46 protein-coding genes (1 of these 46 running past the window's edge) are annotated in these 57,671 nt (G+C 71.4%); 23 read left to right on the forward strand and 23 right to left on the reverse strand.

Annotated features, from left to right (window positions below):
* Positions 1-174 precede the first annotated feature (174 nt).
* Positions 175-1,638 carry a DUF222 domain-containing protein gene (locus tag AB4091_RS19535; protein ID WP_442294113.1) on the forward strand — a complete coding sequence of 488 codons (1,464 nt, stop codon included), beginning with the start codon at positions 175-177 and terminating at the stop codon, positions 1,636-1,638.
* Positions 1,639-1,767: 129 nt separating this feature from the next.
* On the opposite strand, the gene AB4091_RS19540 is transcribed toward AB4091_RS19535, so the two are convergent.
* Positions 1,768-3,033, reverse strand: a complete 1,266-nt coding sequence (locus AB4091_RS19540; RefSeq protein WP_442294115.1) for a DUF4921 family protein — start codon at positions 3,031-3,033, stop codon at positions 1,768-1,770.
* Between the two features lie 31 nt (positions 3,034-3,064).
* Between AB4091_RS19540 and AB4091_RS19545 the strand changes: the two genes are divergently transcribed.
* The 3 genes from AB4091_RS19545 (at position 3,065) to AB4091_RS19555 (ending at position 7,208) form a co-directional block, all read left to right on the forward strand.
* Entirely contained in the window at positions 3,065-5,377 is a 2,313-nt protein-coding gene (locus tag AB4091_RS19545; RefSeq protein ID WP_442294117.1) for a glycoside hydrolase family 3 N-terminal domain-containing protein, read from the forward strand.
* The gene (locus AB4091_RS19550) at positions 5,377-6,345 is read left to right on the forward strand and encodes an NADPH:quinone oxidoreductase family protein (RefSeq protein WP_442294119.1); all 969 of its coding nucleotides are present in this window, start codon (positions 5,377-5,379) and stop codon (positions 6,343-6,345) included. Before AB4091_RS19545 ends, AB4091_RS19550 begins: the two co-directional genes overlap by 1 nt.
* Before the next feature lie 68 nt (positions 6,346-6,413).
* A complete protein-coding gene (locus tag AB4091_RS19555) occupies positions 6,414-7,208 on the forward strand; it encodes an SDR family NAD(P)-dependent oxidoreductase (protein ID WP_442294121.1) in 795 nt (264 codons plus the stop codon).
* A gap of 4 nt (positions 7,209-7,212) precedes the next feature.
* On the opposite strand, the gene AB4091_RS19560 is transcribed toward AB4091_RS19555, so the two are convergent.
* Both AB4091_RS19560 and AB4091_RS19565 read right to left on the reverse strand, forming a co-directional pair.
* The gene (locus tag AB4091_RS19560) at positions 7,213-7,698 is read right to left on the reverse strand and encodes a hypothetical protein (protein WP_442294123.1); all 486 of its coding nucleotides are present in this window, start codon (positions 7,696-7,698) and stop codon (positions 7,213-7,215) included.
* Positions 7,695-8,171 (reverse strand): acyl-CoA thioesterase, encoded by a 477-nt coding sequence (locus AB4091_RS19565; protein ID WP_442294125.1) that lies wholly within the window; start codon positions 8,169-8,171, stop codon positions 7,695-7,697. Before AB4091_RS19565 ends, AB4091_RS19560 begins: the two co-directional genes overlap by 4 nt.
* Before the next feature lie 67 nt (positions 8,172-8,238).
* On the opposite strand from AB4091_RS19565, the gene AB4091_RS19570 reads away from it, so the two are divergent.
* The 3 genes from AB4091_RS19570 to AB4091_RS19580 all read left to right on the forward strand — a co-directional run bounded on the left by AB4091_RS19570 (position 8,239) and on the right by AB4091_RS19580 (position 12,979).
* A complete protein-coding gene (locus AB4091_RS19570) occupies positions 8,239-11,691 on the forward strand; it encodes a DEAD/DEAH box helicase (protein ID WP_442294127.1) in 3,453 nt (1,150 codons plus the stop codon).
* A 43-nt stretch (positions 11,692-11,734) separates the two neighbouring features.
* Positions 11,735-12,205, forward strand: a complete 471-nt coding sequence (locus tag AB4091_RS19575; protein ID WP_442294129.1) for a heme-degrading domain-containing protein — start codon at positions 11,735-11,737, stop codon at positions 12,203-12,205.
* A 129-nt stretch (positions 12,206-12,334) separates the two neighbouring features.
* The gene (locus tag AB4091_RS19580) at positions 12,335-12,979 is read left to right on the forward strand and encodes a superoxide dismutase (protein ID WP_442294131.1); all 645 of its coding nucleotides are present in this window, start codon (positions 12,335-12,337) and stop codon (positions 12,977-12,979) included.
* A 55-nt stretch (positions 12,980-13,034) separates the two neighbouring features.
* Here the strand turns inward: AB4091_RS19580 and AB4091_RS19585 are convergent, their stop codons facing one another.
* The 7 genes from AB4091_RS19585 to AB4091_RS19615 all read right to left on the reverse strand — a co-directional run bounded on the left by AB4091_RS19585 (position 13,035) and on the right by AB4091_RS19615 (position 21,573).
* Positions 13,035-13,514 carry a hypothetical protein gene (locus AB4091_RS19585; RefSeq protein ID WP_442294133.1) on the reverse strand — a complete coding sequence of 160 codons (480 nt, stop codon included), beginning with the start codon at positions 13,512-13,514 and terminating at the stop codon, positions 13,035-13,037.
* Positions 13,515-13,587: 73 nt separating this feature from the next.
* Positions 13,588-15,024 (reverse strand): pyridoxal phosphate-dependent decarboxylase family protein, encoded by a 1,437-nt coding sequence (locus tag AB4091_RS19590; protein ID WP_442294135.1) that lies wholly within the window; start codon positions 15,022-15,024, stop codon positions 13,588-13,590.
* A gap of 5 nt (positions 15,025-15,029) precedes the next feature.
* Complete coding sequence (locus AB4091_RS19595; RefSeq protein WP_442294137.1) at positions 15,030-16,406, reverse strand: MFS transporter; 1,377 nt, start codon at positions 16,404-16,406, stop codon at positions 15,030-15,032.
* Between the two features lie 91 nt (positions 16,407-16,497).
* On the reverse strand, positions 16,498-17,655 hold the full coding sequence (gene galK, locus AB4091_RS19600) for a galactokinase (protein ID WP_442294330.1): 1,158 nt from the start codon (positions 17,653-17,655) through the stop codon (positions 16,498-16,500).
* Complete coding sequence (gene galT / locus AB4091_RS19605; RefSeq protein WP_442294139.1) at positions 17,655-18,794, reverse strand: galactose-1-phosphate uridylyltransferase; 1,140 nt, start codon at positions 18,792-18,794, stop codon at positions 17,655-17,657. Before galT ends, galK begins: the two co-directional genes overlap by 1 nt.
* Entirely contained in the window at positions 18,791-19,570 is a 780-nt protein-coding gene (locus AB4091_RS19610; RefSeq protein ID WP_442294141.1) for a DeoR/GlpR family DNA-binding transcription regulator, read from the reverse strand. Before AB4091_RS19610 ends, galT begins: the two co-directional genes overlap by 4 nt.
* 2 nt (positions 19,571-19,572) lie before the next feature.
* The gene (locus tag AB4091_RS19615; RefSeq protein WP_442294143.1) at positions 19,573-21,573 is read right to left on the reverse strand and encodes a beta-galactosidase; all 2,001 of its coding nucleotides are present in this window, start codon (positions 21,571-21,573) and stop codon (positions 19,573-19,575) included.
* 357 nt (positions 21,574-21,930) lie between these two features.
* On the opposite strand from AB4091_RS19615, the gene AB4091_RS19620 reads away from it, so the two are divergent.
* The 4 genes from AB4091_RS19620 to AB4091_RS19635 are packed head-to-tail and all read left to right on the forward strand — an operon-like array spanning position 21,931 to position 27,328.
* The gene (locus AB4091_RS19620) at positions 21,931-23,283 is read left to right on the forward strand and encodes an ABC transporter substrate-binding protein (RefSeq protein ID WP_442294145.1); all 1,353 of its coding nucleotides are present in this window, start codon (positions 21,931-21,933) and stop codon (positions 23,281-23,283) included.
* An 11-nt stretch (positions 23,284-23,294) separates the two neighbouring features.
* The gene (locus AB4091_RS19625) at positions 23,295-24,188 is read left to right on the forward strand and encodes a carbohydrate ABC transporter permease (RefSeq protein ID WP_442294147.1); all 894 of its coding nucleotides are present in this window, start codon (positions 23,295-23,297) and stop codon (positions 24,186-24,188) included.
* Between the two features lies 1 nt (position 24,189).
* Positions 24,190-25,125 (forward strand): carbohydrate ABC transporter permease, encoded by a 936-nt coding sequence (locus AB4091_RS19630; RefSeq protein WP_442294149.1) that lies wholly within the window; start codon positions 24,190-24,192, stop codon positions 25,123-25,125.
* 1 nt (position 25,126) lies between these two features.
* On the forward strand, positions 25,127-27,328 hold the full coding sequence (locus AB4091_RS19635) for an alpha-galactosidase (protein ID WP_442294151.1): 2,202 nt from the start codon (positions 25,127-25,129) through the stop codon (positions 27,326-27,328).
* 13 nt (positions 27,329-27,341) lie between these two features.
* Here the strand turns inward: AB4091_RS19635 and AB4091_RS19640 are convergent, their stop codons facing one another.
* From AB4091_RS19640 to AB4091_RS19655, 4 genes are all read right to left on the reverse strand, one after another.
* The gene (locus tag AB4091_RS19640) at positions 27,342-27,836 is read right to left on the reverse strand and encodes a Fur family transcriptional regulator (RefSeq protein ID WP_442294153.1); all 495 of its coding nucleotides are present in this window, start codon (positions 27,834-27,836) and stop codon (positions 27,342-27,344) included.
* Positions 27,837-27,882: 46 nt separating this feature from the next.
* Entirely contained in the window at positions 27,883-28,572 is a 690-nt protein-coding gene (locus AB4091_RS19645; RefSeq protein WP_442294155.1) for a response regulator transcription factor, read from the reverse strand.
* Entirely contained in the window at positions 28,569-30,311 is a 1,743-nt protein-coding gene (locus AB4091_RS19650) for a sensor histidine kinase (RefSeq protein WP_442294157.1), read from the reverse strand. Before AB4091_RS19650 ends, AB4091_RS19645 begins: the two co-directional genes overlap by 4 nt.
* 89 nt (positions 30,312-30,400) lie before the next feature.
* The gene (locus AB4091_RS19655) at positions 30,401-32,953 is read right to left on the reverse strand and encodes a hypothetical protein (RefSeq protein ID WP_442294159.1); all 2,553 of its coding nucleotides are present in this window, start codon (positions 32,951-32,953) and stop codon (positions 30,401-30,403) included.
* A 195-nt stretch (positions 32,954-33,148) separates the two neighbouring features.
* Between AB4091_RS19655 and tdh the strand changes: the two genes are divergently transcribed.
* Positions 33,149-34,186, forward strand: a complete 1,038-nt coding sequence (gene tdh / locus AB4091_RS19660) for an L-threonine 3-dehydrogenase (RefSeq protein WP_442294161.1) — start codon at positions 33,149-33,151, stop codon at positions 34,184-34,186.
* An 11-nt stretch (positions 34,187-34,197) separates the two neighbouring features.
* Entirely contained in the window at positions 34,198-34,869 is a 672-nt protein-coding gene (locus AB4091_RS19665) for an alpha/beta fold hydrolase (RefSeq protein WP_442294163.1), read from the forward strand.
* A 31-nt stretch (positions 34,870-34,900) separates the two neighbouring features.
* Here the strand turns inward: AB4091_RS19665 and AB4091_RS19670 are convergent, their stop codons facing one another.
* On the reverse strand, positions 34,901-35,278 hold the full coding sequence (locus AB4091_RS19670) for a hypothetical protein (protein WP_442294165.1): 378 nt from the start codon (positions 35,276-35,278) through the stop codon (positions 34,901-34,903).
* Between the two features lie 144 nt (positions 35,279-35,422).
* Between AB4091_RS19670 and AB4091_RS19675 the strand changes: the two genes are divergently transcribed.
* Positions 35,423-35,977, forward strand: a complete 555-nt coding sequence (locus tag AB4091_RS19675; protein ID WP_442294167.1) for a dihydrofolate reductase family protein — start codon at positions 35,423-35,425, stop codon at positions 35,975-35,977.
* On the opposite strand, the gene AB4091_RS19680 is transcribed toward AB4091_RS19675, so the two are convergent.
* A complete protein-coding gene (locus AB4091_RS19680) occupies positions 35,967-36,404 on the reverse strand; it encodes a TIGR03668 family PPOX class F420-dependent oxidoreductase (RefSeq protein ID WP_442294169.1) in 438 nt (145 codons plus the stop codon). The genes AB4091_RS19675 and AB4091_RS19680 overlap by 11 nt on opposite strands.
* Before the next feature lie 76 nt (positions 36,405-36,480).
* Between AB4091_RS19680 and AB4091_RS19685 the strand changes: the two genes are divergently transcribed.
* Positions 36,481-37,674 carry a glycine C-acetyltransferase gene (locus AB4091_RS19685; RefSeq protein WP_442294171.1) on the forward strand — a complete coding sequence of 398 codons (1,194 nt, stop codon included), beginning with the start codon at positions 36,481-36,483 and terminating at the stop codon, positions 37,672-37,674.
* Positions 37,675-37,775: 101 nt separating this feature from the next.
* Here AB4091_RS19685 and AB4091_RS19690 read toward each other — a convergent pair whose 3' ends face one another.
* Positions 37,776-38,234 (reverse strand): pyridoxamine 5'-phosphate oxidase family protein, encoded by a 459-nt coding sequence (locus AB4091_RS19690; protein WP_442294173.1) that lies wholly within the window; start codon positions 38,232-38,234, stop codon positions 37,776-37,778.
* Between the two features lie 159 nt (positions 38,235-38,393).
* Here AB4091_RS19690 and AB4091_RS19695 point away from each other — a divergent pair, with 159 nt between their 5' ends.
* Together AB4091_RS19695 and AB4091_RS19700 are read left to right on the forward strand one after the other, a co-directional pair.
* The gene (locus AB4091_RS19695; protein WP_442294175.1) at positions 38,394-40,436 is read left to right on the forward strand and encodes an NAD(+) synthase; all 2,043 of its coding nucleotides are present in this window, start codon (positions 38,394-38,396) and stop codon (positions 40,434-40,436) included.
* Between the two features lie 10 nt (positions 40,437-40,446).
* Positions 40,447-40,947 carry a GNAT family N-acetyltransferase gene (locus AB4091_RS19700; RefSeq protein ID WP_442294177.1) on the forward strand — a complete coding sequence of 167 codons (501 nt, stop codon included), beginning with the start codon at positions 40,447-40,449 and terminating at the stop codon, positions 40,945-40,947.
* Between the two features lies 1 nt (position 40,948).
* Here AB4091_RS19700 and AB4091_RS19705 read toward each other — a convergent pair whose 3' ends face one another.
* From AB4091_RS19705 to AB4091_RS19715, 3 genes are all read right to left on the reverse strand, one after another.
* Positions 40,949-41,989 carry a zinc-dependent alcohol dehydrogenase family protein gene (locus AB4091_RS19705; RefSeq protein WP_442294332.1) on the reverse strand — a complete coding sequence of 347 codons (1,041 nt, stop codon included), beginning with the start codon at positions 41,987-41,989 and terminating at the stop codon, positions 40,949-40,951.
* A 115-nt stretch (positions 41,990-42,104) separates the two neighbouring features.
* Positions 42,105-44,258: a DEAD/DEAH box helicase gene (locus AB4091_RS19710; RefSeq protein WP_442294179.1), complete on the reverse strand. Its 2,154-nt coding sequence runs from the start codon at positions 44,256-44,258 to the stop codon at positions 42,105-42,107.
* A 246-nt stretch (positions 44,259-44,504) separates the two neighbouring features.
* Positions 44,505-45,218 carry a VIT1/CCC1 transporter family protein gene (locus AB4091_RS19715; protein WP_442294181.1) on the reverse strand — a complete coding sequence of 238 codons (714 nt, stop codon included), beginning with the start codon at positions 45,216-45,218 and terminating at the stop codon, positions 44,505-44,507.
* A 93-nt stretch (positions 45,219-45,311) separates the two neighbouring features.
* Between AB4091_RS19715 and AB4091_RS19720 the strand changes: the two genes are divergently transcribed.
* Complete coding sequence (locus tag AB4091_RS19720) at positions 45,312-48,584, forward strand: response regulator (protein WP_442294183.1); 3,273 nt, start codon at positions 45,312-45,314, stop codon at positions 48,582-48,584.
* A 45-nt stretch (positions 48,585-48,629) separates the two neighbouring features.
* Here the strand turns inward: AB4091_RS19720 and AB4091_RS19725 are convergent, their stop codons facing one another.
* On the reverse strand, positions 48,630-49,424 hold the full coding sequence (locus AB4091_RS19725; protein WP_442294185.1) for a hypothetical protein: 795 nt from the start codon (positions 49,422-49,424) through the stop codon (positions 48,630-48,632).
* Between the two features lie 140 nt (positions 49,425-49,564).
* Between AB4091_RS19725 and AB4091_RS19730 the strand changes: the two genes are divergently transcribed.
* The 4 genes from AB4091_RS19730 to AB4091_RS19745 all read left to right on the forward strand — a co-directional run bounded on the left by AB4091_RS19730 (position 49,565) and on the right by AB4091_RS19745 (position 54,564).
* Positions 49,565-50,302, forward strand: a complete 738-nt coding sequence (locus AB4091_RS19730) for a response regulator transcription factor (protein WP_442294187.1) — start codon at positions 49,565-49,567, stop codon at positions 50,300-50,302.
* The gene (locus AB4091_RS19735) at positions 50,280-52,001 is read left to right on the forward strand and encodes a sensor histidine kinase (RefSeq protein ID WP_442294189.1); all 1,722 of its coding nucleotides are present in this window, start codon (positions 50,280-50,282) and stop codon (positions 51,999-52,001) included. The genes AB4091_RS19730 and AB4091_RS19735 overlap by 23 nt, the downstream gene beginning before the upstream one ends.
* A gap of 74 nt (positions 52,002-52,075) precedes the next feature.
* The gene (locus AB4091_RS19740; protein WP_442294191.1) at positions 52,076-54,076 is read left to right on the forward strand and encodes an ArnT family glycosyltransferase; all 2,001 of its coding nucleotides are present in this window, start codon (positions 52,076-52,078) and stop codon (positions 54,074-54,076) included.
* An 8-nt stretch (positions 54,077-54,084) separates the two neighbouring features.
* On the forward strand, positions 54,085-54,564 hold the full coding sequence (locus AB4091_RS19745; protein WP_442294193.1) for a GtrA family protein: 480 nt from the start codon (positions 54,085-54,087) through the stop codon (positions 54,562-54,564).
* A 136-nt stretch (positions 54,565-54,700) separates the two neighbouring features.
* Here the strand turns inward: AB4091_RS19745 and AB4091_RS19750 are convergent, their stop codons facing one another.
* Together AB4091_RS19750 and AB4091_RS19755 are read right to left on the reverse strand one after the other, a co-directional pair.
* Positions 54,701-55,774: an MBL fold metallo-hydrolase gene (locus AB4091_RS19750; protein WP_442294195.1), complete on the reverse strand. Its 1,074-nt coding sequence runs from the start codon at positions 55,772-55,774 to the stop codon at positions 54,701-54,703.
* Between the two features lie 149 nt (positions 55,775-55,923).
* Entirely contained in the window at positions 55,924-57,240 is a 1,317-nt protein-coding gene (locus AB4091_RS19755; RefSeq protein WP_442294197.1) for an MBL fold metallo-hydrolase, read from the reverse strand.
* Between the two features lie 128 nt (positions 57,241-57,368).
* On the opposite strand from AB4091_RS19755, the gene AB4091_RS19760 reads away from it, so the two are divergent.
* Positions 57,369-57,671: the 5' portion of a toxin-antitoxin system HicB family antitoxin gene (locus AB4091_RS19760; protein WP_442294199.1), read on the forward strand. Its footprint extends 249 nt past the window's final position; only the first 303 of its 552 coding nucleotides appear in the window; it begins with the start codon at positions 57,369-57,371; the stop codon falls past the right edge of the window.

Raw genomic sequence — 57,671 nt, forward strand, 5'->3', positions numbered from 1 at the left:
ACTCCAGGCAGGACTGGTTGTCCGGGAACCACTCCAGCAGCTGCTGGTACGTGGACGGGTAATCCACTCCCCGAACCGGATTCGCCGTCATCCACAAATCGTACTTCACCTAAGCAGATATGCAGAACACGTGTTCTACTGGAGGTGGTGGAAGGGCTACCGAGGGAGGCGCGGATGGCACAGCAGGTGGCGGCTGCTGAGACTCTGCACGTTCGGTGGTCGAGCGATCAGGCGGAGTTCGCCCAGGCCGTCCGGCCGGTCCTGACCCTCATCTGCAACCGTGCCTGGGGCGAAGACTGCTCTGATCCGGCCCCGGCTCAGCGGGCGCGGTCGGTCGAGGTGACCGAGGGGCTGTTGCGGGCGAGCGAGCGGGTCATGGGCGAGATCGAGGCGCTCGAGGTGGCGAAGGCGCGGGTCGAGGCCGATCTGCTCGCTGCGTACGGGGCGTTGCACTCGATCCAGGCGCAGCAGGTCGAGGCGCTGCCCCGGGGTGGCAGTGCTGTGCGGATGGCGGGGCTGGTCTCGCCGGAGCGGGTCGTCGCGGAGGAGATCGCGCTGGCGACCGGGGTCGGGGTCGGTGAGGTCGGTCGGCGGTTGACGTTGGCGACGGCGCCGCGGCGACACATGCGTGTCCTGGCCGCGTTGCGGGCCGGTGGCACGTCGTTGTACCGGGCGGTGCAGGTCGCGTCCGAGACGGTGCGGCTCTCGGACGTCGATGTCGCGGCCGTGGAGGAGGCGGTGCTGGCGCCGTCGCGGGACGGGCGCCCGGTGGGGCAGCGGACGTTCAGGGCGCGGCTGACGCGGGCGGTCGCCTCGGTCGACGCGCGGGGTGCGCAGGAACGGCGGGCGCACGCGCGGTCGCGGCGTGGCGTGTTCGGGCGGATGGTGCAGGACGGGATGGGCTGCCTGACGATCACGGCCGACGCGGGCACGGTCGCGGCGATCCTAGACCGGCTCGACACGCAGGCTGGCGCCGCACGAGGCTGCGGGGACCCGCGGACCCTGGACCAGCTGCGCTGCGACCTGGCCACTCACGCTCTGCTCCACCCCACGAGCGACAAGGCGGTCCCCGGCGAGTCCACGGGTGATGCCGCGGCGCGGGTGTGGCTGGTCGTGCCGTTCGAGGTCGCCAACGGCCAGAGCGACGCGGCGTGCGAGCTGCCCGGGCACGGCTGGGTCACCGCCGCCCACGCCCGCGAGCTCATGACCCGTCCCGGCTCGGTCTGGCAGACCCTGCCGGTCGACCTGCGCGACGGGCACGCGATCACCGGACCCACCAAGGCCTACCGACCGACGAAGGCGATGGTCGAGCACGTCCAGGCCGTCGACGGCACCTGCCGCGGGCCCGACTGCCAGGTCCCTGCCACCCGGTGCGACCTCGACCACGAGACGCCCTGGCCGAAGGGCGAGACAGCCGTTTCGAACCTGTTCGCCAAGCACCGGCTCCACCACAACGTCAAGACCGACGGCATCTGGACCAGCACCCAAGTCGCCGGCGACGGGCTCGAGTGGACCACCCTGACCGGCCGGACGTACACGACCTACCCCAAGAACTGGCGCGACGGCCTCGACCCACCACCGGGCATCGACAGACCACTGGATCCCGTTCAGGCAGAGAGTGACCCGCCGCCGTTCTAGGTGACGGATCAGGCGGTCGGTGCTGCTGTGACGGCGTAGTCGAGCTGACGGTCGGGGCTGCCGTCACGAGGGCCCACGATGAGGTGCTCCGTCGACGGCGGCTGACCGGGCAGTTTCCGAGAGCTGCGCTCAGCCGACCGTGATCCCGGAGGAGACGAGGCCGGCCTCGGCGAGCTCGCGCAACCGGGTGACGGCCCGCTCGCGCACCGTCCAGGGATCGATCGTGTTGACGTAGATCTTCGTGCCGCCCTCGAAGCCGGCGAGCGTGGAGATGCGCCACTTGAGCACGGCACGCAGCGGCATCGGCTGGTCGACCGATGGTGGCCTGTGGTGCCACTCCTCGTTCGACGGCACGTGGACGCCCGTCGCGGCGTGGCACGCGTGCACGAGGTCCGAGAAGTCGCGCACCTGCTCGTCGCTCAGCTCCCACGGGCAGCCCTCACCGTCGCTCACGTGCACGACGAGCGCGGGGTAGCGGTGGCCGACGCCTGCGAAGGCGACCGCGTGCTCGGTGCTCGCGACCACGAGACCCTGCTCGGCGGCATACCGGGAGCCCCAGCGTGCGTACATGTCGGGCTCGGTGCGCAGCCGTTCGATCTCGCGTTCCTTCTGCGCGCCGAGCTCGTCGATCGCGACGATCTGCTTGTGCAGGTGGTCGAAGGACGCGCCGGAGGCGGAGAGCCAGTTCTGGAAGACGGCCACGTAGCGCGCGCACTCGTTGTCACGGTAGAGGTCGCGCATCGCGCGGATCGTGAGCTCGGTAAATGCCCGATGCTCCTCCGGCGTCAGCGTTCCCGACCCCGCGAGCTGTGTGTCGTCCGTGGCGTCGTCGACGTAGTGCCGTCGGGCGATGACGACCTGGTGGTTCCCGGCGAACAGTCCCACAGCCTCGCGCGAGAGGTCCTCCTCGGCGAGCGGCTCGGCGTCAGCACCGGCAGCGGCGCGGGCTCGCATGCGGATGCGAGCGAGGGTGGTGACGTGCTCGCGGCCCTGCGGCGTGCCCAGGTATGCCGTCCGGTGGGCCTGCGACGCGGCCGTCGGCTCGAACCCGTGGCTGAGGTGCCAGTAGTCGTAGCTGAGGATCTCGAAGAGGTTCGGGATGAGCCGGAACTCCGGCACGGTCTGGTCGAGGGCTTCGGCGAGCACGCCGCGCAGGTCGCGCCAGCCGTCACCGTCGTGGATGACACGCGCGATCTCCGGGGTGGTCTCGAGCATGCGACCCCAGCAGAAGGCGCAGTGCCGGTCGTGGTCGTCCGGGTCGAGCGGCAGCGGGTGGTGGCTCGGCAGCCCGAAAGGCCTCGCCGCACGTCCCGGCAAGGTCCAGACCTTCGTCCCGGTGAGCGGGTTGACCTGTTTGATGGTGCCGTCGGGCAGGCGGACCAGGGGCTCGACCACGTCCCCAGCCTAGGTGGGCTAGCGTCGCACCGTGGCCGATGACGACACCGCTGACGTTCCCTACCGCGACCCGGCGCGGCCGGTCGAGGAGCGCCTCGAGGACCTCCTCGCCCGCATGACGCTGCCCGAGAAGGTCGGGCAGATGCTCCAGCTCGATGCCCGTGGCGATCTCGATGACATCGTGAGCGCCAAGCTGGCCGGGTCGATCCTGCACACGGCACCCGAGGACATGCCGCGCGCCATCGAGCTTGCCGCCGCGACCCGTCTCGGCATTCCCCTGCTCACCGCCGACGACTGCATCCACGGCCACTCGTTCTGGCCCGGCGCGACGATCTTCCCGACCCAGCTCGGCATGGCCTGCACGTGGGACCCCAGCCTCGTCGAGCAGGCTGCTCGGGTCACCGCCGTCGAGGTCTCGGCCACCGGCATCCACTGGACCTTCTCGCCGGTGCTCTGCATCACCCGCGACCTGCGCTGGGGCCGGGTCGGCGAGACCTTCGGCGAGGACCCCCACCTCATCGGCGAGCTCGGCGCGGCCATGGTGCGCGGCTACCAGGGTGACGGCCTGACCGACCCGACCGCGATCCTCGCCTGTGCCAAGCACTTCGCCGGCTACTCCGAGACGCAGGGCGGTCGAGACGCGAGCGAGGCGGACCTCAGCCGCCGCAAGCTCGCCTCGTGGTTCCTGCCGCCGTTCGAGCGCGCGGTGCAGCAGGGCTGTCGCACCTTCATGCTCGGCTACCAGTCCATCGACGGCGTCCCGGTGACCGCCAACGGATGGCTGCTCGATGACGTGCTCAAGCAGCAGTGGGGCTTCACCGGCACCCTCGTGACCGACTGGGACAACGTCGGCCGCATGGTGTGGGAGCAGAAGGTCTGCGCCGACGACGTCGAAGCAGCGACGGTCGCCGTCCGCGCCGGCAACGACCTCGTCATGACGACGCCCGCCTTCTTCGAGGCAGCGCAGGAAGCCGTGGCCCGAAACCTGTTGGACGAGAAGCAGATCGATGAAGCGGTGCGTCGTATCCTGCGGGTCAAGCTCGAGCTCGGACTCTTCGAGAACCCGCGCCCACCCGACCGCGACCGCCAGGCCGCCGTCGTCGGCTCCGCCGAGCACGCCCGGCTCAACCTCGACGTCGCGCGCCGCTCGCTCGTCCTGCTCACCAACGACGGCACCCTGCCGTATGCGGCCGCTGACGCCACCGACGGGCCCGACGTCCCCTCCCGCACGGTCGCCGTCCTCGGCCCCAACGCCGACGACCCCCAGGCCAACCTCGGCGACTGGGCGGGCGCGTCCGGCCAGGTCGACTGGATGCCCGACGGCCACCCCCGCCACACGGTCGAGACCGTCCTCGACGGCTTCCGTGCCGTCGTGCCCCGGGGCTGGGCCGTGTCCCACGCCCGTGGCGCCGAGATCGAGCAGCTCGTGCCCGACCCCGACGGGCCGTTCCTGCCTGACGGCCAGCCCCGCCCGCCCATCTCGACCGCGGCGCCCGTCGACCCCGCCCAGCTCGAGGAGGCGGTCGCCACGGCCCGGTCCGCAGACCTGGCCGTCGTCGTGCTCGGCGACACGATGGCGCTCACGGGAGAAGGCTGCTCGACCGCGACACTGGAGCTGCAGGGCGGCCAGGTCGCCCTTCTCGACGCGGTGGTGGCCAGCGGCACCCCGACGGTCGTGGTCCTCCTCCACACCAAGCCCGCCGTCCTGCCGCCCAGCGCCCTCGAGGCAGCAGCGGTCATCGAGGCCTTCAGTCCGGGCATGCGCGGCGGTCGTGCGGTGGCCGAGCTCGTGCTCGGCCACATCGAGCCGTCCGGGCGTCTGCCGCTCTCGATCCCGCGGCACGTCGGTCAGCAGCCCACCTACTACAACCAGGTGCGTGGCCAGCACGGCAACCGCTACGCCGACCTCACGCAGGACCCGCAGTTCGTCTTCGGCGAGGGGCTCACCTACACGACGACCACGTGGTCCGACCTCAGCATCACCGCGGGGCCCGACGTCACGGCGGCTGACACCGTCCGGGCCACCGTGACCGTCACCAACGAGGGCGAGCGCCCCGCGCACGAGGTCGTGCAGGCGTACGTCCACGACGTCGTCACGAGCGTCACGTGGGCAACCAAGGAGCTCAAGGCATTCCGCCGCGTCGTCGTGCCAGCCCACGAGTCGGTCACCGTCGAGATCGAGGTCCCGGTCGCTGGCTGCACGATCGTCGACGCCCAGGCACGCCGTGTCGTCGAGCCGGGCGAGTTCGAGCTGCTCGTGGGCCCGAGCTCGCGCGACGCGGACCTCCTCCGAGTCCCGTTCACCGTCCGCAACGTCACCCGCCACCCCACCCAAGGAGCATGATGCGCGCAGCACGAGTCACGTCCCTCGACGGGCCCGCCAGCCTCGTGGTCGGAGACGTGCCCGAGCCGACCCTCGAACCGGGCCACGTGCTCGTCGACGTCCACGAGGCCGGGGTCAGCTTTCCCGACGTGCTGATGAGCAAGGGGCTCTACCAGATGCGCCCCGACCTGCCCTTCGTGGCGGGCGCGGAGTGCGCCGGTGTCGTGCGCGAGGCAGCCTCCGGGAGTGCCTTCCGCCCGGGCGACCGCGTCGCGGCGTTCCCGGTGCTCGGTGCCTTCGCCGAGACGGTCGCCGTGCCCGAGGCGATGGTCTTCCCGCTGCCCGACTCCGTCGGGTTCGACGTGGGTGCGGCGCTCCCGATGAACTACCTGACCGTCCACTTCGCCCTCACCCGCAGAGGTCAGCTCGAGCGCGGCGAGGTCGTGCTCGTCCACGGTGCCGCGGGCGGTATCGGCACCGCAGCGATCCAGCTCGCGAGAGCCATGGACGCCCGCGTCATCGCCGTCGTCTCTTCTGCCGACAAGGTCGCCACCGCCGAGGCGGCGGGCGCCCATCACGTCGTGCTCGTGGACGAGTTCCTCACCCAGGCAAAGCAGCTCACCGATGGCCGAGGCGTCGATGTCGTCGTCGACCCCGTCGGCGGCGACCGGTTCACCGACAGCCTGCGCAGCCTCGCCCCCGAGGGCCGGCTCCTCGTCATCGGGTTCACCGCCGGCCAGATCCCCGAGGTCAAGGTCAACCGGCTGCTGCTGGGCAACACGAGCGTCGTCGGCGTCGGCTGGGGTGCCTTCTGGATGCCCGACCCGAGCTACCTGCGCACCCAGTGGGACGCGATCCTCCCGCTTCTCGAGAACGGGGCGCTGGACCCCGCGATCGGCACGCGCCACCCCCTCGACGACGTCACCGCGGCGCTCACCGAGATCGACGAGCGTCGCGCCCGGGGCAAGGTGACGCTCACGGTGCGATGACGCGGACGTGCGAGCGTCGGACGTTGGCGCCGGCGCCGAGGACGCGCGCACCCTCTAGGGTCAGCCGTATGCCGCCTCGTTCCCCCAACCGTGTCCTCGTCACGGGTGCCGCGTCGGGTCTCGGCCTCTCGCTCGTGCGTGCCTTCGTCGCCCGCGGCGACCACGTGCTCGCGACGGACGTTCAGGCCGAGCGGCCGGACGTGCTCCCGGCCGCTGCCGGCTACCTGGCCCTCGACGTGCGCAGCGACGAGGCGTGGGCGGCGGCGCTCGCCCACGTGCGCCAGACGTGGGGTGGGCTCGACCTGCTCGTCAACAACGCCGGTGTCGCGGCGGGTGGACGCATCGACGTCGCGAGCATGGACGAGTGGCACTGGATCGTCGACATCAACCTTCTCGGGGTCGTGCGCGGCTGCCGCACCTTCACGCCCCTCCTCAAGGAGCAGGGCAGCGGCCACATCGTCAACACGGCCTCGCTCGCCGGGCTCGTGCACGCCCCGGGCATGTCGGCCTACAACACCGTCAAGGCCGGGGTCGTCGCGCTGAGCGAGACGTTGTCGCACGAGCTCGCACCGCACGGCGTCGCCGTCTCGGTCGTGTGCCCGTCGTTCTTCCGCACCAACCTCGGCGCCTCGTTCCAGGGCGCCGACGCCGAGATGGAGGATGCCGGCAAGAAGATGGTGAGCGGCTCGCGACGTTCGGCCGACGAGGTGGCCGCCGTCGTCGTCCGGGGCATCGACGCCCGCAAGGATGTCATCCTCACTGATCGCGATGGTCAGATCGCTTGGCGGGCAAAGCGATTCGTACGCCCTGCCTACACGGCAGTGATGAAGCGAGCGGCTCGACGGGTTGCGCAGGGGCGCTGACCGGCTACTGCTTCGCTGCCCGCCGCACGTCGACCTCGGCCGGCGAACGGGCTCCGAGCACGCCCTCGAGACTGGCTCGCAACAACCGTGCCGCGGCGGAATCTCCGACGTCGAACGTGCGGCTGAGGTCCGGCTCGTCGTCGGCCGCCCAGCCGAGCTCGAGCAGGGACCGCTGCTGCTCTCGCGTCAGGTCGGTGAGCCCCTCGAACTCGGTGTCGGCGATGCACTCCAGGGCGACGAGGCCGCCGAGCCGCCGCGCCTGCACGAAGACGTCCGGCACGTGGGTCGGCTCCCCGTGCGGCGTGGTGTTGGGACGCCACCGGCGGTGGCGTGACGGAGCCCGCTCGGCGGCATACGTGCTCGAGGCGCGCGACTGCACGTGGACGGTGAAGGTCACCCACTCGTCGTCGGTGAGCGCGGCCAGGTCGGCGGCCACCCGTGCGGTCCAGGCGTCCCACGTCTCGTCGAGGGGATCGACCGGGTCGGTCATGCCGGCACCGGCACCGCGGTCTCCATGAGGCGGCGGAGGTGGTCGGGGATCGGGGTGGACCGACGCGTCGTGGCGTCGATCTCGACGTGGACCCAGTGGCCGAGCGCCTTGATGGCCGGGTCGGCCTCACCCGTGGTGGGGTGCTCGGGGTCGACGAACAGGCCGAGCTGGTAGGTGACGCTGCTCGTGCCGATGCGCGTCACCCGGATGCCGACGACGAGCGGGGCCGGGAAGGCGACCTCCGCGTAGAAGGCGCAGCCCGACTCGGCGACGACGCCCTGGGTCGCGTCGGTCAGCGGGTCGACCGTCACGTGCTCGGCCTGCCAGCCGTTGATCGCCGAATCGAAGAGCTCGTAGTAGACCGCGTTGTTGAGGTGGCCGTACATGTCGTTGTCGGACCACCGGGTCGTGACCTGCCGGTGGACCGGGAAGTCCTCGAGCGTCAGGTCGCGGGGGTCGGGCGCACTGGGCATGCCCCCATCCTGCCCGAGCCTGTGGACGAGGCCCGGCCGTGTCGGTGCCCGAACGTAGAGTGCTGAGGTGGCGTGGAGCGTGGGGCGGGCGACGTGGGTCGGTGAGGTCACCGACCCCGACATCTCCCAGCAGGTCGGCACGCGCACCTTCGACCGCGGTCAGGCGTATGCCGCCGAGCGCCGGGTGCGCTCGCTGGCCACCCGTCCCGACGGGCTGATGCTCCTCGGCACCATCGAGGGCAGCGGGTCCGAGACCTACCAGACGATCATCGAGGCGCGGCCCCACCCCAAGGGCCGGGCCCACCTGTGGAACGGCCGGTGCAGCTGCCCGGTCGGCACCGACTGCAAGCACGTCGTCGCCCTGATGCTGACCGCCCGCGACGTCGCGCACGGTGTCGTCGTCGGGCCACCCGACGATGCCGCGGCCACGGCGGGCGACGACACCGCTGTCGCCGTGCAAGCGGCCAGCACGCCCGGTCTCGCGGTGCCGCCGCACTGGGCCGACGTGCTCGGCCACATCCGGCCGCGGCGGGCCGAGCCCGAGCCGACGGCCTCCCGTCCCGAGCCACGCGGCGACCTCATGCCGGCGGGCCTGTTCGTCGACACCGTCTACCGCGACGCGCGTGGGCGCCGCGGCGTCCCCGAGCTGAGCTACGGCCTGCGACCCACCCGCTGGACCCGCGCCGGCACCTGGCACCGCACGCTGTCCTGGCACGACGCCCTGCCGCAGTGGCGCCCGGGCATCCGCTTCCTGCCCGAGCACGAGCGCATCATGGGCCGGCTGCACGACGTCGCCCGCCACGGCTCCGGGGGCACCACCTACTTCTCCGCCACGCCGCCCCTCTCGCTCGACGCCGGCCCCGAGGTGTGGCCGCTGCTTCGCGAGGCGCGCGGCGCAGGCATCCAGATCCTGCCCGGCGAGGGCGTCACGGGCCCGGTCCACCTCGTCGACGACGCCGCCACCCTCGTGCTCCTGGTCAAGCGTGCCGCCGACGGCACGGGCGACCTCGACCTCGACGTCGAGATCGACGGGCTGCCGCCCGAGGCCACCGGCGAGCGGCTGCTGCTCGGCGACCCCGTGCACGCCGTGGCTGTCGAGGGGGAGGACGGCGAGCTCACCTTCGTGCCGCTCGAGCAGGAGCTCGACCTCGGGCCGGCCGCCCTCGAGTCGGCGCTCGCCGGTCTGCGGGTTCCCGCCGACGAGCGGGCCCGCTTCCTGCGCTCCGTCGTGCCGGGCCTGCGGCAGCGGCTGCGCATCCGCTCCGAGGTGCCGCTGCCGGCCCCCGAGGTGACAGAGGCGGCCTCACCCGAGGTGGTGACGGTGCACGTCCGCGTCGTCAGCGACGTGCCGGGCGAGGTGCGCCTCGACCTCGGCCACGCGTACGACGGGCACCCGCGGCCGTTCACGACCGCGCGTTTCGGCACTGTGGGCGGTCGTGACCGTGACGCCGAGGCGGTGGCCGTGCGGGCGGCGACCTCGCTCCGCCAGGTGCCCGGTGCGCTGCGCTCCGACCTCGGCGGCCACCCCTACCTCGTGCCGCGGGTGGTGCTCACCGGGCTGCAGGCTGCGCGCTTCGTCGGCGACACCCTCGCCGAGCTCGAGTCCGACGAGCACGTCACCGTCGAGGTCGACGGCGACCTGCCGCCCTACGAGGAGGTGACCTCCGCGCCCGTCGTGCGGCTCGGCACCGGCGAGCGCGGCGAACAGACGGGTGCGGGCGAGCGGCGTGAGCAGGCCGACCCGGGGGACTGGTTCGACCTCCACGTCTCGGTCGAGGTCGACGGCGAGGACGTCCCCTTCGAGCCGCTCTTCGCCGCGATCGCCCGTGGCGACGAGATCATGCTCCTCGACTCCGGGTCGTTCTTCCGACTCGACCGTCCCGAGCTGCTGCGGCTGCGCGACCTCATCGAGGAGGCCCGCGAGATCGCCGACCCCGAGACGGGCGAGCTGCGCCTGAGCGCCCACCACGCCGACCTCTGGGACGAGCTCGTCGCGCTCGGAGTCGTCGACGAGCAGAGCGCGCGGTGGGCCGCCAGCGTCGAGGCGCTCGGGTCCCTCGAATCCGGACCCCTCGCCGACGTGCCGCCCGACCTCAAGGCGACGCTGCGCCCCTACCAGCTCGACGGGTTCCGCTGGCTGGCCCGGCTGTGGGACGCCCGCATCGGCGGCATCCTCGCCGACGACATGGGCCTCGGCAAGACGCTCCAGGTCATCGCGACCCTCGTGCGTGCCCACGACCGTGGCGAGCTCGGGTCGACCGGTGCCGATGCCCGCGGTCCCGTGCTCGTCGTCGCCCCGACCAGCGTCGTCGGCACGTGGATGGGCGAGCTCGAGACCTTCGCACCCCACCTCGCGGCGGTCGCCGTCACCGCGACCGAGCGCAAGCGCGGGGTTCCCCTCGCCGACCTCGTCTCCGGCGCCGAGGTCGTCATCACCTCGTATGCCGTCCTGCGCCTCGACGAGGCGGCGTTCCGCGGCGTGCGGTGGGGTGGAGTCGTGCTCGACGAGGCCCAGTTCGTCAAGAACCGCCAGGCCAAGACCCACGTCGCGGCGCGACGGCTCGGCGCCCCGTTCACCATCGCCGTCACCGGCACGCCGCTCGAGAACTCCCTCATGGACCTCTGGTCGCTGCTGTCGCTCACGGCGCCCGGGCTCTACCCGCGGCCCGACGTCTTCACGAAGAGCTACCGCAAGCCCATCGAGTCCGGCGAGCGGCCCGAGCTGCTCGACCTGCTGCGCCGGCGCATCCGTCCGCTCATGCTCCGCCGCACCAAGGAGCAGGTCGCGATCGACCTGCCGCCCAAGCAGATCCAGGTGGTCGCCCTCGATCCGCACCCCGTCCACCGGCACATCTACGACCAGCACCTCCAGCGCGAGCGGCAGCGGGTGCTCGGGCTGCTCGACGACCCCGAGTCCAACCGCGTCGCGATCCTCGCGGCGCTCACCCGGCTGCGGCAGCTGGCCCTCGACCCCGTCCTGGTCGACGAGGTGCACGCGGGCAAGGGCACCGCCTCGAAGATCGAGTTCCTCGTCGACCAGCTGCGCGAGCTCGCCGCCGAGGGCCACCGCGCCCTCGTGTTCAGCCAGTTCACCGGGTTCCTGCGCATCGTCGAGAGCGCACTGACCCGCGCCGGCATCGACACGGCATACCTCGACGGGTCGACCACCGACCGACAGTCCGTCGTGCGCGGCTTCCGCGAGGGCGACGCGACGGCGTTCCTGATCAGCCTCAAGGCCGGCGGCTTCGGGCTCACGCTCACCGAGGCCGACTACGTCTACGTGCTCGACCCCTGGTGGAACCCTGCCGCCGAGGCCCAGGCCATCGACCGAGCGCACCGCATCGGGCAGAACCGGCCCGTCACCGTCTACCGCCTCGTGTCGGCGTCCACCATCGAGGAGAAGGTCGTCGCCCTGCAGGAGCGCAAGCGCGACCTCTTCCAGCGGGTCGTCGACGAGGGCGGGTCGCTGTCGGGTGCCATCACCGCCGGCGACGTGCGCGACCTGCTCGGCCTGCCCTGAGACGCCTGGCGCCCCTCTGCGCGCGAGGTGGACAATCGGGCTCGTGACCCAGACCTTCACGCTCGACGAGCTCGCGGCCCACGAGTCCAGCCTCGTCTTCGACCGGTTCGACGACGACACCGCCTGGCGACTGGGGGTCGCGCTGCGCGATGCTGCCAGTGCCGCCGGACACCCGGTGGCGATCTCGATCCGTCGCAACGGCCAGCGCCTTTTCCATGCGGCGCTCCCCGGTGCCTCCGCCGACAACGACGGATGGCTCGAGCGCAAGAGCGCCGTCGTCGACCGCTACGGCCAGTCGTCCCTGCGCGTCGGAGAGGGCTTCCGGTCGAGGGGCAAGTCGTTCGAGGAGGACTCGCGTCTCGACCCGGGGGCGTACGCCGCCCATGGCGGGGCGTTCCCGGTCAACGTGCGCGACGTCGGCTGCGTCGGCAACATCGCGGTGTCGGGCCTGCCGCAGGTCGAGGACCACCGCCTCGTCATCGAGGTGCTGCAGGCGTTTCTCGAGAAGGCCTGAGCCACAAGGGTTTGACCTCAAGCAGGCTTGAGGTCCGAGAGTGGAGAAGTGGGTACGAGACCCACAGCCCGTGCTCGCGGACACCCCTGTCGACGGCAGTTTGCCCCGGCATAGAGTGGGCGGAGCCGGATGGTCTCCAGAAAGGAACGACAAGTGGCTTACACACTTCCCGATCTCGACTACGACTACGCAGCCCTCGAGCCCCACATCAGTGCTCGCATCATGGAGCTGCACCACAGCAAGCACCACAAGGCCTACGTCGACGGCGCCAACGCCGCGGTCACCAAGCTCGAGGAGCTTCGCGAGTCGGGTGACTACGCCGCCCTGAACGGCGTCGAGAAGAACCTCGCCTTCCACCTCGGCGGGCACACGAACCACTCCGTCTTCTGGAAGAACATGAGCCCCGACGGCGGCGGGCAGCCCGAGGGCGAGGTCAAGGCCGCGATCGACGAGTACTTCGGCGGCTTCGAGAAGTTCCAGGCGCACTTCAACGCCAACGCCAACGCCATCCAGGGCTCCGGCTGGTCGATCCTGGCGTGGGACACCATCTCGGCGCGGCCGCACATCATGCAGCTGTTCGACCAGCAGGGCAACATCCCTGTCGGCCAGATCCCGCTGCTCCAGCTCGACATGTGGGAGCACGCCTTCTACCTGCAGTACGAGAACGTCAAGGCCGACTACGTCAAGGCCTGGTGGAACGTCGTCAACTGGCAGGACGTCGCCGCCCGCCTCGAGCGCGCCAAGGCCACCACGGGACTCATCGTCCCGGCCTGAACACCGCGCACACGAGAAGGGCGGGCACCGCGAGGTGCCCGCCCTTTCGTCATGCTCAGGCGGGCGTGCGCACGCTGCCCTTGCGCCACCACAGGACGAACAGCGGCGCGAGGAGCACGAGCACGCCGACGAGGGCGGTGAAGGCGGTGCCGATCCCGTCGAGGTCGCCGGGTTGGCCGATGCCGTCGTAGAAGAGCCCGAAGCGGACCAGGAGCGCCACCGCAACGAGGACGACGACGAGGATGACGGCAACGGCCTGGTCCGTGCTCGTGCGCTTCGTCGCGCCGTGCAGGACGTGGAGGATGCCGAGAGCCAGGGGGACGGCGATGAAGAGGCTGATGTAGAGGGCGAACCCCATGATGCCGATCTGCACGAGGATGCTGACGACCCCGTGTTGCTGGATGAACGACAGGATCGCCGATATCGCGGCGATCGCCCCGGTCACCGCCTCGTAGACCCGGTTGCCCGTCTCGACGGCGTGCAGCGCTCGCTCGGGTAGTCCGGCCTCTCGGGCATCGGGGGCGTCATCGGCCACGCGAGGATTCTCGCGCGAACCGTCACCCGACGTCAGGCGAATCGCCACATGGGGGGTGAGCGGCCGTGCCGGCTCAATCACTGGGACGCACCAGACGGTCGATGACGCCGAGCAGCAGGGCTTCGCGCAGCGGCGGTGGCACGGCATCGAGCAGCGCGTTGACGGGAGCCATCCGCTCGGGCAGCTCGACCGCTCCGTCGCCCCCGGCGAGACCTGCCGCGGCGAGCAGTCCCGCGAACGTCGCCTCGTCAAGGGTGGCCGGGTCGATCGCCGACGCCATCGCGACCAGGTCGGACGGCACCGCCACGGGGCCTGCCGCCCGCGCCGAGGCCGTGGCAGCGATGAGGTCTGCGACGATCTGCGCAGACGAGGCCGCGGTCGCCGCGCTGAAGGTGAGGTGCAGCGTGGCCGGCAGGTCGCGGAAGCGCATCTGCGGCTGGACGTACCACCCGCGCGCGAGCATCTCGTCGCTGACCGTGAAGACGTCGCACGTGTCGTCGGTGACGAGTGAGAGCAGGGTGGAGTCCGGCGGCGCCGCCACCGACAGCCCGGGTATGCCGGCGACCGCGGCCGCGAGGTCGAGCGTGGCCTGCCGCGCCTGCCGGGCGAGGTCGGCGTAGCGCTCGGGCCCGATGTGGTGCACGACGGCCCACGCTGCGGCGAGGGGCCCGCCGGACTTCGTCGACTGGGCCGTGGTGTTGAGCATCGTGTAGCCGGGCCAGCGCGCCGACGCGAAGAGGTGCGTGCGGCGCAGCTCGGCCGAGGCGTGGAGCAGCACCGACACGCCCTTCGGCGTGTAGGCGTACTTGTGCAGGTCGAGCGACAGGCTCGTGACGCCCGGCACCGCGAAGTTCCAGGCCGCCTTGTCGGACTCGGAGGCCTGCAGGTGGGGGAGTACCCAGCCGCCGATGCAGGCGTCGACGTGGCAGCGCACGCCGGCCGCTGCTGCGGCTGCCGCGATCGGCTCGACCGGGTCGATGACGCCGTGGGCGTACGACGGCGCGGACGCGACGACGAGGACGGTGCGCTCGTCGATGGCGGCGGCGACGGCGTCGGCGTCGGCTCGCTTGCTGACGGGGTCGACGTCGACGAGCACCGCCTCGACGCCCAGCCAGTGCGCGGCCTTGTGGAAGGCGGCGTGCGCCGTGGTCGGCAGCACCATCCGGGGCTCGACCACGTCGGGCCGTGCGTCGCGCGCGGCGAGGACGGCGAGGAAGATGGACTCCGTGCCGCCGGACGTGACGACGCCGGCGAAACCCTTTGGGGCGTCGACGAGTCCGCCCGCGATGCCGACCAAGTCGTTCTCCATCCGGAGCAGCGACGGGAACGCCGTGGGGTCCAGACCGTTCGTGGACGAGAACGCCGCGAGGGCCTCCCGGCCGATGGCATCGGCCGTCGCCAGCCCCGAGTCGTAGACGTAGGCGAGCGTGCGTCCGCCGTGCGTCGGCAGGTCGCGCGCCCGCAGCGCAGCCAGCGCCTCCCGGATCTCGTCGTGCTCCATCGTCGTCATCGCTCTCACGTCCCTTCCCCCGGTCGATGTATCCGGCTGTCACCGGCGACCGTGGAATACATCGAAGCGGGGGAGGGAAAGGCGCGGAGGGTGAGGAGGGAGAGGGCGACGAGCGCGGCCGGCACGAGGGAGAAGCCGACGACGATCGCCGTGAGGGTGCGCTCGCCCTGCAGGACGACCACGCCGGCGCCGGAGGACTCGTAGCCCCCGACGGCCAGCACGGCGGCATACGCGGCTGGGCCGAGCGCGAGGCCCAGGGTCTCGCCCGCCGTCCAGATGCCGGTGTAGACCCCGACTCTGCTGCGAGCGTCGTCGTTGCGGCTCGCGACGTCCGCGAGCATGGCCAGCGGGAACATCTGCGCGCCGGCGTAGCCGATGCCGATGACCGCGACGCAGGCGTAGACGACTCCTTCGGGCAGGGAGCGCAGCAGGAGGAGCGCGAGCGCTCCGCCGCCGAGCAGCACGGAGGCCGCGGCGTAGCCCGCCTTCTTGCCGCGCGCCGTGCCGAAACGCTGCCAGAGGGGCGTGACCAGGAGCGCCGGGGCGACGAAGCACACGAAGAGCAGCGTCGCGGAGAGCGGGGTGCCGATCACCCAGCGGGCCACGTAGTCGACCCCGGCGAGCATGGCTCCGGTCGCGAGCGCCTGGACGACGAACGTCGTGAGCAGTAGTCGGAACGGCCTGTCGGAGCTGATGATCCGCAGCTGGTCACGGAAGCCGGCGCTGGTGACGGCCTCGCGCCTGACGGGTGCCGCCCGCGTTCCCCGCCACGCTCCCCACGCCCCGAGGGCGATGAGAGCCGCGACGAAGAGACCGACGGCGCGGTAGCCCCAGTCAGGCCCGAGCGCGTCACGGATGGCCGGCGACGCGCCTCCGCTGACGAGGATCGCGAGGGCGAGGACGGCGACGCGCCAGGTCATGAGGCGCGTGCGCTCGTCGTAGTCGTCGGTGATCTCGGCGGGCATGGCGACGTAGGGCACCTGGAAGAAGCTGTAGGCCGTTGCGCACGCGAGGTAGGCCACGGCCACCCAGCCAGCGGCGAGCCACGTGGGTGCGGTCGGCCCGAGGAAGAGGAGGGCGAAGGCCGCGGCGAGGAGGAGTCCGGCACGGATGAGGAAGGGGCGCCGTCGGCCGTCCGGGTGGGTCGAGCGGTCGCTGATGCGCCCGGCGACCGGATTGAGCAGCACGTCCCAGGCCTTGGGAGCGAAGACGATGACGCCCGCGACGGCCGGGTAGATGCCGAGGCGGTCGGTGAGGTAGGGCAGCAGGAGCAGGCCCGGCACCGTGCCGAAGGACCCGGTAGCGACCGAGCCGAGACCGTAGCCCCGTCGGACGGCGGCGGTGAGGGGCGGGCCCGAGGCGGGCGACGGCGCCGAGGTCATGAGCGCACCCTAGTGAGCGGGGCGCCGGGAAGTGGGCACTCGATGGGGTTCGGCGTCGGGAAGTGGGCACTCGATGGGGTTCGGCGCGGGGTCAGGCGTCCCGGTGAGCGGGGCCGGAGGCCGTTACCGTGAACGACTGCGGCGCCGTGAAACCCGCGTCGGCGAAGGCCGCCTCGATCGCCGAGGCGACCGCGTCTGCGACCCCGGCCGGGACGATCGCGATGCAGGAGCCGCCGAAGCCGCCGCCGGTCATGCGCGCGCCGAGCGCACCGTGGGCGCGGGCCGTCTCGGTGGCGACGTCGAGTTCCTCGCACGAGACCTCGTAGTCGTCCCGCAGGGAGGCGTGCGACGCGTCGAAGAGCCGCCCGACCTCAGCCAGGTCGTCCGCCTCGAGGGCGCGAACCGCCGCCTCGACCCGCTCGATCTCCGTGACGACGTGGCGCACGCGCCGGCGCACCTCGTCGGAGTCGAGGCGACCCAGCGCGTCGTCGAGCTCCGAAGGGTCGATCTCGCGCAGGGTGTCGACCCCCAGCTCGCGGGCAGCCTGCTCGCACGCCTCACGGCGTGCGGCGTACTGGCCGTCGACGAGGGCGTGCTCGGCGCGGGTGTCGGTGACGAGCAGCACGTGGCCCGCGCCGCCGAGGTCGAACGGCACCTGACGCGTGTCGCCCGAACGGCAGTCGAGCAGCAGTGCGGACCGCTCGTCGCACAGCAGCGACGCCGACTGGTCCATGCCACCCGTCGGCGCGCCGGCGATGGTGTTCTCCGCCTCGACGCAGCGCGCGGCGAGGCGGGCCCGACCCTCCGCGGACTCGAGCAGGCCCAGCGCGAAGAGGTCGCTCGCGGCGGCGGCGACGGCGCACTCGAGTGCAGCGGAGCTGGACAACCCTGCCCCTAGGGGCACGGTCGAGTCGACGAGCACGTCGAGGCCGCCGACCGTCAGGCCGTCCTTCGCCAGGGCCCACAGCACGCCCGCGACGTACGCGCTCCAGCCGCCGGGCCGCTCTGGGGAGATCTCGCCGAGCGACACCTCGACGAGCCCCTCCTGCTGCGCGGAGGCCATCCGGAGGACGCTGTCGTCGCGAGGGGACACCGCGGCATACGTCCGCTGCGGCAAGGCGATCGGCAGGCAGAGGCCACCGTTGTAGTCGGTGTGCTCGCCGATGAGGTTGACCCGGCCGGGTGCCGACCACACCCCGGTCGGGGCCGCGCCGAACGTGCGCTCGAAGTCGGCGGTGAGCCGGTCGATCACGACGCGACCTCGCGCAACCGGGCGGCTGCGCGTTCGGGCGCGACGTCGTTGACCCAGCCGCCGACGCCCGACTCGGAGCCGGCGAGGTACTTCAGGCGCCCTGGCCCGCGCAGCACCGACATCAGCTGCAGGTGAAGCCGCGACACGTCACGGCCGGTCTTGGCGGGGGCCTGCTGCCAGGCGGCGATGTAGGGCAGCTTGACGGGTGACCCGTCCTCGGCCACGTAGTAGCGGTCGAGGCGCCCGAGCAGGTCGCGGTAGATGACGGCCAGCTCGGCACGCTCGTCGTCGTCGAGGGCGACGAGGTCGGGCACGTCGCGGTGCGGGGCCAGGTGCACCTCGACGGGCCAGCGCGCAGCGAAGGGGACGTATGCCGTCCAGTGCGTCCCCGAGACGACCACCCGCGAGCCCTCGGCCCGCTCCGCCGCGAGGATGTCGGCGCCGAGCAGTCGGCCGGTGCGCTCGTGGTGGCGGCGGGCCGCCTCGAGCAGCGCCTTGGTGCGGTCCGGCACGTAGGGGTAGGCGTAGATCTGGCCGTGGGGGTGGGGGAGAGTCACGCCGATCTCCTTGCCGCGGTTCTCGAACGCGAACACGTGCTCGACCTCGGGGATGGCGCCCAGGGCCTCGGTGCGCTGCGCCCAGGTGTCGATGACCGTGCGCACGCGGTCGACAGGCAGGTCCTTGAAGGAGGCCTCGTGGTCGCTCGTGAAGCAGACGACCTCGCAGCGTCCCAGGGCAGGGCGCGTCCCGAAGATGCCGGAGGGGTCGGGCACGTCGTCCCCGAGGGAGGTGACGGCATACGACGGGAAGCGGTTCTCGAAGACGACCACCTGGTAGTCGCTCTCGGGGATCTCCGACGGCACCGAGCCGTGGCCGGCGGGGCAGAGCGGGCACTCGTCCTTCGGCGGCATGAAGGTGCGGTGCTGGCGGTGCGCGGCCACCGCGACCCAGTCGTCGACGAGGGCGTCGTGGCGCACCTCGCCCGACTGCACGCGCGGCTCGACGGGACGCTGGTCCTCTGCGGTGCGCTCGGCGGTGCCGGGGTCGTCGACGTAGATGATCTCGCGTCCGTCGGCGAGGTGCCGCGTCGTCATGCGGCTGCTGGTGCTGCTCGGTGTGCGGCTCGGACTGGTCATGAGGCCTCCACGGTCTCGAGGGAGCCGACCAGGTCGCGCAGGGTCTCGCGGGCCCGGCCGGGGAGTCCGACGTCGGTGACGAACAGGTCGACCTCGGCGAGGTCGGCGAAGGTGCTGAGGCCCACGGTTCCCCACTTCGAGGAGTCGGCGAGGACGCAGACGTGGCGGGCGGACGCGACGAGCGCACGATTGGTCTCGGACTCGACGAGGTTGGGAGTGGTCAGGCCGCTGCGCTCGTCGACGCCGTGGGCGCCGAGAAAGAGGAGGTCGACGTGGAGCGCACGCAGGGCGGCGACGGCGACGGGCCCGACGAGTGCGTCGGACGGGGTGCGCACCCCACCGGTGAGGATGACGGTCTGGCCGGGGGCGCCGTTTTCGTGCAGCAGCTGCGCCACCGGCACGGAGTTGGTGACGACGGTCAGCTGCGGCACGTCCTTGACGGCGCGGGCGAGCTCGTACGTCGTGGTGCCGGCCGAGATGCCGATGGCGCTGCCGGCCTCGACGCGGCGCGCCGCGGCCCTCGCGATCGCCTGCTTCTGGGCCAGCTGCAGCAACGACTTGGCGGAGAAGCCCGGCTCCTCGCTGCTGCGAGAGTCGCCCAACGCGAGAGCGCCGCCGTGGACGCGTTCGAGGAGGCCGTCGCTCGACAGCCGCTCGATGTCGCGGCGGATCGTCATGTCGGAGACGCCGAGACGCTCGACGAGGTCGGAGACCTTGACGGCTCCTGACTCCTCGACGAGCTCGAGGATGACCGAGCGTCGTTGGCTGGCAAGCATGCTCACTCCTGCCTGATGACGGCGGTGGCTCCGGCGGCGAGCCGGACTGAGCCGTCGACGGCGGCGTCCGTGACGAGGTCGTACCCACTGGCCCCCACGTTCTGCTCCGACTCGGTGTGGTTGAGCAGGAAGAGCCAGGAGCGCGTGCCGTCGCTGCGCCGGGTTGCCTCGACGCCAAGCGGAAGAGCCGCCACGGCGGGCTCGACGGCGGCGGCGGACAGGACGTCGTCGAGAAGCAACCCGAGCGTGGCGTCGTCGGGCAGCGTGCTGAGGTACCAGGCAGCTCCGGAGGCTGCGCCGTCGACGGGGCGACGCGTGATGGCCGGGCGACCCGCGAGGGGGCCGGCGGCGTACGTGGTCAGCACCTCAGTGCCCGGCAGGGTGGTCACGTCCTCACTCCACCACGTGCCCGCGCCGTCGGCGAGGGCGACCTCGGCCCCGGGGCCGAGGGGGAAGAACTCCTCGACGCGGACGCCGAGCAGGTCGCGGAACGCGCCAGGGTAGCCGCCGAGGCGCACGTGGTCGTTCTCGTCGCTGATGCCGGAGAAGTACGTGACGACGACCTGGGCGCCGGCCTCGGCGGCAGCGGCGACTGCCGCGGCGTGGGCATCGGTGACGAGGTAGAGCTGCGGCACGACGACGACGGAGTATGCCGTGAGGTCGGCCGAGGGGTGCACGACGTCGCAGGTGACGCCGCGGTCGTGGAGCAGCCGGTGAACCGTGTGCGCCGCCTGCTGGGCGTCGAGCTCGGAGCTCGGCATGCACGGACCCTCCGCGGCCCAGATCGCCTGGTAGTCATGGAGGATCGCAACCTGCGCGTCGACACGGCTGCCGACGACCTCGCCGAGGCGGCCGGCGATGCGACCGAGCTCCTCGACCTCTCGGAAGCGGGCGCTGTCGGCCCCGGCGTGCGGCACCACGGCGCTGTGGAACTTCTCCGACCCGGCCCGCGACTGGCGCCACTGGAACCAGGCGATCGTGTCGGCACCGCGGGCGACGTGGGCGAGTGCGTCGCGGATCGTCTGGCCCGGGGCCTTGGCGTGGTTGGTCGGCTGCCAGTTGACCGCGCTCGTCGAGTGCTCCATCAGCATCCACGGCGCGCCACCGGCGAGACCGCGGGTGAGGTCACCGCTGTAGGCGAGCTCGGAGCGCGGGTGCTCGAGCGTGTCGACGATGTAGTGGTCGGTGCTGACGACGTCGACCGTGGGAGTCCACTGCGAGTAGTCGAGGTGCCGGAAGTGCTGCAGGGTCATGAAGTTCGTCGTCACCGGGACCCCGGGCGACAGCTCGTCGAGGACGGCTCGCTCGGCCCGCATGAAGTCGAGGAGTGCATCGGAGGAGAAGCGCTTGTAGTCGAGCACGTGCGTGGGGTTGTTGAACGTCGTCGAACGGCGCGGCGGGAGCACCTGGTCCCATGCGGTGTAGCGCTGGCTCCAGAAGGCGGTTGCCCACGCGTCGTTCATGGCGTCGAGGCTCGTGTAGCGGCGCTCGAGCCAGGTGCGGAAGTGGCGGGTGCACTCGTCGCAATAGCACGGCAGGTTGTGGCACGCGTACTCGTTGGAGACGTGCCACATCGCGAGGGCCGGGTGATCGTGGTACCTCGTCGCCATCTGCCGGGTGAGGGCGAGGGCGTACTCGCGGAAGACGGGAGAGGTGGGGCACCAGGCCTGCCGGCTGCCGGGCCACAGCGTGTGGCCGTCGACGTCGACGGGGAGGATCTCGGGGTGCGCGGCCGAGAGCCACGGCGGCGGGGTGGCGGTGGCCGTCGCGAGGTCGACGGCGACACCGCCGGCGTGCAGCTTGTCCATGATGGTGTCGAGCCATTCGAACTCGTACTCGCCCTTGGCCGGCTCGAGCCAGCTCCACGAGAAGATCCCGAGGCTGACGAACGAGATGTTCGCGCGCTGCATGAGCTCCACGTCCTCGTCCCACACGGAGCGGGGCCACTGCTCGGGGTTGTAGTCGCCACCGAGTGCCAGGGTCTTCGTCGGCCATGAGCGCATGGCACACAGCGTGTCTGGCCGCGACGGCCGATGTCAACATTTTCAAACATGCGACCGCTCGCGTCGGTTGGTCGGTCCCAACAGCTGGGACCGACTCTCGCCGAGCAGCCCCGCAGGCTGCGCGACGGCGTTGTCTGAAACCGTGAATGGCTTTACAACGGTGTAAAACTGCGGGTCGAGCGATGCGCCCGGGTCTCGGTTGCGTCTCGGAGGCTGTGACCCTCACCAGAGCCCTTGACAGGCGGTGGTGCACGTGGACATTCTCTGTTTGTTGTTGGAGGTTTTTGGTGGGCGATGTTCGAATACGTCGCCTCGTCACGTCCAACACTTCCCGGCACAGCGTCAAAGGAGACCGCAATGACCCGCCCCACGAGCGAGGCCGAATACCTCGCGCGCATGGTTCCCCCCTCCGTCCGCGGCGTCGACCGTCGGACCTTGCTGCGCGGCGCGCTCGGCGTCGGCGCCCTCCTCGGAGCAGGTGGCCTCGCGGCCTGTGGCAACGGTGGCACCAGCAGTCAGGGCGTCCCGACCGGCGCCGTCACCGGCACGGTGACCGTCGGGTCCAACCAGTCCGACGCCGTCCCGAAGGCGGCCGTCCAGGCGTACATGGACGCGTTCTCCAAGGCGAACGCCGGCACGACGGTCAAGATCAACACCGTCGACCACAACACCTTCCAGGAGAACATCAACAACTACCTCCAGGGCTCTCCCGACGACGTGTTCACCTGGTTCGCCGGGTACCGCATGCAGTTCTTCGCCCAGAAGGGCCTCGTCGGAGACCTCTCCGACGTGTGGTCCAACATGCAGGGCATGAGCGACGCCATGAAGAAGGCGTCGACGGCCGCGGACGGCAAGCAGTACTTCGTGCCGATCACCAACTACCCGTGGGCGATCTTCTACCGCAAGAGCGTGTTCCAGCAGAAGGGCTACGAGGTCCCCAAGACCCTCGACGACCTCAACGCCCTCGGCGCGAAGATGAAGAAGGACGGCCTCGACCCGATCGCCTTCGGTGACAAGGACGGATGGCCCGCCATGGGCACCTTCGACCAGCTCAACCTGCGCGTCAACGGCTACGACTTCCACGTGAGCCTGATGGCCGGCAAGGAGGCCTGGACCGACCCCAAGGTCAAGAAGGTCTTCGACACGTGGGCCGGGCTCCTCCCGATCCACCAGGCCGACTCGCTCGGACGCACCTGGCAGGAGGCGGCGCAGTCGCTCCAGCAGAAGAAGTCCGGCATGTACCTCCTCGGGTCGTTCGTCGCACAGCAGTTCACCAAGGGCGCCGAGCAGGACGACCTCGACTTCTTCACCTTCCCCGAGGTCGACTCGACGATCGGCACCGACGCCATCGAGGCGCCCATCGACGGCTACATGATGAGCGCCCGTCCGAAGAACGAGGCTGCTGCCAAGAAGTTGCTCCAGTACATCTCGCAGCCCGAGGCGCAGCTGCTCGCCCTCAAGGCCGACCCCAGCGTCATCGCCACCAACGACAAGGCCGACACGAGCGGCTACACGGCCCTGCAGAAGAAGTCCGTCGAGTTCGTGAAGTCGGCCAAGTCGATCGCCCAGTTCATGGACCGCGACACGCGCCCCGACTTCGCCTCGACCGTGATGATCCCCGCGATCCAGGACTTCATCAAGAACCCGAAGGACATCGACGGCCTCCTCACGAAGATCGAGGCCCAGAAGAAGAGCATCTTCACGTCCTGAGAGGCACCGCCATGGCGACCACCAGAAAGTACAAGGGGATCGACCAGCTCTCAGGACGCGACAAGATCGTCGTCGCCCTGATGGTGGTCGTGCCCACCCTCATCGTCCTGTGGCTCGTCTGGCTCCCGGCGATCGGCTCGGTCCTGCTCTCGTTCACCAACTGGGACGGGATCGGGCCGCTCTCCGGCATCAAGTCGGTCGGGCTGAAGAACTACGAGGACATCGCGACGATCTACCCCCCGTTCTGGCCGGCGATCCAGCACAACCTCATCTGGCTGGCGGTGATGTTCTTCATCGCGACGCCGCTCGGCATGCTCTTCGCCGTGCTCATCGACCGCGGGGCCGTCGGCAGCCGCTTCTACCAGACGAGCATCTACCTGCCGGTGGTGCTGTCGCTGGCGCTCATCGGCTTCGTCTGGCAGCTGATCTACTCGCGTGACCAGGGTCTGCTCAACGCCATCACGCACGGCTCGACCGACTGGTACGGCGACCCGGACGTCAACCTCTGGGCCGCCCTCGTGGCGGCCAGCTGGCGACACGCGGGCTACATCATGCTGCTGTACCTGGCCGGTCTCAAGGGCGTCGACCCGTCACTGCGCGAGGCGGCGAAGGTCGACGGTGCGAGCGAGACGACCACGTTCTTCAGGGTCGTGCTGCCCGTCATGCGCCCGATCAACATCATCGTGCTCGTCGTCACCTTCATCGAGTCGCTGCGTGCCTTCGACCTCGTCTGGGTGATCAACAAGGGCCGTAACGGCCTGGAGCTCATCTCGACCCTCGTCACGCAGAACGTCGTCGGCGAGGCGAGCCGCATCGGCTTCGGGTCGGCCCTCGCGACGATCATGCTGCTCATCTCGAGCGTGCTCGTCTTCGTCTACCTGCGCATCGCCATGAAGGAGGACTGAGATGTCCGACCAGACACTGACGTCCAACCCGGTCGACCCGGTGCACGCGCGTGAACAGGCGCTGCTCAGGCCGCGCGAGGGTGGCGCCCGTTCGGGTCGCCGCTGGCTCCTGCCCGTCGTCCTGACGATCGTCTCGCTGATCTGGCTGTTCCCCCTGCTGCTGGCGCTGGTCAACTCGTTCCGCGACTACGCCTACACGGCCAAGAACGGCTACATCTCCTGGGGCGGCTTCACGCTCGACAACTACAAGAACGCCTGGGAGCAGGCCGACTTCGGGCTGCACTTCTGGAACTCCGCGATCATCACGGTCCCGGCCGTGCTCCTCACGCTGTTCCTTTCGTCCTGCGTCGCCTTCGTCGTCGCCCGCTTCTCGTGGAAGCTCAACGTGGCCCTGCTCGGCTTCTTCATGGCTGCGAACCTGCTTCCGCCGCAGGCGCTGCTCATCCCGGTCTACCGGATGTTCCGGGCGATCGAGGTGCCGTTCTGGTTCAGCGAGTCAGGCACCTTGCTCAACAGCTTCCAGGGCCTCATCCTCGTGAACGTGGCCTTCCAGACCGGGTTCTGCGCCTTCGTGCTCAGCAACTACATGAAGGCGCTGCCCAAAGAGCTCTACGAGTCGGCCGTCATCGACGGGGCGAGCGTGACGCGCCAGTTCTTCCAGATCACGTTGCCCCTCTGCCGTCCGGCGCTCGCGGCGCTCGCGGTGCTCCAGACGACGTGGGTCTACAACGAGTTCTTCTGGGCCACGGTGCTGCTCCAGCAAGGTGACAAGTTCCCGGTGACGAGCTCGCTCAACAACCTCCGGGGCCAGTTCTTCACCGACAACAACCTCGTGGCGGCAGGGTCGATGATCGTCGCGATCCCGACGCTCGTGATCTTCTTCGTGCTCCAACGACACTTCGTCGCCGGCCTGACTCTCGGCGCGACCAAGGGATGACGTGACCGACCAGACCACACGCACTGCACCGTCCATCGTCCACATCGAGTCCGCCGGGACCGCGCTCGTGCTCGAGCCGCGCCCCGGCGGCTCGGGGCTGCCCGAGGTCGTGCACTGGGGCCCGGCCCTGCCGGGAGGCGCGAGCACGTATGCCGCCCTGGCTGCGGTCACGACAGCCCCGGCCCCGCCGAGTGCGCTCGACGAGCCCTGGCCGCTCACGCTCCTCCCGGGCGAAGCCGACGGCTGGTCGGGCACGCCCGGCTGGGCAGGTCACCGAGCCGGCGGCGCCGGTGCGGTGCGCTGGGAGGACGTGACCTGCGAGGCCGAGGGCGCCACGGCGATCACGCGCGCGAGCTCAGCGGACGGCATACGGCTCGAGCTGCGGCACGCGCTCGACGAGCACGGGGTGCTGCGCGTGGACGCGTCGGTGACGAGCACCTCGGGCGACGCGGCACCGCTCGACGTCTCGGCGCTGCGCGCGATGTTGCCCCTTCCCCTGCGTGCCGACGAGGTGCTCGACCTCACCGGGCGCTGGTGCCGGGAACGCTCGCCGCAGCGCAGCCGGCTCGACCACGGCACCCACCTGCGTGCCAGCCGCCGAGGCCGCACCGGCCACGACGCGACCCTGCTGATGATGGCCGGCACGGCCGGCTTCAGCTGGCGCCAGGGCGAGGTCTGGGCGGTGCACACGGCGTGGAGCGGCAACCACGAGCACCTCGTCGAGGCACTGCCCGAGGGCGCGGGACGCCACCACGCGGTCCTCGGCGGCGGCGAGCTGCTCGCGCCCGGCGAGGTGCGACTCGCGACGGGGGAGACGTATGCCGCCCCGACGGTCGTGTTCGTCCACTCCACCGAGGGCCTCGACGGGCTCACTCGCCGTCTCCACCGCAGCCTGAGGGCGCGGGCCGGGCACCCGTCGCGGCCGCGACCGGTCGTGCTCAACACGTGGGAGGCCGTCTACTTCGACACCGACCTCGACCAGCTGAAAGCCTTGGCCGACAAGGCTGCTCGCATCGGCGTCGAGCGCTTCGTCCTCGACGACGGCTGGTTCGGCGGCCGCCGCCACGACCGCGCCGGGCTCGGCGACTGGGTCGTGTCGCGCGACGTCTGGCCGGACGGCATGGCTCCGCTCGTCGACCACGTCAAGGGCCTCGGTCTCGAGTTCGGCCTGTGGTTCGAGCCCGAGATGGTCAACGACGACAGCGACCTCGTGCGCGAGCACCCGGAGTGGGTGCTGGGTCCGGCCGCCGGCTCGCCTCGCGAGTGGCGCTGGCAGCAGCTGCTCGACCTGACGAACGACGCCGCATACGCCCAGCTTCTCGAGCGCATCAGTGCGCTCGTCGCGGAGTACGGCATCGACTACATCAAGTGGGACCACAACCGCGACCTCCTCGAGGCCGTGCACACCGTCGACCGCGGGGATGCCCGGCGGGTCGACGCCCCCGCGGTCCACGCGCACACGCTCGCCTTCTACCGGCTGCTCGACGACCTGCGAGGCCGCCACCCCGACCTCGAGATCGAGTCGTGCAGCAGCGGCGGCGCACGCGTCGACCTCGAGGTGCTCGACCACACCGACCGCATCTGGACGAGCGACTGCAACGACGCACTCGAGCGGGCCAGCATCCAGCGCTGGACGAGCCTGCTCGTGCCGGCCGAGCTGATGGGAACCCACATCGGTCCGGCGAGCGCGCACACGACGCACCGCACCGTCGACCTCGGCTTCCGCATGCTCATGGCGCTCCAGGGCCACCCCGGCCTCGAGTGGGACCTCACGACGTGCTCCGACGACGAGCTCGAGGCGCTGACCCGGTGGACGGCGCTGGCCCGAGAGCTGCGGCCCCTGCTGCACTCGGGGGACCTGGTGCGCAGCGAGACCCCCGACGGGACGCTGCAGGTGACCGGCACCGTCGACGCGGAGCAGGGGCGGGCGGCGTACACCGTCGCCCGGCTCGTGACGGGACGCGATGCCGTGACGGGATCGGTGCCCCTGCCCGGTCTCGACCCGACGAGGACGTATGCCGTCCGAGTCCGTCCCGAGGCCGGCCTCCCGGCCGTCGTGCAGAACACCTACCCGGCCTGGTGGGAGCGTGCGCTCGACGGCGACGGGCTCGTCGTGCCCGGTGCGGTGCTGACCGGGGTGGGTCTGCCCGTTCCCGTCATCGGCCCCGCCCAGGGCTACCTCCTCGACGTCCGCGCCCGCTGACGCCGGGAGGGCGTCACGTCGCGCAGTCGCGGCAGGTGCCGAGCAGGGCGGCATGCCCGGTGTCGAGCACGAATCCGAGGTCGGCGCGCAGCTGCTCGGCCACCGCGTCGAAGGCGTCGGGCGGGACGTCGAGCACCTTGCCGCAGACGTGGCACTGCACGTGCGCGTGCTGCTCGGAGTGCTCGTGGGCCGCGCCGTGCCTCGCGTGCTCGGTGGTCGGCCCGGCGCTCAGGTGGTAGACGGTCGCCGCGCCGCCGAGGTGCACGTGCGAGAGCACCCCGGAGTCGACGAGCGACGTCAGCGTGCGGTAGACGGTGGCGCGGTGCACGGCCGGCTCGAGGTCGGCCACGCGGGCTCCGATGTCGTCGGCGGTGAGGTGCTCGTCGCTGCGGTCGGCGGCGTCGACCACCCGCAGGACGGCATACCTCGCAGGGGTGAGACGCTCGCCGGCCGCCCGCAGCCGCTCGACGGCGTGCTCGACGCGCGCGCTCTCGGGTGGGTTCGTCACGGGGACATCCTCGCCCATGGCAGCAGGTCGGGGCCGACGCGCATCGTCACGGCTCGCCACCGCCACTGCGCAGGAACGCCAGCACCGCCAGCACCCTGCGGTTGGTCGTGTTGTCGTCGGACTCGAGCGGCAGCTTGGTGAAGATCGCCGCGATGTGGGCCTCGACGGTGCGGGGTGAGAGGAACAGCCGCTCGCCGATGCCGACGTTGGACCGGCCCTCGGCCATGAGGGCCAGCACGTCACGCTCGCGCTCGGTCAACGGGTCGAGCACGGACGACTGGCGCTGGGTGGTGCTCATCAGCCGGTCGACGACCTCGGGGTCGACGACCGTGCCGCCGCGCGCCACGGCCTGGAGGCCCTCGACGAGGGAGTCGACGTCGTCGACCCGGTCCTTGAGCAGGTAGCCGAGGCCCGCCGACCCGTCCCGGAAGAGCTGCTGCGCCCAGGTCGACTCCACGTAGGTGCTGAGCACGAGCACTCCGACGTCCGGGCGCGCGGCCCGCGTGGCGAGTGCCGCGCGGATTCCCTCGTCGCTGTGGTCGGGCGGCAGGCGTACGTCCTGGACCACCACGTGCGGTCGGTGACGGGCGATCGCCTCGGGCAGCCGGGTTGCGTCGGGCAGCTCGGCGACGACCTCGAGTCCGCAGGCGCTCAGCAGCCCGGCCAGACCGCTGCGGAACAGGGCCGAGTCGTCGACGAGGACGACGCGCAGCGGGGACCCCACCGGCGCCGTCATCGGTCGCGCACCTCGTCGAGCGGGATCTGGGCGACGAGCTCGCTGCCGTGCCGGTCGGGATGCTCGCTGCACGGGTCGCTGTGGACCACGAGCGAGCCACGCAGGGCGGTGAGCCGGTCGCGCAGCCCCACGAGACCGCCACCCGGGGCGAGCCGTGCGCCGCCGGTGCCGTCGTCGGCGATCGTCACGACGAGCGCGCCCTCCCGCTGACGGATCCCGACGCGTACGTCGGTGGCGCCCGCGTGCTTCGCCGCGTTGGCGAGCGCCTCGGCGGTGGCGAAGTAGGCGGCCGCCTCGACCGCGGCACTCGGCCGGTGTGCGGCTGTCGCCGCGTCGACGTCGAGCTCGACCCGGAACGGGGCCGCCTCGCGCAGCGTGTGGATCGCGGGGACGAGCCCGCCCTGGGCGAGCGCCGCAGGATGGATGCCGCGGGCCAGCCGCCGTAGCTCGGCCAGCGCGTCACGCAGCTGGTGGCGTGCCTCGCCGACGATGTGGCGCGCCTCCACCGCCTCGACGAGGTCGGCGCGGGCGAGCAGGGCCGCGACCGCGAGGAACTGCTGCTGGGCCCCGTCGTGGAGGTTGCGTTCCATGCGGCGGCGCTCGTCGAGGGTGGCGCTGACGATGCGGGCGTTGGCCTCGGTGAGGGCGGCGAGGTTGGCGCGGAGCTCGGCGTTGAGCCGCGTGTTCTCGAGCCCCACCCGCGACGCCTCCAGCGCCGACCGCAGCAGGGCTTCGTCGCCGATCGCCTTGGGGTTGTAGTCGACCCGGATCAGGGCGCGACCGGAGTCGTCGGTCACGACCGCGCGCGACCGGGCGCTGGACGGGCCGTGGGCGGGGAGCGTGCTCGGTTCTTCGGGCAGGCCCACGACGAGCGACGGGTCGGTGAGGGCGCTGCGCAGGGCCGACTGGAGCTCCAGCGAGTCGCCGGAGCGGGCGGCTGCGACGACACGCTCGGCGATGACCGTCCCGGCCGTGCGGCGCCGGAGGAGGTCGGCGAGCAGCGCGACCGGGATCATGGCCGCGCTGAGGTCGCGGGCGAGGGCCGCGTTGAGGTCGGGCACCATCCGCGCCCAGTACGCCTGGTCGAACGCGGCGGCGAACGAGCAGATCGCGGTGACGACGGCGAGCGGTGCGATGGACTGGCGGTTCAGGCCGATGGAGCTCGCGGCGCGCCACATGAGGACGACTCCGGTCAGCACGAGCAGGGCCGCCGTCGCCCCGCGGCCGACCCGGACGAAGACGACGTCGTGCCACACGGGGTCGAGGGCTGCGGTCGGGAACCCGTCGGGCCGGTGGAAGCCGTCCTTGACGGATCCCGACGTGAACATCGCCCCCGCCCGGCTGACGAGGCTCACGGCGAGCATCGAGACCACGATGGCCCGATCGCGGCTGCGCAGCCGCTCGCGCGGGTAGCGCAGCACGAGGGCGACGGCGGCCGCCAGGTAGACGGGCTCGAGGAGGAAGCCGAGCCACGACAGCCCGTGTGCGGCGTAGTGCGGGTCGTTGAGGTCGCCGGGGACGATCGCCCAGGCGACGAGCAGGCAGGCCCACCCGTTGATGCGAGGGAGGCCCGACGACAGCAGGGTGAGACCGATGACGACGAACGACAGCGTCGTCAGCCAGGTGATCGCGACGGCCGGCGCCTCGGTGGACAGCCGGGGGGCCGAGGTGGCGATCTTGACGACGAGGGCCGTGGTGCCGAAGAGGACCGCCCGGGTCGGGGTCAGGCGCAAGTACACGAGCGATTCTCCCGCGCGGTGCATCGCAGGGCCACCGAGTTCCGGCAACGTCCTGGGCCTCGGTCGCTGCCTGCATCCCGCGGGTGCGGTCACTGCACGACCTCGTCGTCGTCTGCCAACGCATACGCACGGAAGGCACGGTCCACGAGGTGGTGCCCGAGCTCGCGATACGCCTCGAAGTCGAACTCGTCGAACATCTCGAACCGCTGGAGCGTGGAGGGGAAGTCGGGGTTGCGCAGTCGGTAGGACCTGAGGTCCCACGACGCGTCCCGGGGGAGGACGCACCGGATGTAGAGGATCTTCGTCACCGTGTCGCAGTCGGCGTACCTGGCCGTGCCCACGACGTGGCTCTCGAGAGGGTTTTCACGTCCGCCCCGAAACAGCGGGGTGGGGTTGAGCCTGATCGTGACCTGGTCGTCCATCCGGGCTGTCGCGATGACGTCACCGAGTACGGGGAACTGGTCCTCCTCGTCCCCCGTCCCGTCGAGCACGATGACGGCCCGGGGGCGCCGGCGCAGGCACTCGGCCAGCCCGAGGTTGTCGTAGTGGCCCCCGTCGGTGACGTAGAGGTAGGGGTAGTGGATGGAGACGCGACCGTAGGCCTCGTTGACCACGTTGAGGGCGGTCGGTCGGTCGAACCGGCGGTTGAGCAGCGCCTGCACACCCGAGAGGCGTTCTCCCGCTCGACGCCCCGGGACGGTGGGCGGGGTCCGCTGGGGGTACTTCGGGTTGTGGACCCAGACGCCGAGCCGGATGTTGGCGAAGGCGAGCAGCAGGCGGTAGGCGCCGATGCGTTTGCTCTCGCGTCCGGCAGTGGGCGCCACCGCCGCGCCGGAGATGGCAGCAGCCATGGCGACGCCGAGCCGCGCCTCGGGCTTGTCGGAGGAAGCGAGCCGGTAGGCGTAGCGGTCTCCCCGCACGAGGGCGGACCCGCCGGGCAGCTCGCTCTGGGTCAGGCCGACCTGCTCACCGAGCACGAAGGGGGTGCCCCCGCGACCGCTCGGCATCACGTCGCCCTCCTGGACGTTCGCCGTGGCCACGAGCGTGAGCCCCGGCCACCAGTCCTTGCTGTCGGGGCTGGGGCGTCCGCCCGTCGCCACCTCGGCGAGACGGATCTCGCGACGGGGCTGGTGGGCGAGGCCGGTTCCGTGGTCGAGGTAGGCGTACCGCAGTCGGTCTCGGTAGAAGCGATGGACCGTGGACCACCCCGACGAGCCGGTGAGCCGGAGGACGACGAGCGTGAGCACGGCCAGCACGAACCACCAGACCTGGTGCTGATGCCCGAAGGCAGCGGTGGAGAACCACGCAGCCATGACCGAGGTCACCGCGACGACGATCGCGATGAAGATGAGGACCGCGAGCAACGGGGCCACCGCCTGCCGGAAGGCCTCGAGCACCTTCCCGGCGTTCGACTCGGCGGGCTTGGCTACCATCCCCTTGACCATGCTCGAGACGAGCCCGCCGAGGGTGCCGAGGCTCGCCACGGCGGTCGCCCAGATCTGGAGGGTGCCGAGAGCGTCGGTGCCGGGTTGGCCCGGGGGCGCGACCACGAAGCCGTTGTGGAGCTGCACGGTCGCCCACGGCATGACCACGCAGAAGCCGAGGACCGCGAAGGCGAGCGCGAGCAGGCGCGAGGGCACGTTGCTGAACGACGACCTCGACAGCGCGGCCGGCGCCCCGACCAACACCTCGTACATCCTTCGGCCGGCCGCGTACGAGGTGAACTTCTGCACCCGTTCGGTGAGCGAGGGCAGCGAGATCGCAACCGCGATCAGCACGACGACGCCGAACGGCACCAGCAGGGCCCTGCTCCCGACCCACTCAGGGAAGGAGAGCTGCCAGGTGTTGCAGGCGGCCGGCAGGCCCTTGTCGTCGCACTTCGGGGGGCCGCCTGCCCGGCTGACCATGCCCGTGGTCACGAGGTACTGCCCCAGCAGCCACGCGACGATCACGACCGCAGTGCCCAGGATGAGCGTGCTCAGGGCGATGCCGGCGAGCAGCGCCACCCCGAGATCGAACCGGGTGCGCCCCGGCTGGCCGATGTAGTTGGTGCGTCGGCGCAGCTCGTAGAGCTCGGTGCTTCCCTGCCCGAAGGGTGTCCGGGTGCGGCCGCGTCCGTCGAGCCCGAGGCGATGGCGCATCACGGCGAAGGCGGAGGCCGCGTAACCGCCTCCACTCACGGCGACGACCGTGTGCGCGCGTTGGTAAGCGCCACCTTCGTGCAGCCGCTGCAGCCCGCCGAGACAGAACGAGGCCGACTTGATGCCACCCCCGGAGCAGCAGATGAGCAGGTCGCCCTCCCCGGGCCGGGACGGTCCCTCCTCGGGGCCGATGAAGGCGGGGGCGGTGGCCAGGCCGCTCACCTCTCGCCGACGGACCCCGTAGTTGGCGGCGGCGAGCGCCGTCAGCACCAGCAGGCCGATCCCGGTCGGCGAGCCGAGGAAGCGCCAGACCAGCTCGCCCGTGCCGATGATCATCTGCCAGGAGGGGTGGGACGCCGTCCTGAAGATGAAGTCGACGAGCACCACGAGGACCGCCACGGCCGCGATGGCGAGCAGCGTGAGGGCCTGCTCGACCCGGATCACCGCGCCCTCCTCGACGAAGGACAGGTCGAGGTCCTGCTCCGGTTGCCCGTTGGTCATGTCACCCTCCCGGCTCGGGCCCCCGCCCCCCTCGTCCTCGCCGCGCGTGCCCTGCGTGCCACGCGGCGAGGACCCCTTGAAAAGAGTGTTGCGCCGCCGGGCACCCGCGCATCGGGGTTTTCCCGCAAAGGGCGTCGGTCGCACCGGCCCGCGCCCGCGAGACCCGGCGCGGCGGCATACGGCAGACTCTCCTCCGTGCGTGCACTCACCAAGCTGACCGCAGGCCCCGGCCTGGAGCTCGTCGACCGTCCCGAGCCCGCGTGCGGGCCCGCCGACGTCAAGATCCGCGTGATGCGGGCCGGCATCTGCGGCACCGACCTTCACCTGGCTGGCTGGGACGACTGGGCCGAGTCGGTCGTGAAACCGCCGCTCGTCATCGGCCACGAGTTCTACGGCGAGGTGGTCGAGGTCGGCGAGGACGTCACCGACGTGAAGGTCGGCGACCGTGCCTCCGGCGAGGGCCACATCGTGTGCGGCACGTGCCGCAACTGCCGCGCGGGCCGGCGCCACCTGTGCATCCGCACGCAGGGCATCGGCGTCAACCGCGACGGCGCGTTCGCCGACTACGTCGTCATCCCGGCGAGCAACGCCTGGGTGCAGCCGGCCGACCTCGACCCCGACCTCGGTGCCGTCTTCGACCCCCTCGGCAACGCGACCCACACGGCGCTGCAGTGGCCGATGGTCGGCGAGGACGTCGTCATCACCGGCGGCGGCCCCATCGGTGTCATGGCGGCCGCGATCGCACGTCACGCCGGCGCCCGCTACGTCGTCGTCAGCGACGCGAGCGACTACCGCCTCTCGCTCGCCGAGGCCGCGGGAGCCGACCTGACGATCAACGTCACCCGCGAGAGCCTCGCCGACGCGCAGCACCACCTCGGCATGAAGGAGGGCTTCGACATCGGCCTCGAGATGTCGGGCGCTGCACCTGCCGTGACCGACCTCATCGCCAACATGAACCACGGCGGCCGCATCGCCCTGCTGGGTCTGCCGCACCAGTCCTACGACCTCGACTGGGGCAAGGTGATCACCCACATGATCACGCTCAAGGGCATCTACGGTCGCGAGATGTACGACACCTGGTACGCCATGTCGCAGATGATCGCGACGTCCGAGCGCTTCCGCGGCGCCGTCGCCCAGGTCATCACGCACCGCTTCGAGGCCGAGCAGTGGGAGGAGGCCTTCGAGACCGCGCGGTCCGGCCAGTGCGGCAAGGTCGTCCTCGACTGGAGCTGAAGGGCTTTCGTATGCCGTCCGGTGCCGACCCGAGTCCCCGTCCCCGTCCGCTCGTCCTCCTGCACGGGCTGGGCCAGTCGCCCATCGCGTGGCAGGACTTCGTGTCGGCCTTCGGCGCCGGGCGCCCGATGAACGCCCCGTGGATGCGTGGGCTCAAGCCCAAGGACCCAGTCGGTTTCGACCTCGCGGCCGCGGCTGCGGGTGTCGCCGACGAGCTCGAGCTGCAGGGCGTCAAGCAGGCCGACTTCGTCGGCGTCTCGGTCGGTGCGAGCGTCGCGCTGCGCCTCGCCGTCGAGCGGCCGGAGCTGGTCGGGCGCCTCGTGCTCGCAGGCGCGCTCGTGCGTCCGTCGAAGGGCGCCCTGCGGATGCAGCGGCTCGCGATGCGCCTCGTGCCCGAGAGCAAGCTCGTCGACGCGGGCGTCTCGCGCCCGCGGATGCTCGCGGTGCTCGAGTCGCTGCGTGGCTTCGACGGCACCGAGTCCCTGCGCCAGGTCACGGCGCCGACCCTCGTCGTGGCCGGGTCCAAGGACAAGGCGGGTGTCACTGCGGCCCAACACCTCTCGCAGCAGCTGCCCACCGCGCGGCTGCACGTCGTCGACGGCGCCGGCCCGCTGCTCAACACCGAGTCGGCGCGCGAGCTGGCCGACCTCACCCACGCGTTCCTCGACGAGCCCGACGCCTGAGCGACGCCTCGACGTGACGGCGGGCGGCGCGTCAGCAGAGGTTGATGCCGCCGGCGTCGAGCAGCTTCGCGACGACCTTCTCGTCCGTGACGGCCGGCACCAGCCAGTCCTTGCCGGCCACGGACTTGACCCCGGTCTTGCACTCGAGCGTGCTGACCCTGCGGTCGAGCTGCACGGCCTCGTCGTAGAAGGCGGCCTCGAGCGGCTTGCCCTTCGACGTGCACGTGATCCTGTGCTCCGCCAGCGAGCCCGAGGAGTCGCCGCTCGACGGGCAGACGAGCTCGGCCACGACGGCCCAGCCGGGGTGGGCCGCGGCCTCGGGCGACTGGCTCGGGGAGCTGCCACCGCAGGCGGCCAGGGCGAGCACGCAGGCCGCCGCGGCGCAGGTGGGAGTCAGACGTCGGAGCACGAGGAGGTTCCCTGAGGGTGGGGGACGGGGGGAGGTGCCGGGCGGGGTCGCCGCGCCGAAAACCCGATCAACTCTAGTCCTGCTGCCCGCACGACCCCCAGTGGAAACAGCCGGTCTGAGCGTGGCGAGTGACAGAGTCAACACATGGCCCGACTCCTCTACACGACCATCGCCTCCCTCGACGGCTACGTGGCCGACGCCGCGGGCAGCTTCGAGTGGGCAGCTCCGGACGCCGAGGTGCACGCCTTCGTCAACGACCTCGAGCGTGACGTCGGCACCTACCTGTGCGGCCGCCGTCTCTTCGAGGTGATGGCCTACTGGGAGACAGCACCCACCGACGGTGACGGCATCGAGCACGACTACGCGCGCATCTGGCAGGCGGCCGACAAGGTCGTCTACTCCCGCACGCTGACCGAGGTGACGTCGGGCCGCACCACTCTCGAACGTGACTTCGACCCTGTCGCGGCCGGTAGGTTCGTGGCAGGCGCCGAGCGCGACGTCAGCGTCGGCGGCCCGACGCTCGCCGCCGCGGCGCTGCGCGCCGGCATCGTCGACGAGCTGGCCCTGTTCAGGGTGCCGGTCGTGGTGGGTGGCGGCACGTCGAGCCTGCCCGACGGCATACGCCTCGACCTCGAGCTGCTCGACTCGCGCCGCTTCGCCGGTGGGACGACGTACGCGAGGTATGCCGTCAGGCGGTGACGGGACCTACCGTGCCCCGGCCGTCACCGTGCTGCCACGACGACCAGCGCCGCACGTCGACCCGCACCAGCGGACCGTCGGGGCGGTCGGTGGCGTACTGCGGGTACTTCGCGGCGAGGTCGTCGAGCACGGCGGCAGTGCCGGGCGAGCCACCCTCCACGACGGTCGCCCGGCCGTCCGCCCTCACCCACCAGAGCCGGGTCCAGTCGTCGTCGTAGTGGTCGACGAGGAGGCTGACCTCCGGGTTGCCCCGGATGTTGCGCAGCCGCGTCAGGTCCCGGGTCGACTTCGGCTTCTGGTCGACGGCGCTCCAGAGCCCGTCGTCCCGCACGACGAAGACGACGGGCACGAGGTGGGGTGCGCCGCCCGGGTCCACGGTCGCGAGCCTGGCCACCCGGGCTCCCGAGAACATCGCCCGCTCGTCCATCGCACCATTCTGGGCGGCATACGCTGGGTGGCGCCACACGCCACCCGCCATCCGACCCCACCCGCGAAGGACACCGATGTACGGCTCAGTGAAGGACGAGATCACCGCGACGCTGCAGGAGATCCGAGACGCCGGCCTCTACAAGAGCGAGCGTGAGCTGACGTCGCCCCAGTCGGCGCACGTGACGACGCTCAAGGCAGACGCGCTCAACTTCTGCGCCAACAACTACCTCGGTCTCGCCAACGACCCGGGTGTCGTGGAGGCCTCGAAGAAGGCACTCGACGAGTGGGGCTTCGGGATGGCCTCGGTGCGTTTCATCTGCGGCACCCAGACCCTCCACACGGCGCTCGAGGCGAGGATCAGCGAGTTCCTCGGCACGGAGGCGACGATCCTCTACTCGTCCTGCTTCGACGCCAACGGCGGTGTCTTCGAGGTGCTCTTCGGCGCCGAGGACGCCATCATCAGCGACGAGCTGAACCACGCCTCGATCATCGACGGCGTGCGCCTCAGCAAGGCGATGCGCTACCGCTACAAGAACGCGGACATGACCGACCTGCGCACCCAGCTCGAGGCAGCCAGGACGGCCCGCGCCAAGCGCACCGTCGTCGTCACCGACGGCGTCTTCTCGATGGACGGGTCCTACGCCCCACTCGACGAGATCTGCGACCTGGCAGAGGAGTTCGGCGCGATGGTCTTCGTCGACGACTCCCACGCGGTCGGCTTCGTCGGCGACGGCGGCCGTGGCACGCCGGAGCTCTTCGGCGTCATGGACCGCGTCGACATCGTCACGGGCACGCTGGGCAAGGCCCTCGGTGGCGCGTCGGGTGGCTATGTCGCGAGCCATCGCGAGATCGTCGAGCTGCTGCGCCAGCGCTCGCGCCCCTACCTCTTCAGCAACTCGGTCGCCCCTGCCGTCGCCGCAGGCTCGATGGCGGCGCTCGAGCTCGTCGAGGGCTCGGCCGAGAAGCGCGAGACGCTCAAGGCCAACACGGAGCTGTTCCACACGCTGATGACCGAGGCCGGGTTCGAGCTGCTGCCGGGCACCCACCCGATCCGCCCGGTCATGTTCCCCGGTGAGGACGGTGCCCGCCGGGCCGCGCAGATCGCCGACCACATGCTGGGCAACGGCGTCTACGTCATCGCCTTCAGCTTTCCGGTCGTGCCGCGCGGCAAGGCGCGCATCCGGGTGCAGCTCTCGGCGGGCCACTCCGAGGCCGACGTACGCGCGTGCGTCGACGCCTTCGTCGCGGCGCGCGACGCCGTCGGGTGATCCAGCGCACGCGTCGCGGCTTCTGGTGAGCGCAGGGGCTCTTTGTCAGCGACAGACCACTGACAAAGAGCTCCTACCGCTCACGAAGTGACCGAGCAGGTCTAGACCGGCGGGTCGGCCGGAAGGTCCCGCAGCCACGGCCTCGACAAGGTGAAGCGGCGCCCCGAGATCTCGTCGACCTTGATGGCGACGACGACGGTCTTGGGTGTGCCCACCCACGGCCGCACCGGGAGGCGCTCGGCGACGTAGGCCGCCTGGCCCTCGAGGATGTGGGCCCGGCCCCGGCAGATCACGCTCGTCGCGTGGTCACCCGAGACCTCGTCGACCTCGAAGGCCACGTCGCTGTTGGACGTCACCCCGAAGAGCTTGCTGCCCTCCGCCGTCATGAAGACGAGGCGCTCGCCGTCGACCGCGTAGTTGATCGGGACGATGTGCACCTCGCCCACGAGGTGGAAGGCCAGCCGCCCGAACTCGCGCTCGCGCAGGAAGCCCCACGACTGCTCGGGATGCAGCTCCTGGACCATGTTGCTGAACGGGTCGGTGTGCATGGTGTCGGGCATGGTGGCCTCCTCCGGGTCGCATCGGGCGAGAGCTCGACTACTACGAATTGTAGGAGGTCTCGGGGCGCCGTGCCCATCGTCGTGGCGAGGATCGCGTCACACGAGCGGGTTCCCGTACGTCGTCCCCGCCCGCAGACCGCCGTGCGCTTGACTGGGGCCATGGACTTCTACAGCTCCTACGCCCAGGGGTTCGCCCGTGTCGCCGCGTGCACGCTGCCGATCGTCGCGGTCGACCCCGAGCGCAACGCCGACGCGGTGGTCGCCGAGGCCCGCGACCTCGCCGACGAGGGTGTCGCCCTCGCGATCTTCCCCGAGCTGTGCCTCTCCGGCTACGCCATCGACGACCTGTTCCTGCAGGACCCCCTGCTCGACGCCGTCGACGACGCACTGGCCCGCGTCGCCGAGGCCACCGTCGACCTCGCGATCGTGCTCGTCGTCGGCGCACCGCTCGAGAAGGGCTCACGCATCTACAACTGCGGTGTCGTCATCCACGCCGGCCGCATCATCGGCGTCGCCCCGAAGTCCTACCTGCCCACCTACCGCGAGTTCTACGAGCGGCGGCACTTCGCTCCGGGAGACGACCAGCGCGGCCAGACCATCGACGTCGCGGGCGACCGCGTGCCCTTCGGCCCCGACCTGCTGTTCACGGCCACCGACGTCCCCGGCTTCGTGCTGCACGTCGAGGTCTGCGAGGACATGTGGGTGCCGGTGCCTCCGAGCCACGAGGCGGCGCTCGCCGGGGCCACGGTCCTGACCAACCTGTCCGGCTCGCCGATCACCGTGAGCCGCGCCGAGGACCGGCACCTGCTCGCCCGGAGCGCGTCGGCCCGCTGCCTCGCCGCCTACCTCTACGCGGCGGCCGGCGAGGGCGAGAGCTCGACCGACCTGTCGTGGGACGGCATGACGATGGTCTACGAGAACGGCGCGCTGCTGGCCGAGAGCGAGCGCTTCCCCGGGGGGCCGCGCCGGTCGGTGGCCGACATCGACCTCGACCTGCTCCGCCAGGAACGCCAGCGCCAGGGCACCTTCGACGACAACCGCCGCACGCTCGCCGACCGCACCAGCGGCTTCCGCACCGTCGAGATCGAGCTCGCCCCGCCCGCGGGCGACATCGGCCTGCTGCGCAAGGTCGACCGCTTCCCCTTCGTGCCCGACGACGAGGAGCGGCTCGCGCTCGACTGCTACGAGGCGTACAACATCCAGGTCTCGGGCCTCGAGCAGCGGCTGCGCGCGATCGGACAGCCCAAGGTCGTCATCGGCGTCAGCGGCGGCCTCGACTCGACGCACGCGCTCATCGTCGCGGCCAAGGCCATGGACCGGCTCGACCGGCCCCGCAGCGACATCCTCGCGTTCACGATGCCCGGCTTCGCGACGAGCGACCACACGAAGACCAACGCGATCGCCCTCATGGAGTCGCTCGACGTCACGTGGGAGGAGCTCGACATCCGACCCGCCGCGACGCAGATGCTCACGGCGATGGGCCATCCGTTCGGGCGCGGCGAGGAGGTCTACGACGTCACCTTCGAGAACGTCCAGGCCGGCCTGCGCACCGACTACCTCTTCCGCATCGCCAACCAGCGCGGCGGCATCGTGCTCGGCACCGGCGACCTCTCCGAGCTCGCCCTCGGCTGGTGCACCTACGGCGTCGGCGACCAGATGAGCCACTACGGCGTGAACTCCGGGGTGCCGAAGACATTGATGCAGCACCTCATCCGCTGGGTCGTCTCCTCGGGACAGTTCGAGGACCACGTCGGCGAGACCCTCACCTCGATCCTCGACACCGAGATCTCGCCCGAGCTCGTCCCCGCCAAGGAGGGCGAGAAGCCGCAGAGCACACAGGCCAGGATCGGGCCGTACGCGCTCCAGGACTTCACGCTCTTCCACGTGCTCCGCCGCGGCTACCGGCCGTCAAAGATCGCCTACCTCGCGTGGAACGCGTGGCGTGACAGCGAGGCGGGGGAGTGGCCCGCCGGCTACCCGGAGGCCGACCGGACGGCATACGACCTCGCGACGATCCGGCAGTGGCTGGAGGTGTTCGTCACGCGCTACTTCGCCAACCAGTTCAAGCGCTCGGCGCTGCCGAACGGGCCCAAGGTCGTCGCCGGGGGCTCGCTCTCGCCGCGTGGCGACTGGCGTATGCCGTCCGACGCGACGTCCGTGACGTGGTTGAGCGAGCTCGACGCGAACGTGCCTGAGAAGTGAGGAAACCCGAGTGGCAAGTGCAGTGACGGTCCGTGACTACACCGATGCGGACTGGGCGCAGGTGTGGCCCATCATCGAGCAGGTCGTCCGCGCCGGCGACACCTTCCCGTTCCCCGTCGACCTCTCGGAGGACGACGCCCGGGCGATCTGGCTCGAGAACGGCCCCGTAGGCCGCGCGAGCGTGGCCGTCGACGGCGACCGCGTGCTCGGTACCGCGAAGATGGGACGCAACCGGCCCGGTCCCGGCGCGCACGTCTCGACCGCCAGCTACATGGTCGCCTCCGATGCGCGAGGTCTCGGCGTGGGCCGCTTGCTCGTCGTCGACTCGATCGAATGGGCGCGCGAGTCCGGTTACGCCGCAATGCAGTTCAACGCCGTGGTGGCGACGAACAAGAGCGCGGTCCGGCTCTACGAGAGCCTCGGTTTCACCGTGATCGGCACAGTGCCGCGGGCCCACGAGCTCCCGTCGGGCGAGCGCGTGGGCCTCAGCATCATGCACCTCGACCTCTGAGTCAGCTCGTCAGCACGACCTTGAGAGCGCCGGTCTCGGCCGCGCGGGCGAACGTGTCGTAGGCGTCGATGAAGTCGCCCATCGCGAAGCGGTGCGTCACGAACCGCGCCAGGTCGACCTGGTGCGTCGCCAGCAGCCGCAGCAGGGTCGGCGTCGAGTAGGTGTCGACGAGCCCCGTCGTGATGGTCACGTTCTTGATCCAGAGCTCCTCCAGGTGCAGGCTGGCCGGACCGCCGTGGACGCCCACGTTGGCGACCGTGCCGCCGGGGCGCACCAGGGCGGTGCACTGCTCGAACGTGGCCGCCACCCCGACCGCCTCGATCGCCACGTCGGCGCCCAGCCCCTGGGTCAGGGCCCGGACCACCGAGACGGCGTCCTCACGGGAGGGGTTCACCGTGACGTCGGCCCCGAACTGCTTGGCCGCCTCGAGCCGGGCGTCAGCCAGGTCGATGGCCACGACGTGCGCCGGGCTGAACAGCTTGGCGCCCATGATCGCGGAGAGACCGACCGGGCCGGCGCCCACGACTGCCACGACGTCACCGGGCCGCACCCGACCGTTCAGCACCCCGACCTCGTAGCCCGTGGGCCCGATGTCGGCGAGCATGAGCACTTCCTCGTCGGTCACACCCTCGGGGACGGCGTAGGTCGACGTGTCCGCGAACGGCACCCTGACGTACTCCGCCTGCGTGCCGTCGATCTTGTGGCCGAGGATCCAGCCGCCACCGCCGATGCACTGGCCGTAGCTGCCGTCGCGGCAGTAGCGGCACGCACCGCACGCGGTGATGCAGGAGACGAGCACCCGGTCGCCGGGCTTGACGTTCTTGACGCCCGGCCCGACCTCCTCCACCGTGCCGACCGCCTCGTGCCCGAGGATCCGGCCGTCGGTGACGGCGGCGACGTCGCCCTTGAGGATGTGCAGGTCGGTGCCGCAGATGGTCACGGTGTCGACCTTGACGACGGCGTCGGTGTCGGCCTGGACGGTCGGCCTCGGCACCTCTTCCCAGGCCTTGCGGCCGGGGCCGTGGTAGACGATCGCGTGCATGGTGGTGCTCATGTCTCCTCCTCGAGGCCGCAGTTCAGCGGCACGTCACCAGTCCATCGCCGGGACCGGGGAGGAGGTAGGGCCCTAGGTCCCGTCGTCGTGCGGGACCCGGGAGTCAGACCTCGGCGAGCGAGCGGCGCAGCAGCTCGACGAGCGCATTGAGCTGGACGGTGTCTCCGCTGGCGACGTCGACGTCCGAGCCGTCGAGCGCGCGGGCGGCGAGACCCTGCTTGGCGTCGATGAGCTCGGCGATGCGCGAGTCGATGGTGCCCGCGGCGAGCAGGCGCCAGGCCGTCACCGGCTCGTCCTGCCCGATGCGGTGCACGCGGTCGATGGCCTGCTGTTGCTCGGCGGCGGTCCACGACAGCTCGGCCAGCACGACGTTGGACGCCGCGTGCAGGTTGATGCCGACGCCTGCGGCGAGCAGCGAGCAGACGGCGACCGAGACCTCGGGGTCCTTCTGGAACCCGTCGATCGCCTCGGTGCGCTGCTTCGTCGTCTGGTCGCCGCGGATCGAGACGGTGCGCAGCCCCGCGTCGGCGAGCACCTGCTCGGCGGTGTCCATGACGTCGATGTGCTTGGCGAAGAGCACGACCTTGCCCACCGAGTGCGACAGCTGGGCCGCGTAGTCGGCGGCGAGGCGTGACTTGGCCTGGCCGATGCGGCGCACGAGGCTGAAGACGCTCTCGGTGTTCTTGCCGTCGGACTTCTCGCCGGCGCCTGCCCGCAGCTCTCCGGCAGCGACACGGCGCATGAGCGCCTCGTCGGGCTCGCCCGGGATCTCGGTGGCGTTGGCCTCGGCGAGGAAGGCCCGGTAGCGGCGAGCGAGCTTGTCGCCCAATGCCTTCTCGGCTGCCCGGATCGAACGGCCGAGGTCGTCGTCGAGCTCGACGGTGATGTCAGCGATGCGCTTGTCGGGCAGGTCCTTCGCGACGTCGACCTTGCGGCGGCGCACGATGCCCTGGTCGATGACGACCTGCCGAGCCTCGGGGTAGAAGCCGCGGTCGGCCGGCGTGAGGCCGATGCCGTCGAGCCTGCGCACGATCTCGGGGGCGGGCTTTCCGTCCTTGATCCAGCCGAGGAAGCGCCAGATCGCGTCGAAGTCCTTGACGTCGTTGATGAGCGGCGTGCCGGTGAGGGCCATGAGCAGTGGGTTGCCGCCCGGCGTGGTGGCCCGGAGGCGGTCGCCGAGGGCGAGGACCTGCTGCGACCGCTGCGAGCCGAGGTTCTTGATGAAGTGCGCCTCGTCGACGACCATCGACCGGAAGCCGAAGCTCGAGAGCCAGGCGAAGTGCCGGTCGAGGATCTCGTAGTTGACGACGAACACGTCGGCGAAGGCGTCGACGTCGTTGCCGTCGCCGTGGATCACCGTGACGCGGCGCTGCGGAGTCCACCGCTCGACCTCGCGGGCCCAGTTGATCTTCACGACGTTGGGCACGACGGCGAGCATCGGGTAGGCGCCGGCGACCGAGGCCGCCATCACCGACTGCGCCGTCTTGCCGAGGCCGGGCTCGTCGGCGAGCAGGAACGTGCGGTGGCCCTCCTGGACGCGCTGGAGGAACCGCGACTGGTGGACCATGAGCTGCGACCCGGGCGGTGAGAATCGGTCGATCTGCGGCTTGGCCGGCAGGTCCATCGAGGCCGCTTCGCCGCCCGCGCCCTGCTCGAAGGCGCGGTAGAGCGGGCTCAGCAGGTCCCACCCGGCGAGGCGCCCCGGCAGGTAGTCGTGCTGCGAGCGTCCGAGGTCGGGCGTGAGGAAGGGGTTGGCGAGGGCGCGCGACGGCACCGACTGCGGCATGACCTGGCGCGCCGCGATCTGCGGGGGCACCACTGGGCGCGGCGGCTCGGGAGCCTGGATGACGAGGTCCTCGTCGGCGAGCTCGGCGCCCGACTCGAGCAGCCAGTCACGGCGCATCTGCTGCGCCGCGGGGCCGGGCTTGGCGTTCGCGTCGAGCAGGGTCAGCAGGCTCGTGTCACGGGCCGCGATCTGCGCGAGGATCGTCGCGATGCCGTCGAGTCGCTTGAGCAGGTCGGCACGCGTGCCACCCGCGATCGACGCGTCGTCGCGCACGCGGGCTCGCTCGGAGCGCATGAGCAGGGCCACGACGAGGAACTTGGTCCGGTTCGTCGGGCTGGCCTTGCCCTTGCTCGACACCCGCGACTCGACCTCGCGCACCCGACGGGCGAGCACGGGGATGAGCGGCGCCGGGTCTTCCTTGCGCTGGTTCTGGCCCTGGCCGTCGGGACGGCGGCGGACGCGCGTTGCCATGTTCCTCCTGATGACGCGGCGGACGCGGGTCCGATGTCCGGAACGACACCGTGACCCAGATCGAACAGGTGACGCGGTGTCGGCGGCGGACTCGGCCCGAGTCCCGGTGGACGCGCCATCGCGCGCCCGACGTCCCTGCCGGATCCGGCGGTGGCGCCACGGACGGGCGCTGGGACACCACGACTCTACAGCCCGGTCCGCGTGGTCGGTGCCGTATGCCGTCCGGCACGTCGCGAGGGCGCGCGCTCAGCCCAGGCTGACCCCGACGAGCGCGCCGATGGCGTACGTGACCGCCATGGCGGCGAGGCCGCCGGCGACGTTGCGCGCGATGGCGCGCGGTACCGGGCTCTTGCCCATGCGCGCACTGACCCAGCCCGTGAGGGCCAGGGCCGCGGCCACGCTGACGACGGTCACGTGGATGCGTACGCTCTCGGGGCTGAAGCTGATCGTCAGCAGCGGCAGGATGGCGCCCACGACGAACGCCACCATCGAGGCGCCGGCCGCGTGCCACGGGTTGGTGAGGTTGCCCGGGTCGATGCCGAGCTCGGCCTCGGCGTGCGCCGCGAGGGCGTCATGCGCGGTGAGCTCGCGCGCCACCTCGACCGCGAGTCCCCGGCTCATGCCCTTGGCCTCGTAGAGCTGGGTCAGCTCCTCGAGCTCGCCGTCGGGGTCGTCGCGCAGCTCCTGCTTCTCGAGCTTGATGAGCGCGCGCTCGGAGTCGCGCTGGGTGCTCACGGAGACGTACTCGCCGGCGGCCATCGACATCGCGCCCGCGGCGAGGGCGGCCACGCCGGCCAGGATGATCGCCGCCCGGTCGTTGCTCGCGCTCGCGAAGCCCACGACGACGCCGGCCGTCGAGACGATGCCGTCGTTGGCGCCGAGCACACCGGCCCGGAGCCAGTTGAGACGGGCTCCGACGCTGTCGTCGTGCGGTTCGTCGCGGTCGTCGTGCTCGGTCACGCGGGCTCCGATCGGAGAGAGTGGGTAGACCCGATCGTAGGTCTGCGGCGCGACATCCGGCCGCGCGGCCCCGGAATGGGCGAGGATCGGGTCATGTCGGAAATGTCGGATGAGGACGGCTCGGCGGAGGGCGACCTCTTCCGCTGGATGGTGACCGCGTCCCCGGACGGCCTGTGGGTCTTCGACGAGTCCGGCAGGACGATCTTCGCCAACCCCCGGATGGCCGAGCTGCTGGGTCGCGATCCCGACGACATGGTCGGCTTCTCCGTCTTCGACGCCGTCGACGACGTGGGCAAGGTGCAGTTCCGGCAGCACCTCGACGAACTGACCACGCGCGGCGAGCCCGGCGACAACCTCGAGTGCAGCCTCCTCGACTCCCGCGGCGATCGTTTCTGGGCGCTCGTGTCGCACACGCCGCTCGTCGACGAGTCAGGCCGGCGCCGGGGCTGGATGCACCGCGTCAGCGAGCACAGTGCCCAGCGCAAGCTGCTCGACCAGCTCGCAGAGGCACAGGCCATCGCGCGGATCGGCAGCTGGGAGTGGGACGTCGGCAACGACCGCGTCTCGTGGTCCGACGAGCTCTACCGCATCTACGGGATGGACCGCAGCGAGCTGGCCCCGACCTACGAGGGGTTCCTGGCCCGCATCCACCCCGATGACCGTGAGCACGTCGCCGACGTCGTCGGGGCGGCCATCGCGTCGGAGGACTCCTTCGAGTTCGACGCGCGCGTGCTCCGGACCCGCGGCGAGACCGGCTGGATCCGCGGCCGCGGCCTCGTCACCCGCGACGCACAGGGCAACGCGATCCGGATGGGTGGCACCGCGCACGACATCACCGAGCAGAAGGACGCGGAGCAGGCCCTCGGCCTCGTGACCGCGTTGGCGACCGCCGCGAACGAGGCGGCGACACTGGCCGAGGCGTTGCCGGCCGTGCTCGTCGAGGTGGCCCGGCACACGACGTGGCGGCCGGTGCTCGCGACCATCCTCGACGCGGAGGGCGCGCTCGGGGCGCCCGTCCTCGCTGCCGACGGCACCGAGGCGAGCGCCCTGCCGGTCGACATCGGCATGGAGTTCGCCGCCCGGGCCGCCCGCGACCGCACCGTCGTCGCCGACGCCTCGCCGGCCGGGTCGGTCATCGTCGCCGTGCCCGTGGTCGCCGAGGAGCGCGTCGCCTGTGTCGTCGTGCTCGACATGCGCAGCTCGGCGCCCCCGGTCGCCTCCGACGCCGCCACGATCACGCAGCTCACAGCGCTTTTCGCGCGGGTCGCAGACCGCGAGTGGACGGCCCAGCGCCTGGCCGACGCCCGCGACGCGGCCATGGACGCCTCGCTCGCGAAGTCGGAGTTCCTGGCGACGATGAGCCACGAGATCCGCACCCCGCTCAACGGCGTGATCGGCCTGTCCGAGCTGCTCGGACGCACCGAGCTGACGCCGCACCAGCGGCGGCTCTCCGACGGCATCGACCAGGCAGGGCGCGTGCTGCTCGAGCTCGTCAACGACATCCTCGACCTGTCCAAGATCGAGGCCGGGCGTCTCGAGCTCGAGGCCGTCGACTTCGATCCGGCGGCGGTGCTCGAGCGCGGCGTCGCGCTGCTGGCCGAGCGGGCCCGCGCGAAGTCGCTCAACCTGTCGGTGACCCACTCGGCCGATGTGCCGCTGATGGTCACCGGCGACCCGGTGCGCTTCGGGCAGGTGGTCGCCAACCTGACCACCAACGCCGTGAAGTTCACCGACTCCGGCAGCGTCTCCGCGCACCTGATGCTCGAGCGCCAGACCCCGGCCGGGCCCGTGCTCCGCGTCGAGCTTCGCGACACGGGCCGGGGCATCCAGCCGGAGGTGCGCTCGCGCCTGTTCGAGTCCTTCTCGCAGGGCGACTCCTCGACGACGCGCGAGTACGGCGGCACCGGGCTGGGCCTCGCCATCAGCCGACAGATCGTCACGGCCTTCGGCGGCGAGATCGGCGTCGAGAGCGAGCCGGGGGAGGGCAGCACCTTCTGGTTCACCGCCGCCTTCGGGGCCGCGTCGACGGGCAGCCTCGGGCGCACCGAGTCCCAGGTCGCCGCCGTCTCGGGCCTGCGCGCGCTCGTCGTCGGAGCCAACGCTGCCCACCGGCAGCGCGTCGAGGAGCAGCTCGCCGCCTGGTCGATGACCGTGACCTCCGCGGCCTCCGGCGTCGACGGGCTCGTCCAGCTGGACCGGGCCGAGCGCGGTGGCGTGCCGCTCGACGTCGTCGTCCTCGACGACCCCGGCACGGGTGCCGGCGGCCTCCAGGTCGCCCGGATGATCCGGTCCGACGAACGCTTCGCGGGCGTACGCGTCGTGCTCGTCTGCGCGCACCTGCCCCCGCCCGACCCCGCAGACCTCACGGACTCGGGGGTCGACTCGACGCTCACTGCGCCGGTGATGCCGTCGGCACTCTTCGACACCATGTCCGACGTCGCCGCCCGTCACCTCGTGCTGCCCGACCCGGTGGCGGCCCAGACCCTCGTCGTGCAACCGGGTGCCGACGGACACCTGGGCACCGTCCTCGTCGTCGAGGACAACGACATCAACCAGCTCGTCGCCAAGGGCGTCCTCGAGAGCCTCGGGTATGCCGTGCTGCTCGCGGGCAACGGCGTCGAGGGAGTGGCCGTCCACCGCGAGCACGGCAACGAGCTCGCCGCCCTGCTCATGGACTGCCAGATGCCGCAGATGGACGGCTACGAGGCGACGCGCGCCATTCGCGCGCAGGAGCCGGACGGGCGCCGGCTGCCGGTCATCGCCATGACGGCCTCGGCGATCGCCGGCGAGCGCGAGCGGTGCCTCCAGGCCGGCATGGACGACTTCCTGACCAAGCCCATCGACGTCGCGCTCCTCGCCTCGACACTGCAACGGTGGACCGGAGGCGCGCGGCTCCGGCGTCCGCAGACGGGCGGTCCGGTGGTGACGACGGAAGGGACTGCCGACCCGACCGCTCATGAGCCGTCGGCAACCGAGCCGTCTGCAACCGAGCCGTCCGCGACCGAGCCGACGGTGCTGGACGACCGGCGCCTGGCCGAGCTGCGCGACCTCGAGCCGGGTGACCCCTCCCTGCTGCTCCGCTTCATCGACCGTTTCGGCGACGGTGCCCGCAAGCGCGTCATCGAGCTGCGCGCCGCCCACAGCGACGGCGATGCCGAGCACCAGGGCCGGATCGCCCACGGACTCAAGGGATCAGCCTCGAACCTCGGGGCAGCGGTGCTCGCCGAGGTCTGCAAGCAGGTCGAGGACCTCGGCGCCGCCGGCCGCCTCGCCGACGAAGCCCTCGTCGCCCGGGTCGAGGACGAGGTCGACCGGGCGACGAGGGCGCTCGAGGCCTACGCGGCCGAGATCCGCGCGCTGCGCTGAGTCCCGCCCTGTCGAGTGCCAGTTACCGGCGCAGGGACCTCTCGCTCAGGTGGTCTTCGCGGTGCCCGTGCCCGTGCCCGTGCCGCCTGAGCCGTCCGTGCCGCCCGAGCCGTCCGAGAACGGGTCGATGCCCTGGTTCAGCTGGTTCAGCAGGTCCTGTGGGTCGAGCTGGCTGAGCTGGTTCGGGTCGATCCCGGTCAGGCCGCCGCCGGAGACACCGTTCTGGAGGTTCGGCAGCTGCTGGCCGTTCTGACCCTGCTGGTTCGGCAGCTGCTGGTTCTGCCGACCGAACCCGCCCTGGCCGTTGCCGCCGGGGAACTGGAAGTTGCGACCGCCACCCGGACCACGGAACGAGTCGCCACCGGTCGAGCCGGCCGGCATCGCGGCCGCGGCGCCGATCGCGCCGGCAGCGGCCAGCACGATGGCCAGGCCGGCCGTGACGGCGGTCTTCTTCGCGCTCCAGCGCGGCCCGTCGCCGTCTGTGGGGACGCCGTTGTGGGCGGCTGCGCTCTTGTCCGAGAACAGACCGCCGAGGCGCTGCTGCCAGGAGGCGGCCGGTCCCGTCCGCTGCGGCAGACCGGTCGCAGCGAGCGGAACCGACGGCCCGGCCACGGGCACTGCGCCCTCGGAAGCCGGCATACCGGCATACGCGTAGGGCGTGCTGGGCGGGGCGACGGGCAGCTCGCTCGTGGGCGTCGCCGGCGGCAGCAGCTGCGTGGCGTCGGTGCTCTCCGCCGGCGTCACCGGGACGACCTGGGTGTCCCGCGCGGCCGGGTCGAACTGCGGCAGGCTCGGCCGAGGCTGCTCTGCCGGGCCCGGGATGGTGGACTCGTTGCTCATGACAGTCACGGTCGAACCGCTGGCTGTGCGGGTGCTGTGGCTGACCCGTCGGAGGGCTGGGACTTCGAGACAGATGGTCCACAGGATTCGCACAGGGATGTACTGGTCATCGCACAGTCCCAGCGGCTTCACTGGATGACATGAGCGAGAAGACCAAGCCCGCAGCGGCCCGCCTCCAGCGCCTCGACGGCTCCCCGGTGCGGGTGCTCGTCGTCGACGACGAGGCCAACCTCACCGAGCTGCTCGGCATGGCCCTGCGCTACGAAGGGTGGGACGTGCGCGCCGCCGGCACCGGCATGGAGGCCGTGCGCGCCGCCCGCGAGTTCGACCCCGACGCCGTCGTGCTCGACATGATGCTGCCCGACTTCGACGGGCTCGAGGTGCTGCGGCGCATGCGCGCCGACAACAGCAACGTGCCGGTCCTCTTCCTCACGGCGAAGGACGCAGTCGAGGACCGCGTCTCTGGCCTCACCGCCGGCGGCGACGACTACGTCACGAAGCCCTTCTCGCTCGAGGAGGTCGTCGCCCGGGTCCGCGCCCTCATGCGCCGCACCACGATCGCCGTCTCGTCGTCCGACTCGATGCTCGTCGTCGGTGACCTCACCCTCGACGAGGACAGCCACGAGGTGATCCGCGCCGGTGACGAGATCCACCTGACCGCAACGGAGTTCGAGCTCCTTCGCTATCTCATGCGCAACCCCAGGCGAGTGCTGTCGAAGGCGCAGATCCTCGACCGCGTCTGGAACTACGACTTCGGCGGCCAGGCCAACGTCGTCGAGCTCTACATCTCATACCTCCGCAAGAAGATCGACGCGGGGCGCGATCCGATGATCCACACCATGCGAGGAGCCGGTTATGTCCTCAAGCCGGCCGTCTGACGCCTTCGTCGACCGCCCGGACCCCGCGGACCTGCCGGACGCCGACGGGGCGCCGGCCCCTGACCTCGGGGCCCCGGAGGTCGGCTTCACCGATGAGCCCGACGAGCCCGACGACACGCGTACGTATGCCGTCCCGCTCGCTCCCGCCGCCGGCTTTCCCTCCGAGCCCGGCTCGGCTGCGGGCGAGGAGTCCGCGGAGGGCGAGCAGCGCAGCCTGCGTGAGCGGCTCGCCGACGTCCAGGAGCGGGTGCGACCGTGGTCGGCCTGGACGCTGCGCGCCAAGCTCGTGGCGTCGATGCTCGCCCTCTTCGCGGTCATCGGCATGGCCACCGGCACCTTCACCGTCCTTGCCCTCAGCCGCCAGCTGACCAGCCAGGTGGATGACCAGCTCAGGACCTCGATGACCCGCCAGCTGAGCGGGCCCGGGGTCGACTTCGGCACGCGCCAGGACGACCATGGCCCGCGTGGACCCGGCGACGAAGGTCTCGTGGCGCTCCTGCCGACCTCGACGAAGACCATCCCGCAGGCCCTGGGACGCGTGAGCACGGGGGCCCAGCAGCCCGTTCCCCTGACGGCGACCCAGCTCGGCGAGCTGCAGAGCGCCGGCCTCCGTGGCGACGCGGCCAACATCGAGATCACCGGCCTCGGCACCTACCGGGTCCTGGCCCGCACGGTCGTCATCGACAGCGTGCCCGTCGGGGTGTTCGTCGTGGGTCTGCCGATGGACCCGACCGAACGCACGATCGGCCAGATGGTCGTCGTCGCCGCGATGACGGTTGGCGCCGGCATCATCCTCGTCGCGCTGCTCGGCACCTGGCTGGTGCGTCGCAACCTCGAACCGCTGCGACGCGTTGCCGCGACCGCCACCAAGGTCTCGCGGATGCCGCTCGACTCCGGCGCCGTCGCGCTCGCTGAGCGTGTCGACGCCGCCGACACCGACACCCGCACCGAGGTCGGCCAGGTCGGCGCCGCCTTCAACGAGATGCTCGACCACGTCGACGAAGCGCTCAACTCGCGTCACCAGAGCGAGCAGCGCGTGCGTCAGTTCGTGGCCGACGCGTCGCACGAGCTGCGCACACCGCTGGCGTCGATCAAGGGTTATGCCGAGCTGTCGCGTCGCGAGCCCGACGCGGTGCCCCAGACCGTCACGCACGCGATGGGCCGCATCGAGTCCGAGGCCAACCGGATGAGCTCGCTCGTCGAGGACCTGCTGCTCCTCGCGCGCCTCGATGCCGGACGTCCACTCGAAGAGGCACCCGTCGACGTCTCGATGCTCGTCATCAACGCCGTCAGCGACGCCCACGCCGCCTCGCCCGGTCACCGGTGGGACCTCGACCTGCCCCCCGAGCCGGTCGAGGTGCGCGGTGACGCCGCCCGGCTGCACCAGGTCGTCGCCAACCTGCTCGGCAACGCCCGCACGCACACGCCCGACGGCACCCGCGTCACGACCTCGGTGCGGCCGGAGGGCGACTGGGTGCGGGTTGCGGTGCACGACGACGGGCCCGGCGTGCCGGATACGCTGCAGCCCAACGTGTTCGAGCGTTTCGCCCGAGGTGACGACGCCCGAGTCCGGGCCGGCGGCAGCACCGGCCTCGGACTGTCGATCGTGGCCGCGGTGAGCAAGGCCCACGGCGGTCGGGTCGAGCTGGACAGCCAGCCCGGCGACACGACCTTCTCGCTCCTGCTCCCCGCGACCTGACCGGCGGCATACCTCATTCCCGCACCAAAGTCGGGTCATAGGAACGGCACAGTCGCGGGCCCGAACGTTGAGGCATGGACACGATGACCCTCACCACCACGGGCACGGCGGGCAGCTCCGCACCGGCGCCCTCGGGGCCGGCTGAACCGCGCCCCCAGATCTCACCGACGCCCGCCGCAGCTCGTGCGGGTCGTCCGAACCGCCTCCAGCGCCTGTGGCGCGGCCCCGGTGCCGACCCGAGCTGGGCGCGTCCGGCGATGTTCGGCCTCCTCCTCGCAACGCTGGTCCTCTACACGTGGAACCTCACGGCGAGCGGCTACGCGAACTCCTTCTACTCCGCGGCGGTGCAGGCCGGCTCCGACAGCTGGAAGGCCTTCTTCTTCGGGAGCTCCGATGCCGCCAGCTCGATCACCGTCGACAAGCCGCCGGCCTCCCTCTGGGTGATGGCCCTGTCGGTGCGCGTCCTCGGCCTCAGCTCGTTCGCGATCCTGCTGCCGCAGGCCCTGATGGGCGTCGCGACCGTCGGAGTCGTCTACGCGACGGTCAAGCGCCAGTTCGGCGCGGCCGCCGGCCTCATCGGCGGGGCGGTCGTCGCGCTGACCCCGGTTGCGGCCCTGATGTTCACCTTCAACAACCCCGACGCGCTCCTCACCCTCCTCATGACGCTGGGTGCCTGGGCGACCGTCAAGGCGATCGAGCAGGCGTCGCCCAGGTGGATGATGATCGTCGGCGTCTTGATCGGCCTCGGCTTCCTCACCAAGACCCTGCAGGTGCTGCTCGTCGTTCCGTTCTTCGGCCTTGCCTACCTCATCGCGGCCCCGACGACGCTGCGCAAGCGGATCATCCACTCCCTGCTCGCCGTCGGCGCCATGGTGCTCTCGGCCGGCTGGTGGGTCGCGATCGTCGAGCTCATCCCGGCCTCGGCCCGGCCGTACATCGGCGGCAGCCAGTCGAACTCCTTCCTCGAGCTGACCTTCGGCTACAACGGGCTCGGTCGCATCAGCGGCGACGAGACCGGCTCGGTCGGCGGAGGCGGCGGCGGCGGCGGCGGTGGCGGCAACTGGGGGGCGACCGGACTGTTCCGGATGTTCTCCTCGAGCGTCGGCGACCAGATCTCGTGGCTCATCCCCAGCGCGCTCGTCCTGCTCGCAGCGGGGCTGTGGGTCCGGGGCCGTCGCCCGCGCACCGACCTGCGCCGTGCGGCCTACCTCGTCTGGGGCGGCTGGCTCGTCGTCACGATGCTCGTCTTCTCGTTCATGGCCGGCATCTTCCACGAGTACTACACCGTGGCCCTCGCCCCCGCGATCGGTGCCCTCGTCGGGATGGGCGCGGTCGAGGCGTGGCAACGTCGCTCCAACGGGGTCGGCACGATCGTCCTCTCGGTCGCGACCGCAGCGGCCGCGACCTGGAGCTTCATCCTCCTGTCGCGCACCACGGCATACGGAGACTGGCTGCGCATCTCGGTGCTGGCGGTCGGCATGGCGGCCGCCCTCCTGATGCTGGCAACGCGCTGGATCCACGTGCGTGCCGTGCCGCTCGTGCTCGCCGGAGCGCTCGTGGCAGGCCTCGCCGGCCCGGGGGCGTATGCCGTGTCGACCACCACCCAGGGTCACACCGGGTCGATCGTGACCGCGGGACCTGCCGGCTCCAGCCGCGGACCCGGCGGTGGCGGTGGCTTCGGTGGCGGCTTCGGCGGCGGCCTGCTCAACACCGAGACCCCCAGCACCGCAGTGGTCGCGGCCCTGTCCGCGAACGCCGACACGTTCACCTGGGTCGCAGCAGCCATCGGCTCGCAGACGGCGGCCGGCCTCCAGCTCGGCACGCAGCTGCCCGTGATGGCGATCGGCGGGTTCAACGGCTCGGACCCGAGCCCGACGCTGTCCCAGTTCCAGCAGTACGTGGCGAACGGCCAGATCCACTACTTCGCCAGCGGTGGCCGGGGCTTCGGCAACCAGAACGGCGGCAGCAGCGCCTCGTCGGAGATCAGCTCGTGGGTGCAGGCGAACTTCACCTCGGTCGAGATCGACGGTTCCACCTTCTACGACCTCACCCAGCCCGTATCGTCGGCGCAGTGAGTGCCGAAATGACTGACATGCACATCGGCGAGGCCACCACCGTGGCCTCGCCGATGGCGCGGATTCGCCTGTCGCGACAGGTGATCCGGTTCGCCGGGGTCGGCGTGCTCTCGACGGCGCTGCACCTCGGACTCTTCGCTGGGCTCGAGCACGCCGGCCTCGGGGCGCAGCTCGCCAACGGCGTCGCCCTCGTCATCGCGACGGTGTTCAACACCGCGGCCAACCGGGCGTGGACGTTCGGCGTCACCGGACGTGAGCGCATGGTGTCGCACCACGGCCAGGCACTCGTCATCTTCGCGATCACGTATGCCGCCACGTCCCTCGCGCTCGCGGTGCTCGGCCGGGTGGCCCCGGACTCCGGGACGGTCGTGCAGACCGGCGTCGTGGCCGTCGCGAACGTGCTGTCGACGGCGGTGCGCTTCGTCGCCATGAAGCGGTGGATCTTCCGTCCGGCGCAGGTCGCCCCCGTGCCGACCCCCGACGCCTGACTCCTGAATCCTGACTCCTGACTGACCCTCACGCGCCTCCCCTCCCGATCGAGAGAACGCTCCGTCACGTGACGGAGCGTTCTCTCGATCGGAGAGGGAGGGTGGCGACGAGTCGGCCGTAGGGTCAGTGGCAGGGTCAGTCGCGGTCGGCGTCGGCCGCGCAGGCCTCCCACCAGGGCTCCTGGTGCTCGGCGACGACCTCGTCGATGTCCTTGCCGCTCAGCTCGATCCGTGCGCCGACCTTCGGTGCGACGAGGCGTACGCCGCCCTCGGCCGCAGCTCGGCGGGCCCAGCGGATCGGCTCGCTCCACCAGTGCGTGGCGAGGTTGAAGGTGGCCCAGTGGATGGGCAGCATGACCGACTCGGTCTCGCCCTTGTTGAGGTCGAGGTGGGCCTCGATCGCCTGGGCCGGGTCGAGGTGGATGTCGGGCCAGTGCACGCTGTAGGCGCCGATGGGGATGATCGTGAGGTCGAACGGGCCGAGGTCGGCGCCGATATCGGCGTAGCGGTGGGTCGGACCGGAGTCGCCGCCGAAGAAGACGGCGTGCTCGGGGCCGCGCAGCGACCAGGCCGCCCACAGCGTCTGGTTGCGCACGAACCCGCGCCCGGAGAAGTGGCGCGCCTCGCAACAGGTGATGCGGATGCCGGCGACCTCGGTCTCCTCGCGCCAGTCGAGGCTCGTGATGCGGCCCGTCGGCACGCCCCAGGACCGCAGGTGCTCGTCGACGCCGAGGGGCACGACGTAGTGCGGCCGGTGAGTGCGCTCGAGCTGGCGGATCGACGGCTCGTCCAGGTGGTCGTAGTGGTCGTGGCTGATGACGACGGCGTCGAGGTGCGGGATCTCGGCGATCGGGCCGGGCACCGGGTGCAGTCGTTTCGGACCCGCGACGAGCGACGGCGAGGCACGGTTGCCGAAGACGGGGTCGAGCAGGAACCGCCGGCCGTCGAGCTCGACGACGCTCGTCGCGTGGCCGTACCAGGTGACGGCGAGGTCGGCGGGCTGCTGCGGGTGACGCGGTGCGACGAGGGGCACGGTGCCGCGCGGTCGTCCGCGGCCGAACTCGCGCACCATCGTGCTGAGCATGCTGCCGGGGCCCTCGGCCTCGGGCGAGGCGACGACGTGCGTCGGCTCGTGCGACCGGAACTCGCCGTCGCGGTAGTTCGGCGAGCCGGCGGCGCGGCCGCGCTGCGTCTCGGTCGAGGCGCCCATGCGGCGGAGGATCGGGAGCTGCACTGGCTTCTCCTGCCTGTCGTGCATCACGGTCGGCGGCCCATGGGGTGGGCCACCGTCATTCTCGTCCAGCGACGGGGGAGGCGCCCGAGTTCCCCTGTGGAGATCCGGTGACGCCCGGGTGAACGTCAGTCGCGGTCCTCGGCGGCGGAGCAGCCCTCCCACCACGCGTCGGAGTGTCCCTTGGCCACGGCCTGGGCGTCACCGGTGCCCAGGTCGACGCGCTGGCCGACCCGGGGGAAGGCCACGGGCACCCCGGCCTCGGCAGCGGCACGGCGCAACCGGCGTACGGGCTCGGCCCACCAGTGCATCGACAGGTTGAAGGTGGCCCAGTGCACGGGCACGAGGAGCGACTCGCGGGCCGCGGTGCGCACCGTGCGGGTCGTCTCGGTGAGCTCGCCCTCCTCGTGCTCACCGCCGGGGGTGTCGATGCGGTGGTCGTCTGCGATGAACCCGTCGGCCACGCCGGCCTCGTCGGCGACGAGTGCCTCGGCGTCGTCGCCGATGCGGTTGACGTCGCGGTGAGCGGCGAGGGCCTGCTCGGGGTCCATGTGGATGTCGGGCCAGAACGGGTCGTACGCGCCGACCGGCATGAGCGTGAGGTCGAAGGGTCCGAGGTCGGCGCCGATGCTGGCGAAGCACTTGGAGGTGCCTGAGTCGCCGGGAAAGTACGCGGAGTGTTCCGGGCCGCGCAGGGCCCATCCGGCCCAGAGGGTCTGGCTGTCGACGAGGCCGCGGCCCGAGTTGTGACGGGCCTCGGTGCAGGTCAGCCGGATGCCGGCCACCTCCGTCTCGCCGCGCCAGTCGAGGGCGGTGATGCGCTGCTCGGGCACGCCCCACGCGAGCAGGTGGGCGTCGACCCCGAGGGGCACGACGTAGCGGGGCCGGTGGGTCTCCTCGAGCCGGACGATCGAGGGCTGGTCGAGGTGGTCGTAGTGGTCGTGGCTGATGAGCACGGCGTCGATGCTCGGCAGGTCGGCGATCGAGCCTGGCACCGGATGGTGCCGCTTGGGCCCGACGTGCCGGATCGGGGACACGCGCTCGCTGAAGACCGGGTCGATGAGGAAGCGCGCACCGTCGATCTCGAGAACGGTCGTCGCGTGGCCGTACCACGTCACCGCGAGCTCGCCCGGTTGCTGCGGGGGCTCGGCCTGGACGACCGGCACGGTCCCGACCGGCTCGCCTCGCCCGTGCACACGGATGGCGGCGACCAGTGCGCTCGTCTGGGCCTTGATCCGCGGCCGCAGTGAGGGCTCCTGGCCATGGAAACGGCGACCCTTGAAGTTCGGGGAGTCCTCGACGAAGGGCAATATCGCGGCGGGCGAGGCGCCCATCCGGTGCATGACACGGACGAACTGGCGCGACCGGCTGCGCGACGAGACCTTCTCGATGGCGTGCGAGAGGGCCCGGACGGACGGGTGGTCTGAGGTGCCGAGGCTGCGCATCGGTGACCTTTCGAGGGGTGGTCGAGGGGTGTTCGAGGAGCGGGGTGGTGCCCCGAAAACGTACCCGGCCGAGGTGCTGCGTCAGCATGGTGTTGACATGACACCACAGTGGTGTCATAGTGATGCGCATGGACATCACCGAGTACGTCGACGCACTGCGTCGGGATCTCGCCCAGGCGGCCAGGGCGATGGGTCCGGAGACCGAGCAGGCCGCCGAGCGCATCGGCTTCGCACTGGACTCCTCCGCCCGCCTGGCCCTCATGGACGCGCTCTCGCACGCTGCGGCCGAGATCACCAATGAGCTCGACGGCACGTCGGTCGAGGTGCGGCTGCAGGGCCGTGAGCCCGTCTTCGTCGTCGTCGGGGGAGGCCCCGCGGCGCTCGCCGACGACACGCAGTCCATCCACACCGATGACACCACTGCGATGTCA

The sequence above is a fragment of the Terrabacter sp. 2RAF25 genome (assembly GCF_052115265.1).
GTDB lineage: Bacteria > Actinomycetota > Actinomycetes > Actinomycetales > Dermatophilaceae > Terrabacter.

Excerpts from the sequence above, each read along its gene's own strand:
- AB4091_RS19535 (WP_442294113.1), top strand. The coding sequence starts at position 175 with ATGGCACAGCAGGTGGCGGCTGCTGAGACTCTGCACGTTCGGTGGTCG.
- AB4091_RS19550 (WP_442294119.1), top strand. The coding sequence starts at position 5,377 with ATGCGCGCAGCACGAGTCACGTCCCTCGACGGGCCCGCCAGCCTCGTG.
- AB4091_RS19555 (WP_442294121.1), top strand. The coding sequence starts at position 6,414 with ATGCCGCCTCGTTCCCCCAACCGTGTCCTCGTCACGGGTGCCGCGTCG.
- AB4091_RS19560 (WP_442294123.1), bottom strand. The coding sequence starts at position 7,698 with ATGACCGACCCGGTCGATCCCCTCGACGAGACGTGGGACGCCTGGACC.
- AB4091_RS19565 (WP_442294125.1), bottom strand. The coding sequence starts at position 8,171 with ATGCCCAGTGCGCCCGACCCCCGCGACCTGACGCTCGAGGACTTCCCG.
- AB4091_RS19580 (WP_442294131.1), top strand. The coding sequence starts at position 12,335 with ATGGTCTCCAGAAAGGAACGACAAGTGGCTTACACACTTCCCGATCTC.
- AB4091_RS19590 (WP_442294135.1), bottom strand. The coding sequence starts at position 15,024 with ATGACGACGATGGAGCACGACGAGATCCGGGAGGCGCTGGCTGCGCTG.
- AB4091_RS19595 (WP_442294137.1), bottom strand. The coding sequence starts at position 16,406 with ATGACCTCGGCGCCGTCGCCCGCCTCGGGCCCGCCCCTCACCGCCGCC.
- galT (WP_442294139.1), bottom strand. The coding sequence starts at position 18,794 with ATGACCAGTCCGAGCCGCACACCGAGCAGCACCAGCAGCCGCATGACG.
- AB4091_RS19610 (WP_442294141.1), bottom strand. The coding sequence starts at position 19,570 with ATGCTTGCCAGCCAACGACGCTCGGTCATCCTCGAGCTCGTCGAGGAG.
- AB4091_RS19615 (WP_442294143.1), bottom strand. The coding sequence starts at position 21,573 with ATGCGCTCATGGCCGACGAAGACCCTGGCACTCGGTGGCGACTACAAC.
- AB4091_RS19620 (WP_442294145.1), top strand. The coding sequence starts at position 21,931 with ATGACCCGCCCCACGAGCGAGGCCGAATACCTCGCGCGCATGGTTCCC.
- AB4091_RS19625 (WP_442294147.1), top strand. The coding sequence starts at position 23,295 with ATGGCGACCACCAGAAAGTACAAGGGGATCGACCAGCTCTCAGGACGC.
- AB4091_RS19630 (WP_442294149.1), top strand. The coding sequence starts at position 24,190 with ATGTCCGACCAGACACTGACGTCCAACCCGGTCGACCCGGTGCACGCG.
- AB4091_RS19645 (WP_442294155.1), bottom strand. The coding sequence starts at position 28,572 with ATGACGGCGCCGGTGGGGTCCCCGCTGCGCGTCGTCCTCGTCGACGAC.
- AB4091_RS19655 (WP_442294159.1), bottom strand. The coding sequence starts at position 32,953 with ATGACCAACGGGCAACCGGAGCAGGACCTCGACCTGTCCTTCGTCGAG.
- AB4091_RS19665 (WP_442294163.1), top strand. The coding sequence starts at position 34,198 with ATGCCGTCCGGTGCCGACCCGAGTCCCCGTCCCCGTCCGCTCGTCCTC.
- AB4091_RS19675 (WP_442294167.1), top strand. The coding sequence starts at position 35,423 with ATGGCCCGACTCCTCTACACGACCATCGCCTCCCTCGACGGCTACGTG.
- AB4091_RS19680 (WP_442294169.1), bottom strand. The coding sequence starts at position 36,404 with ATGGACGAGCGGGCGATGTTCTCGGGAGCCCGGGTGGCCAGGCTCGCG.
- AB4091_RS19685 (WP_442294171.1), top strand. The coding sequence starts at position 36,481 with ATGTACGGCTCAGTGAAGGACGAGATCACCGCGACGCTGCAGGAGATC.
- AB4091_RS19690 (WP_442294173.1), bottom strand. The coding sequence starts at position 38,234 with ATGCCCGACACCATGCACACCGACCCGTTCAGCAACATGGTCCAGGAG.
- AB4091_RS19695 (WP_442294175.1), top strand. The coding sequence starts at position 38,394 with ATGGACTTCTACAGCTCCTACGCCCAGGGGTTCGCCCGTGTCGCCGCG.
- AB4091_RS19705 (WP_442294332.1), bottom strand. The coding sequence starts at position 41,989 with ATGCACGCGATCGTCTACCACGGCCCCGGCCGCAAGGCCTGGGAAGAG.
- AB4091_RS19710 (WP_442294179.1), bottom strand. The coding sequence starts at position 44,258 with ATGGCAACGCGCGTCCGCCGCCGTCCCGACGGCCAGGGCCAGAACCAG.
- AB4091_RS19720 (WP_442294183.1), top strand. The coding sequence starts at position 45,312 with ATGTCGGAAATGTCGGATGAGGACGGCTCGGCGGAGGGCGACCTCTTC.
- AB4091_RS19725 (WP_442294185.1), bottom strand. The coding sequence starts at position 49,424 with ATGAGCAACGAGTCCACCATCCCGGGCCCGGCAGAGCAGCCTCGGCCG.
- AB4091_RS19730 (WP_442294187.1), top strand. The coding sequence starts at position 49,565 with ATGAGCGAGAAGACCAAGCCCGCAGCGGCCCGCCTCCAGCGCCTCGAC.
- AB4091_RS19735 (WP_442294189.1), top strand. The coding sequence starts at position 50,280 with ATGTCCTCAAGCCGGCCGTCTGACGCCTTCGTCGACCGCCCGGACCCC.
- AB4091_RS19740 (WP_442294191.1), top strand. The coding sequence starts at position 52,076 with ATGGACACGATGACCCTCACCACCACGGGCACGGCGGGCAGCTCCGCA.
- AB4091_RS19745 (WP_442294193.1), top strand. The coding sequence starts at position 54,085 with ATGACTGACATGCACATCGGCGAGGCCACCACCGTGGCCTCGCCGATG.
- AB4091_RS19750 (WP_442294195.1), bottom strand. The coding sequence starts at position 55,774 with ATGGGCGCCTCGACCGAGACGCAGCGCGGCCGCGCCGCCGGCTCGCCG.
- AB4091_RS19755 (WP_442294197.1), bottom strand. The coding sequence starts at position 57,240 with ATGCGCAGCCTCGGCACCTCAGACCACCCGTCCGTCCGGGCCCTCTCG.